Origin of the sequence: Streptomyces sp. NPDC004134 (assembly GCF_042874195.1) — a bacterium.
Taxonomy (GTDB): Bacteria; Actinomycetota; Actinomycetes; order Streptomycetales; family Streptomycetaceae; genus Streptomyces.
On the sequence record NZ_JBIAMS010000019.1, the window covers coordinates 113,973 to 171,310 of the forward strand.

At 73.7% G+C, this 57,338-nt stretch carries 47 protein-coding genes (1 of these 47 only partly in view); 21 read left to right on the forward strand and 26 right to left on the reverse strand.

Annotated features, from left to right (window positions below):
* Positions 1–67 precede the first annotated feature (67 nt).
* The 3 genes from ACFYVJ_RS23335 (at position 68) to katG (ending at position 5,222) form a co-directional block, all read left to right on the forward strand.
* The gene (locus tag ACFYVJ_RS23335; RefSeq protein ID WP_388894546.1) at positions 68–1,438 is read left to right on the forward strand and encodes a family 43 glycosylhydrolase; all 1,371 of its coding nucleotides are present in this window, start codon (positions 68–70) and stop codon (positions 1,436–1,438) included.
* Positions 1,439–1,549: 111 nt separating this feature from the next.
* Entirely contained in the window at positions 1,550–2,635 is a 1,086-nt protein-coding gene (locus ACFYVJ_RS23340; protein ID WP_388894699.1) for a magnesium and cobalt transport protein CorA, read from the forward strand.
* Positions 2,636–2,990: 355 nt separating this feature from the next.
* On the forward strand, positions 2,991–5,222 hold the full coding sequence (gene katG, locus ACFYVJ_RS23345) for a catalase/peroxidase HPI (RefSeq protein ID WP_388894549.1): 2,232 nt from the start codon (positions 2,991–2,993) through the stop codon (positions 5,220–5,222).
* Positions 5,223–5,350: 128 nt separating this feature from the next.
* Here katG and ACFYVJ_RS23350 read toward each other — a convergent pair whose 3' ends face one another.
* From ACFYVJ_RS23350 to ACFYVJ_RS23370, 5 genes are all read right to left on the reverse strand, one after another.
* A complete protein-coding gene (locus ACFYVJ_RS23350) occupies positions 5,351–5,830 on the reverse strand; it encodes a GtrA family protein (protein WP_388894552.1) in 480 nt (159 codons plus the stop codon).
* A gap of 338 nt (positions 5,831–6,168) precedes the next feature.
* Positions 6,169–6,741, reverse strand: coding sequence for a dihydrofolate reductase family protein (locus ACFYVJ_RS23355; protein WP_388894555.1), 573 nt, complete (start codon positions 6,739–6,741; stop codon positions 6,169–6,171).
* Between the two features lie 126 nt (positions 6,742–6,867).
* Entirely contained in the window at positions 6,868–7,965 is a 1,098-nt protein-coding gene (locus ACFYVJ_RS23360) for a chemotaxis protein (protein WP_388894559.1), read from the reverse strand.
* 99 nt (positions 7,966–8,064) lie between these two features.
* Positions 8,065–8,949, reverse strand: a complete 885-nt coding sequence (locus ACFYVJ_RS23365) for a universal stress protein (protein WP_388894562.1) — start codon at positions 8,947–8,949, stop codon at positions 8,065–8,067.
* A 208-nt stretch (positions 8,950–9,157) separates the two neighbouring features.
* Entirely contained in the window at positions 9,158–10,627 is a 1,470-nt protein-coding gene (locus ACFYVJ_RS23370) for a glycoside hydrolase family 76 protein (protein WP_388894565.1), read from the reverse strand.
* Between the two features lie 131 nt (positions 10,628–10,758).
* Here ACFYVJ_RS23370 and ACFYVJ_RS23375 point away from each other — a divergent pair, with 131 nt between their 5' ends.
* On the forward strand, positions 10,759–13,155 hold the full coding sequence (locus ACFYVJ_RS23375) for an AbfB domain-containing protein (protein WP_388894568.1): 2,397 nt from the start codon (positions 10,759–10,761) through the stop codon (positions 13,153–13,155).
* A gap of 69 nt (positions 13,156–13,224) precedes the next feature.
* Here ACFYVJ_RS23375 and ACFYVJ_RS23380 read toward each other — a convergent pair whose 3' ends face one another.
* Positions 13,225–14,520, reverse strand: coding sequence for a multicopper oxidase family protein (locus ACFYVJ_RS23380; RefSeq protein WP_388894572.1), 1,296 nt, complete (start codon positions 14,518–14,520; stop codon positions 13,225–13,227).
* On the opposite strand from ACFYVJ_RS23380, the gene ACFYVJ_RS23385 reads away from it, so the two are divergent.
* Positions 14,519–14,710, forward strand: a complete 192-nt coding sequence (locus ACFYVJ_RS23385; RefSeq protein WP_388894575.1) for a hypothetical protein — start codon at positions 14,519–14,521, stop codon at positions 14,708–14,710. The two genes, ACFYVJ_RS23380 and ACFYVJ_RS23385, sit on opposite strands and share 2 nt — an antisense overlap.
* A 516-nt stretch (positions 14,711–15,226) precedes the next feature.
* Here ACFYVJ_RS23385 and ACFYVJ_RS23390 read toward each other — a convergent pair.
* Positions 15,227–17,449, reverse strand: coding sequence for an MMPL family transporter (locus ACFYVJ_RS23390; protein WP_388894578.1), 2,223 nt, complete (start codon positions 17,447–17,449; stop codon positions 15,227–15,229).
* 163 nt (positions 17,450–17,612) lie between these two features.
* On the opposite strand from ACFYVJ_RS23390, the gene ACFYVJ_RS23395 reads away from it, so the two are divergent.
* Positions 17,613–18,350, forward strand: a complete 738-nt coding sequence (locus tag ACFYVJ_RS23395; protein WP_388894581.1) for a TetR/AcrR family transcriptional regulator — start codon at positions 17,613–17,615, stop codon at positions 18,348–18,350.
* 80 nt (positions 18,351–18,430) lie between these two features.
* Here ACFYVJ_RS23395 and ACFYVJ_RS23400 read toward each other — a convergent pair whose 3' ends face one another.
* Both ACFYVJ_RS23400 and ACFYVJ_RS23405 read right to left on the reverse strand, forming a co-directional pair.
* Positions 18,431–20,740 carry a protein kinase gene (locus ACFYVJ_RS23400; RefSeq protein ID WP_388894584.1) on the reverse strand — a complete coding sequence of 770 codons (2,310 nt, stop codon included), beginning with the start codon at positions 20,738–20,740 and terminating at the stop codon, positions 18,431–18,433.
* A gap of 594 nt (positions 20,741–21,334) precedes the next feature.
* Positions 21,335–22,453, reverse strand: coding sequence for an N-acetylmuramoyl-L-alanine amidase (locus ACFYVJ_RS23405; RefSeq protein WP_388894587.1), 1,119 nt, complete (start codon positions 22,451–22,453; stop codon positions 21,335–21,337).
* Positions 22,454–22,715: 262 nt separating this feature from the next.
* Between ACFYVJ_RS23405 and ACFYVJ_RS23410 the strand changes: the two genes are divergently transcribed.
* The 7 genes from ACFYVJ_RS23410 (at position 22,716) to recQ (ending at position 29,740) form a co-directional block, all read left to right on the forward strand.
* Positions 22,716–23,351, forward strand: a complete 636-nt coding sequence (locus ACFYVJ_RS23410) for a helix-turn-helix domain-containing protein (RefSeq protein WP_388894590.1) — start codon at positions 22,716–22,718, stop codon at positions 23,349–23,351.
* A 64-nt stretch (positions 23,352–23,415) separates the two neighbouring features.
* The gene (locus ACFYVJ_RS23415; protein WP_388894593.1) at positions 23,416–24,612 is read left to right on the forward strand and encodes an NAD(P)/FAD-dependent oxidoreductase; all 1,197 of its coding nucleotides are present in this window, start codon (positions 23,416–23,418) and stop codon (positions 24,610–24,612) included.
* Complete coding sequence (locus ACFYVJ_RS23420; RefSeq protein ID WP_388894596.1) at positions 24,599–24,979, forward strand: (2Fe-2S)-binding protein; 381 nt, start codon at positions 24,599–24,601, stop codon at positions 24,977–24,979. The genes ACFYVJ_RS23415 and ACFYVJ_RS23420 overlap by 14 nt, the downstream gene beginning before the upstream one ends.
* Positions 24,976–26,340, forward strand: a complete 1,365-nt coding sequence (locus ACFYVJ_RS23425) for an NAD(P)/FAD-dependent oxidoreductase (RefSeq protein ID WP_388894599.1) — start codon at positions 24,976–24,978, stop codon at positions 26,338–26,340. The genes ACFYVJ_RS23420 and ACFYVJ_RS23425 overlap by 4 nt, the downstream gene beginning before the upstream one ends.
* Before the next feature lie 96 nt (positions 26,341–26,436).
* The gene (locus ACFYVJ_RS23430) at positions 26,437–27,441 is read left to right on the forward strand and encodes a proline racemase family protein (protein WP_388894602.1); all 1,005 of its coding nucleotides are present in this window, start codon (positions 26,437–26,439) and stop codon (positions 27,439–27,441) included.
* A gap of 103 nt (positions 27,442–27,544) precedes the next feature.
* Positions 27,545–27,817 carry a hypothetical protein gene (locus tag ACFYVJ_RS23435; protein WP_388894605.1) on the forward strand — a complete coding sequence of 91 codons (273 nt, stop codon included), beginning with the start codon at positions 27,545–27,547 and terminating at the stop codon, positions 27,815–27,817.
* Between the two features lie 93 nt (positions 27,818–27,910).
* The gene (gene recQ, locus ACFYVJ_RS23440) at positions 27,911–29,740 is read left to right on the forward strand and encodes a DNA helicase RecQ (RefSeq protein ID WP_388894608.1); all 1,830 of its coding nucleotides are present in this window, start codon (positions 27,911–27,913) and stop codon (positions 29,738–29,740) included.
* Between the two features lie 39 nt (positions 29,741–29,779).
* Here the strand turns inward: recQ and ACFYVJ_RS23445 are convergent, their stop codons facing one another.
* From ACFYVJ_RS23445 to ACFYVJ_RS23520, 16 genes are all read right to left on the reverse strand, one after another.
* A complete protein-coding gene (locus tag ACFYVJ_RS23445) occupies positions 29,780–30,721 on the reverse strand; it encodes a phosphotriesterase (RefSeq protein ID WP_388894611.1) in 942 nt (313 codons plus the stop codon).
* Entirely contained in the window at positions 30,718–31,665 is a 948-nt protein-coding gene (locus tag ACFYVJ_RS23450) for a shikimate dehydrogenase family protein (RefSeq protein WP_388894614.1), read from the reverse strand. Before ACFYVJ_RS23450 ends, ACFYVJ_RS23445 begins: the two co-directional genes overlap by 4 nt.
* Complete coding sequence (locus ACFYVJ_RS23455) at positions 31,662–32,399, reverse strand: bifunctional 4-hydroxy-2-oxoglutarate aldolase/2-dehydro-3-deoxy-phosphogluconate aldolase (RefSeq protein ID WP_388894617.1); 738 nt, start codon at positions 32,397–32,399, stop codon at positions 31,662–31,664. The genes ACFYVJ_RS23450 and ACFYVJ_RS23455 overlap by 4 nt, the downstream gene beginning before the upstream one ends.
* Positions 32,396–33,412, reverse strand: a complete 1,017-nt coding sequence (locus tag ACFYVJ_RS23460; protein ID WP_388894620.1) for an NAD(P)-dependent oxidoreductase — start codon at positions 33,410–33,412, stop codon at positions 32,396–32,398. The genes ACFYVJ_RS23455 and ACFYVJ_RS23460 overlap by 4 nt, the downstream gene beginning before the upstream one ends.
* On the reverse strand, positions 33,409–34,899 hold the full coding sequence (locus ACFYVJ_RS23465) for an FGGY-family carbohydrate kinase (RefSeq protein WP_388894623.1): 1,491 nt from the start codon (positions 34,897–34,899) through the stop codon (positions 33,409–33,411). Before ACFYVJ_RS23465 ends, ACFYVJ_RS23460 begins: the two co-directional genes overlap by 4 nt.
* Positions 34,896–36,101 (reverse strand): ABC transporter permease, encoded by a 1,206-nt coding sequence (locus ACFYVJ_RS23470; protein WP_388894626.1) that lies wholly within the window; start codon positions 36,099–36,101, stop codon positions 34,896–34,898. Before ACFYVJ_RS23470 ends, ACFYVJ_RS23465 begins: the two co-directional genes overlap by 4 nt.
* Entirely contained in the window at positions 36,098–37,687 is a 1,590-nt protein-coding gene (locus tag ACFYVJ_RS23475; RefSeq protein WP_388894629.1) for a sugar ABC transporter ATP-binding protein, read from the reverse strand. The genes ACFYVJ_RS23470 and ACFYVJ_RS23475 overlap by 4 nt, the downstream gene beginning before the upstream one ends.
* A 9-nt stretch (positions 37,688–37,696) precedes the next feature.
* Positions 37,697–38,725 carry an ABC transporter substrate-binding protein gene (locus ACFYVJ_RS23480; RefSeq protein WP_388894632.1) on the reverse strand — a complete coding sequence of 343 codons (1,029 nt, stop codon included), beginning with the start codon at positions 38,723–38,725 and terminating at the stop codon, positions 37,697–37,699.
* A gap of 2 nt (positions 38,726–38,727) precedes the next feature.
* Positions 38,728–39,345, reverse strand: a complete 618-nt coding sequence (locus ACFYVJ_RS23485; RefSeq protein WP_388894636.1) for a glucose-6-phosphate isomerase family protein — start codon at positions 39,343–39,345, stop codon at positions 38,728–38,730.
* Positions 39,346–39,560: 215 nt separating this feature from the next.
* Positions 39,561–40,340 (reverse strand): GntR family transcriptional regulator, encoded by a 780-nt coding sequence (locus tag ACFYVJ_RS23490; RefSeq protein ID WP_388894639.1) that lies wholly within the window; start codon positions 40,338–40,340, stop codon positions 39,561–39,563.
* 63 nt (positions 40,341–40,403) lie between these two features.
* The gene (locus tag ACFYVJ_RS23495; protein WP_388894642.1) at positions 40,404–41,897 is read right to left on the reverse strand and encodes a mucin-5B; all 1,494 of its coding nucleotides are present in this window, start codon (positions 41,895–41,897) and stop codon (positions 40,404–40,406) included.
* Positions 41,897–42,859, reverse strand: coding sequence for a substrate-binding domain-containing protein (locus ACFYVJ_RS23500; protein ID WP_388894645.1), 963 nt, complete (start codon positions 42,857–42,859; stop codon positions 41,897–41,899). Before ACFYVJ_RS23500 ends, ACFYVJ_RS23495 begins: the two co-directional genes overlap by 1 nt.
* Positions 42,856–43,983, reverse strand: coding sequence for an ABC transporter permease (locus tag ACFYVJ_RS23505; RefSeq protein WP_388894648.1), 1,128 nt, complete (start codon positions 43,981–43,983; stop codon positions 42,856–42,858). Before ACFYVJ_RS23505 ends, ACFYVJ_RS23500 begins: the two co-directional genes overlap by 4 nt.
* Positions 43,980–45,578 (reverse strand): sugar ABC transporter ATP-binding protein, encoded by a 1,599-nt coding sequence (locus ACFYVJ_RS23510; RefSeq protein WP_388894650.1) that lies wholly within the window; start codon positions 45,576–45,578, stop codon positions 43,980–43,982. Before ACFYVJ_RS23510 ends, ACFYVJ_RS23505 begins: the two co-directional genes overlap by 4 nt.
* Positions 45,575–46,966 (reverse strand): aldehyde dehydrogenase family protein, encoded by a 1,392-nt coding sequence (locus tag ACFYVJ_RS23515; protein WP_388894653.1) that lies wholly within the window; start codon positions 46,964–46,966, stop codon positions 45,575–45,577. The genes ACFYVJ_RS23510 and ACFYVJ_RS23515 overlap by 4 nt, the downstream gene beginning before the upstream one ends.
* Before the next feature lie 819 nt (positions 46,967–47,785).
* The gene (locus ACFYVJ_RS23520; protein WP_388894703.1) at positions 47,786–48,223 is read right to left on the reverse strand and encodes a TIGR02611 family protein; all 438 of its coding nucleotides are present in this window, start codon (positions 48,221–48,223) and stop codon (positions 47,786–47,788) included.
* Between the two features lie 249 nt (positions 48,224–48,472).
* Here ACFYVJ_RS23520 and ACFYVJ_RS23525 point away from each other — a divergent pair, with 249 nt between their 5' ends.
* From ACFYVJ_RS23525 to ACFYVJ_RS23545, 5 genes are all read left to right on the forward strand, one after another.
* Positions 48,473–49,525 carry a LacI family DNA-binding transcriptional regulator gene (locus ACFYVJ_RS23525; RefSeq protein WP_388894656.1) on the forward strand — a complete coding sequence of 351 codons (1,053 nt, stop codon included), beginning with the start codon at positions 48,473–48,475 and terminating at the stop codon, positions 49,523–49,525.
* Positions 49,526–49,538: 13 nt separating this feature from the next.
* Complete coding sequence (locus ACFYVJ_RS23530) at positions 49,539–50,309, forward strand: ABC transporter ATP-binding protein (protein ID WP_388894659.1); 771 nt, start codon at positions 49,539–49,541, stop codon at positions 50,307–50,309.
* Positions 50,296–51,129 (forward strand): ABC transporter permease, encoded by an 834-nt coding sequence (locus ACFYVJ_RS23535; protein ID WP_388894662.1) that lies wholly within the window; start codon positions 50,296–50,298, stop codon positions 51,127–51,129. The genes ACFYVJ_RS23530 and ACFYVJ_RS23535 overlap by 14 nt, the downstream gene beginning before the upstream one ends.
* A 61-nt stretch (positions 51,130–51,190) precedes the next feature.
* A complete protein-coding gene (locus tag ACFYVJ_RS23540; protein ID WP_388894665.1) occupies positions 51,191–52,306 on the forward strand; it encodes an ABC transporter substrate-binding protein in 1,116 nt (371 codons plus the stop codon).
* Positions 52,307–52,350: 44 nt separating this feature from the next.
* Positions 52,351–53,184, forward strand: coding sequence for an N-acyl homoserine lactonase family protein (locus ACFYVJ_RS23545; protein WP_388894667.1), 834 nt, complete (start codon positions 52,351–52,353; stop codon positions 53,182–53,184).
* Between the two features lie 28 nt (positions 53,185–53,212).
* Here ACFYVJ_RS23545 and ACFYVJ_RS23550 read toward each other — a convergent pair whose 3' ends face one another.
* Positions 53,213–54,409, reverse strand: a complete 1,197-nt coding sequence (locus tag ACFYVJ_RS23550) for an RNA-guided endonuclease InsQ/TnpB family protein (protein ID WP_388894670.1) — start codon at positions 54,407–54,409, stop codon at positions 53,213–53,215.
* A 153-nt stretch (positions 54,410–54,562) separates the two neighbouring features.
* On the opposite strand from ACFYVJ_RS23550, the gene ACFYVJ_RS23555 reads away from it, so the two are divergent.
* The 3 genes from ACFYVJ_RS23555 to ACFYVJ_RS23565 all read left to right on the forward strand — a co-directional run.
* Positions 54,563–55,345 (forward strand): glutamine amidotransferase, encoded by a 783-nt coding sequence (locus ACFYVJ_RS23555; protein WP_388894672.1) that lies wholly within the window; start codon positions 54,563–54,565, stop codon positions 55,343–55,345.
* A 415-nt stretch (positions 55,346–55,760) separates the two neighbouring features.
* Entirely contained in the window at positions 55,761–56,756 is a 996-nt protein-coding gene (locus ACFYVJ_RS23560) for a hypothetical protein (RefSeq protein WP_388894675.1), read from the forward strand.
* 159 nt (positions 56,757–56,915) lie between these two features.
* Positions 56,916–57,338 carry the 5' portion of a PQQ-dependent sugar dehydrogenase gene (locus tag ACFYVJ_RS23565; protein ID WP_388894678.1) on the forward strand. It continues 1,104 nt past the right edge of the window, so 423 of the gene's 1,527 nt are visible here — the first part of the coding sequence; its start codon is at positions 56,916–56,918; the stop codon falls past the right edge of the window.

Below are 57,338 nucleotides of genomic sequence, written 5' to 3' on the forward strand. Positions count from 1 at the left end.
TGCTGTGCGCCAGGACAGGTCCCGGGGCCGCCGGAGCGAGCGGCACGACGAGGGAGGACGAGAGAAGATGACCCACTCGGCGAGCGGTTCGTCCATCGGCCGGCGGTCCCTGCTGGCCGGCGCCGGCTCCGTGGGAGCGGCGGCGGCGCTGGCGCCCGTACCGGCGTCCGCGGCAACTCCCCCCGGCACGGCCCCGGCCGCGGGCGGGGGCGGAGGCGCGGGCGGGGGCGGCGCCTCGGGGAACTGGCCCGACCCCGAGCCGTACGGGCTCGCCGACACCCGCGCCGACCTGTGGCCGCGCGACGACAACTCCTTCGTGCTGCCGCTGGAGTTGCGCCCCCGCGACGAGGAGCGCGGCGTGGTGTGGATGCGCGACACGTACGTCAACTGCTTCTCCGTCGAAGGCCGTCCGCTGTACGTCGCCACCGGCACCACCCGCGTCCCCGGGCTGGAGACCGCGAGCCCGTGGAACGACGGGATCTTCGTCTGGACGGCCCGCTCCCTGCGCGGCCCCTGGAAGCTGGCGGACACCACCGGCATCCGGCCGGACGCGGAGAAGGGCAAGGTGTGGTCGCCGGAGTTCGCCGGCGAGAACCGGCCGGGGCGCACCGTCGTCGCGCCGTGGCAGGAGTACTGGCACGACGACATGTTCGGCAAGCGCGCCAACGCCTGGGCGCCGGAGGTGCACTACTTCCGCGGGCGCTGGTACATCGTGGCGTGCATGGGCGACCACTCGCGGCTGGTCGGCTCGTTCATGCTGGTGAGCGAGGGCGGGGTGGAGGGTCCTTACCGGCTGGTGGAGGGCAATCTCGCCAAGCCCTTCGGCGACCCGGTCAGGGGCGGCCCGGCGTTCATCGAGCCGGGCGCGTACCACCACATCGACGGCAGCCTCTACGGCGAGGGGGACGACGCCTGGCTGGTCCTCCACAACGACCTGTACGCGAAGTTCCGCGACGACATGGAGGACATCGTCCCGGCGACCGGCCTGCCGCGCTTCGAGCAGCAGCGCTACTCGCCCGAGCCGTATCTGGAGGGCGCCTACGTCTTCAAGCACCGCGGGAAGTACTTCCTGCTGCACGCCGCGTGGGACCGGGCCTCGCTCGACGCGTACGGCAGCACGCGGCACGCGTACGAGCCGGGCGGCGCCGGCCGGGTGCAGTACCAGTACGACGCGGTGGTGGCGGTGGCCGACCGCTTCGAGGGCCCGTACTCCAGGCGCTGGACCGCGGGCGTGGGCGCCGGGCACAACAACTTCTTCGCCGACGCGGACGGTGGGCTGTGGGCGACGTTCTTCCGCAACCCCAACTTCGGCTACTGGGCCGACCCCGCCCGCATCGCCGACGCCGCCGTCCCCGGCGTCGTGCGCCTGGAGTGGACCGGCGGCCGCGACGGGCGCATCTACGTGCAGCGCCGCCGGGGGCGTACGGCCGCGGACTGACCGCACTCCCCCGCTCCCGCCCGGCCCGCGGGTGATCGCCGCCAGGGGGCCCGACGCGCGGCGGACCGGTGGCAGACTGGCACCGGTCCGCCGAAGGAGCCCGCAGTGTCGATGATCAAAACCCTCCGCCACGCCGTGCGCAGGGCACCCCGGCGCACCGTGGACCTGAGCCACCACGCCCGCTCGCCGCTCGGCAGCGCGGTGGTGAACTGCGTGTCGTACCTGGACGGCGCCCGGCTCCAGCAGGGGAACTGCCCGGCCGCCGAGGCGCTGCGGCAGGTGCGCAGGCGCGGGCACGGCTTCGTGTGGATCGGGCTGCACGAGCCGCGGCAGGAGGAGTTCGCCGGGCTCGCGGACCTCTTCGGGCTGCATCCGCTGGCGGTGGAGGACGCGGTGCACGCGCACCAGCGGCCCAAGGTCGAGCAGTACGACGACACGCTCTTCGCGGTCTTCAAGACCGTGCGGTACGTGGAGCACGCGGAGCTGACCGCGACCAGCGAGGTCGTCGACACCGGCGAGCTGATGGTCTTCGCGGGACCCGACTTCGTGATCACCATCAGGCACGGGCCGCACGGCTCGCTGGGCCCGCTGCGCGAGGCGCTGGAGGCGGCGCCCGAGCAGCTCGCCCAGGGCCCGGCGGCGGTGCTGCACGCGATAGCCGACCACGTCGTCGACGACTACCTCGCGGTGACCGACGCGGTACAGCGCGACATCGACGACGTGGAGTCCGCCGTCTTCAGCGAGCACGCCCGCAGCGGCGACGCGGGCCGGATCTACCAGCTCAAGCGCGAGCTGCTGGAGCTGCGCCGGGCCGTCGCCCCGCTGGACCGGCCGCTCCAGCGCCTCGCCACCCGTCCCATACCGCACATCGCGCCGGGGATCCGGGCCTACTTCCGGGACGTGGCCGACCACCTGCAGCGGATCACCGACCAGATCACGTCGTACGACGCGCTGCTGGACTCCATCCTCCAGGCGCACCTGGCGCAGGTGACCGTGGCGCAGAACGAGGACATGCGAAAGATCACGGCGTGGGCGGCGATCATCGCGATCCCGACCATGGTGTGCGGGGTGTACGGGATGAACTTCGACCACATGCCGGGGCTGCAGTCGGTCTACGGGTATCCGGCGACGCTGCTGGTCATCGCGGTGGCCTGTTACGTGGTGCACCGGGGGTTCCGGCGCAACGGCTGGCTCTGAGGCCCCGTAGCACAGCCCTGGGACAGGTGTCCGGATCCGGCGGGCGTCCGCCACTCCGATCCGTTACGGAGTTGGCGTCCTTCTTGACTTAGAATCTGTCCACCGTAGGATCGGAGTCGGCGACAGCCACAGGAAACAGGAAGACCTCGTACGGCAGGAGACGAAGACTCCGACATGCGCGTACGCCGCCGTTTCGAACCGCACGGCTGCCCGGAGCCCGGTTCGAGGGTCGCGTCCAGGCGTAAACCGGCCACACCGCACGGTTCACGCCCGGCTGCCCCGGCGCTTCCGCACTTCCTCCGCCCCGCGGCCCCCGAGCACCGCACCCTCAACCGCATGGTCCGGAAGGATTTTCATGGCCGACAAGCCTGAAGCACACGTCACCGACACCAACCCGGAGGGGGCGGCAGGCTGCCCCGTCGCGCACGGCCGCGCCCCGCACCCGACCCAGGGCGGCGGCAACCGCCAGTGGTGGCCCGAGCGCCTCAACGTGAAGATCCTCGCCAAGAACCAGCCCGCCTCCAACCCCCTCGGCGAGGACTTCGACTACGCCGAGGCGTTCCGCGGCCTGGACCTGGCCGCGGTCAAGCGGGACATCGCCGAGGTGCTCACCACCTCGCAGGACTGGTGGCCGGCGGACTTCGGGAACTACGGCCCGCTGATCATCCGGATGGCGTGGCACAGCGCCGGTACGTACCGCATCCACGACGGCCGCGGCGGCGCCGGCTCCGGCCAGCAGCGCTTCGCCCCGCTGAACAGCTGGCCGGACAACGGCAACCTCGACAAGGCCCGCCGGCTGCTGTGGCCGGTGAAGCAGAAGTACGGCCAGAGCCTGTCCTGGGCCGACCTCATGATCCTCTCCGGCAACGTCGCGCTGGAGTCGATGGGCTTCGCCACCTTCGGCTTCGCCGGCGGCCGCGCCGACGTCTGGGAGGCCGAGGAGGACGTCTACTGGGGCCCCGAGACCGAGTGGCTCGGCGACAGCCGCTACAGCGGCGACCGCGAGCTGGAGAACCCGCTCGGCGCCGTGCAGATGGGCCTCATCTACGTCAACCCCGAGGGCCCCAACGGCAACCCCGACCCGATCGCCGCGGCCCGCGACATCCGCGAGACCTTCCGCCGGATGGCGATGAACGACGAGGAGACCGTCGCCCTCATCGCCGGCGGCCACACCTTCGGCAAGACCCACGGCAACGGCCCCGCCGACGCCGTCGGCCCCGCCCCCGAGGGCGCCCCGATCGAGGCCATGGGCCTGGGGTGGATCAGCAGCCACGCCAGCGGCAAGGGCGGCGACGCGATCACCAGCGGCCTCGAGGGCATCTGGACCGACACCCCCACCACCTGGGACAACAGCTTCTTCGAGATCCTCTTCGGCTACGAGTGGGAGCTGTTCAAGAGCCCCGCGGGCGCCCACCAGTGGCGGCCGAAGGACGGCGCCGGCTCGGACACCGTTCCCGACGCCCACGACCCGTCGAAGCGGCACGCCCCGACGATGCTGACGACGGACCTGTCGCTGCGCGTCGACCCGTCGTACGAGCAGATCTCGCGGCGCTTCAAGGACAACCCGGCGGAGTTCGCGGACGCCTTCGCCCGCGCCTGGTTCAAGCTCACCCACCGCGACATGGGCCCGAAGGTGCGCTACCTCGGCCCGGAGGTGCCGGCCGAGAACCTGATCTGGCAGGACCCGCTGCCGGAGGTCGCGCACGAGCTGGTCGACGCGGCGGACGTCGCGGCGCTGAAGGCCGCGGTGCTGGAGTCGGGCCTGTCGGTCTCCGAGCTGGTCTCGACGGCGTGGGCGTCGGCGTCGACGTACCGCGACAGCGACAAGCGCGGCGGCGCCAACGGCGCCCGCATCCGGCTGCAGCCGCAGATCGGCTGGGAGGTCAACGAGCCCGACCGGCTGGCGCGGGTGCTGCGCACGCTGGAGGGCGTGCAGGAGGAGTTCAACGCGGCGCAGTCCGGCGGCAAGCGGATCTCGCTCGCCGACCTGATCGTCCTCGCCGGCGCCGCGGGCGTCGAGAAGGCGGCCAGGGACGGCGGCGTCGAGGTCCAGGTCCCGTTCGCCCCGGGCCGTGCCGACGCCACCGAGGAGCAGACGGACACCGAGTCCTTCGCCGCGCTGGAGCCGGCCGCGGACGGCTTCCGCAACTACCTGGGCAAGGACACCCGGCTGCCGGCCGAGTACCTGCTGCTCGACCGCGCCAACCTCCTCGGGCTGACCGCCCCGGAGACGACCGCCCTCGTCGGCGGCCTGCGCGTGCTGGGCGCCAACCACCAGCAGTCCGCGCAGGGCGCGCTCACCGAGGCCCCGGGCACGCTGACGAACGACTTCTTCGTCAACCTGCTCGACCTGGACACCACGTGGACGTCGGCCAACGGCGACGGCCAGCTCTTCGAGGGCCGCGACCCGGCCACCGGCGAGGTCAAGTGGACGGGCACCCGGGCGGACCTGGTGTTCGGCTCGAACTCGGAGCTGCGCGCGGTGGCGGAGGTGTACGCGAGCGACGACGCCAAGGAGAAGTTCGTGCACGACTTCGTCGCGGCGTGGGACAAGGTCATGATGCTGGACCGCTTCGACCTGAGCTGAGTCCGGTCCGATCCCGATCCGACCCGTCCGGGCCGGCTCCCCTCCTCGTGAGGGGGCCGGCCCGGCGGCATTCGGGGCCAGGGGAGTTCGGCGAGGCCGAGAGCCGGGGTCCCGGCCGGGCGGAGGCGTTACGCGGCCATCGTCACCGACGTCCGGGCGAGGGCCGGGGTGCGGCGGCGGTCGCGGCGGGTACGGCGGGTGCGGCGGTCGTCGGCGAAGACGACGGCGCGGAGGACCGCGAAGCGGCCTATGCCCGCCAGGGCCGACGCGGAGAGGTAGACGGCCTGTTCGGTGACGACCGAGGGGTCCGGCTGTGCCTCGTGCAGCGCCAGCAGCGCGGCGGTGGTGAAGACGTAGCAGACGGCGACCGTCAGCGCCGACTGGAGGTGGACGCGCCAGCCGCCCCGCTCGCTGCGGAACGACACCCGGCCGTGCAGCTCGGTGGCCAGCAGCGTCGAGACCACGGTGATCAGCGCGTTGGCGACCATCATCGGCATGGCGCCGTCGAGGAGCACGAGCGCGCCGCTGGAGGCCAGTCCGACGCCGCCCCCGCAGGCCACGAACCGGGCGAAGGCCGCGACGGCCGGGCGGCTGGGGAGCTGGATCACGGTGTCCTCCGAGGTCGGTGCGCACCGCCGTTGCGATGACACCCTCGAAGTTACGGATCATCCGGGCCCGGCACGATCCGGGTTCCCCCCGGCCTTGGTAGGGGTTACCCCCCCTCCGCCCCTGAGGGCTGGCCTCCCCCTGCGGTAGCGGTCAGCGCCACCGCACCCACCGCCCCCGGCCCCGAACACCCCTTCCTGCCAGCGCAGTTCCCCCGTCTCGTCCTGGAACGTCCCGGTCGGACCGGCCGCGCCGAGGGTCGCCGGCCGTACGACGGTCCGCGCGCTTCACCGCCCGGGCGGCCGGGGTCCGGCTGCGGCGGGCGGTGCGGCGGAGGGGGTCAGTGGACGACGTCGAAGACGTTCTTCTGGATGCCGTTGGCGTACGCCTCGGCGGAGACCAGCTTGAGCTTCTGGGTGTCCTTCGAGGTGTCGCTGTACAGGCGCTTGCCCGCGCCGAGCAGCAGCGGGAAGACCAGCAGGTGGTAGCGGTCGATGAGGCCCGCGTCCGCGAGGCTGTGGTTGAGGGTCGCGCTGCCGTGGACGCTGATCGGCCCGCCCTCCGTCTCCTTCAGGGCGGCGACGTCGTCGAGGGAGCGCAGGATGGTGATGTCGCCCCAGTCGGTGACGAGGTCGTCCTCGGCGAGGGTGGTGGAGACGACGTACTTCGGCAGCACCTTGTATCTGGCGAACTCCTCCATCCCCGGCCACACCGGGCTGAACGCCTCGTAGCTGACCCGGCCCATCATCAGCGCGCCGGCTTCCTCCTGCTCCTCGCCCTTCATCGCGTACGCCTCGGGGAGGAACTCGACCTCCTTGAAGGTCCAGCCCGAGTTGCGGTAGCCGGGCTCGCCGCCCGGGGCCTCCATGACGCCGTCGAGGGAGACGAACGCGGTGCTGATGAGAGTACGCATGGTCGGTGGCTCCTGATCCGGTGATGGCTGCGGCGGGGTGGCCCCGCGCCGCTTGCGGTCATCCTTTACGACGGCCCTGACACCCGGAAGTCATCGCTCGCCGCACGCTTGCCTTCCGCCCCGGCCTCAGTAGCGCAGCACCGCCGCGATGCGGTCGTGGTCCGCGAGGGCGTCGTCGGGGACGAACGTGACCTCGGCGCCGGTGTCGAGGGCCTGCTCGACGATCTCGTCCACGATGTCGTGGCGGGCCTGCGGGTCGTCGTCCTCGGCCGGGACCAGGTGGTCGTCGTCGGCCGAGCGCACGGTGATGCGGTAGTTCTCCTCCACGACCAGGCGGTGCACGCGGCCGTCGGCGACCTTCGACCAGACCTCGTCCACCCCGCCCGCGAACGCCCGGCGGCCCCGGGCGTCGTCCAGGGCGGCGATGGCCGCGGCGGCGTGCTGGCGCGCCTGGGTCTCCAGGGCCGGGGCGACGGTACGGGCGACCGCGTCCGGCGGGCCCTGGGCCAGGCCGCCGTGGGGGATGTGGACGGCGGTGGCCGAGGCGGTGCCGGTGTCGGCGAGGAGCGCGAGGGCGGCGTCCGCGCCGGTGGCGTAGAGGGGCCGGGGGTCCCTGGCGAGGACCGTGTGCAGCGCGGCGTCGGCGTCGCGCAGGAAGATGCGGACCTCCTCGTCGCGGAACGTGCTGGGCGTGTCCCCGATCTGCTCCTCGCGCTCCACGTCCGGGTTGTCCAGGGTCCTGGTCATCGGGAAGCCGTCGGCCGTGGCCTCGGTGATCCGCTCGCCCGAGCCGCTCCACAGGGTGACGCGGTCGGCGGCCAGGGACAGCACCCAGTACGGGCGCTGCGCCGCGTAGGCCGCGACCAGGTTGCGGGTGAGGAACGAGTCGGCGAGCACGACCCGTTCGGGCACGGCGCGCGGGAGGGCGAAGACGTGGTGCTCGGCCACGGTGGCGAAGATGACGAGGCCGTCGAGCGCCAGGGAGAGATCGGTCTCCTGGACTGCCGCGTCGAGTTGCGCGCGGATCTCCTCGCGGGCCGCGCGGGTCACTCCGGGGTCGCGGTCGAGCTGCCGCTCGGCCTCGGCGAGGACGTTGCGCAGCCGTACGGAGTCCTCCGCGTTGCGGGGCGCCCGCCGGTGCGTGGGCAGGGTGAGCGACACGGCGGGGTACGGGCGCCGCTCGCGCAGTTCCGCGAGCGCCGTGGGGGTGAGCGAGGTGTCCATCGTGCCTCTCCAGGTCCTTCGGCCGTCGGTGCGGCGGGGGTCAGGGCCGGTCAGGGCCGGTTCGGGGCTCGGGGTCGGAGCGTGGGGGTCGGTGCCGGGTCAGGAGCGCTCACCCGCGCCGCGTACGACGGCGACCGGGCAGTGCGCGTGCTGCAGGAGCGCGTGGCTGACCGAGCCGAGGAGCAGCCCGGCGAAGCCGCCGTGGCCGCGGGCGCCGGTGACGAGGAGGCCGGCGTCCTTGCTGGCCTCGATGAGCAGTTCGCGGGCCGAGCCCTCGACGGCGGTACGTTCGACGCGTACGTCCGGATACGACTTCTCGGCACCCGCCAGCGCCTCGGCGAGCACCCGGTCGCCCGCCGCGGCCTTCCCCTCCGGGGCGGCCCCGGCCGGCTCGTCCCGGCGCGGCGAGAACGCGGTCCAGGCGCTCCCCACGTGCAGCGCGACGAGCCCGGTGCGCCGCCTGGCCGCCTCGGCGAAGGCGAACTCCACGGCGGCGGCCCCGGCCGGCGAGCCGTCGACCGCCAGCAGCACGGGACCGCGCGGGCCCGCGCCGCCGACGCGTACGACGAGCACGGGGCAGTGGCCGTACGCGGACAGATGGACCGCCGTCGAGCCCACGAGCAGCCGGGCGAACGCGCCGAGGCCGCGGCCCGCGACCACCGCCAACTGCGCCGTCTTCGACTCCTTGACCAGGACCTCCATGGCCTCGCCGGTCACGACGGCCCCGTGGACCTTGACGCGGGGCTCCGAGGTGCGGGCGTGCGCCACGGCGTCTTCGACGACCTTCTCGGCCTCCTTGCGCAGCGCGGTGTCCCCCGGGAGCATCGCGGCGGCGCCGGGGTAGGCGCCGAAGGCCGGCCAGAGGAACGCGTGCACGACCCGCAGGGGGCACCCGCGCAGCTTCGCCTCGCGCGCGGCGGCCGCGACCGCGTCGAGGCCCGCCGCGGAGCCGTCCACGCCCACGACGACCGGCGCAGTCTCCATCCCGCCACTCTCCGTTCCCGCGCGCCACACGCCTCCCGCGGGCCGCACACCAGGGGTACTGACCCGAGCCTGTGCCACCCGCGCCGGACACACCAGCGCTGCGCCCGCAGTCGGGTGACCCCCCGGGAGGGCCCGCCGGCGCGACCAGGACCGGGAGGAGCCGGCCGCGGGGACCGGGGAGTGCGGTGCCGGTGATCCGTGACGACCGCTACGGGGCCGCGTTCATCAGGTCCAGGGCGCTCTGCTGGCGGGCCGCGTCGGTCTTGTCCAGTGGGCCGTACCAGCGCAGGCCGTACTGGTCGAGCGCGTTGCGGTCGGAGGCGTGGGCGCGGTCCGCCTGGCGTTCGAGGTAGGCGGTGTACGGGTGGCCGGGCAGGGCGGCGTTGAGCTTGCCCAGGCCGCGGACGTGGGCGCCCTTGAAGGAAGGGCCGTCCGCGCCGCAGTCGCCCGACTCGCAGGGGTCGCGCAGGATGCCGTCCGCGGTGTGCAGCGACGGCGCCGTGGTCGCGGCGTCGGCGAGGCGGCGGGCGGTGGTCAGGAGGGCGTCCTCGCCGGTGGCGCGGTGGAGTTCGGTGAGGGCGCCGAGCAGCACGCCCTGGTTGTACGACCAGACCGGCTGGCCGTTGTTGCGGCAGGTGCCCAGGTCGATGCCGTCGTTGACCAGGGAGGAGCCGTTGATCATGCCGGTGCCCTGGAACCAGGTCCAGCCGTCGCGCGCCCGCTTCAGATACGCGGTGTCGCCCGCGATGCGGTTGTGCAGGGCCGCGTTGAGGTGGATGTAGAGGGAGTTGGAGATGGCGTTCTTGTACGTCTTCGCCTGGCTCCACCACACGCCGCCGCCGCAGCGGCCGTCCCAGTACGCGGCCATGTGGTCGGCGTCGGCGCGGGCGGTGTCGAGGTAGCGGCGGTCGCCGGTCAGGTCGTACGCGGCGATCCAGGCCAGGCCCCACCAGCCGGTGTCGTCGATGTAGTCGTTGCGGAACTGGCCCTGGTGGGCGCCGAGCTGGCGGTCGTAGGTGTGCGCGACGGCGTACTCGTAGCTGCGCATGCCGCTGACGCGGATGTTGTCGATGACGGCGGTGAGGGCGTTGGCGGAGTTCCACCAGCCGGTGGTGGCGAAGAGGCCGGTGCCCTGGTCGTAGAAGGACATCTGCGCGGTGGCGGCGGCGGTTCTGCGGTCCCAGGCGTTCCAGGTGCTGCGGGCCCACGGGGTGCAGGCGATGTCGGGGCGGTCGGCGGCCTTGCCGCAGGCGCGCAGGGCGCCGACGCCGCGGTTCGCCCAGTCGTCGACGTTGTACATGCCGGTGCGCCAGCCGCGCTGGCCGACCGGGACGGCGGTGTTGCCGAGCCGGCTGCCGGAGGCCCAGGTGCGGCCACCGTCGAAGGAGCGGTCGAGCCAGACCTCGTCGCCTGGGCTGCCGTTGCCGATCGTCGCCCAGCCCATGGCGCTGTCGTCGTCCACGTGCAGCGCGAGGGTGCGGGAGAAGAGGGTGGCGGTGACCGCGGTGCGGTCGCGGGCGGCCTGGGCGGGGTCGCGGGCATCGCAGTAAACGTTGCAGATCCGGGCGGGTTCGGGCGCGGCGGATGCGGGTTGCGCCGCGGATGTGGGGGCGGGGACGGCGGCCAGGGAGCCGGCGGCGAGCGCGGCCGCCGCCGTCAGCGTCGCTAAGCGCTTCATATGCACCACAGTGACCGGATGTCATGTTTACGTCAATGACTTCGGCCCCGGGTCTGGACGGCGCGCCCGGGTGGTGGTGTCGTACGACATGAGCCTCATCTTTATAACGTTGTAGAGCCGGAGGAACCCCCGTGCCCACTCCCCCACACCCCCCGCGCCCACCACGAGCACGCCGGTTACGCGGCCGGCCGCGCGCGGCCGCCGCCGTCTTCGCCCTCGTCGCAGCCCTCCTCGGTACGGGCCTCAGCGCCGCGCCCGCCGCCACCGGGGACCGGTCCGCTGGGGACCGGGCCGCAGCCGACTGGACCCCCAAGCCCTCGCCCATGACCACCCCCTGGACCGGCGACGTCCCCGTCGACGCCCCGCTGCCCGAGTACCCCCGCCCCCAGCTCACCCGCCCCGACTGGGCCAACCTCAACGGCATCTGGGACTTCGCCGTCACCGGCCGCGACGCCGGGCCGCCGGCCGCGTACGACCAGCAGATCCGCGTCCCGTTCGCCGCCGAGTCCGCGCTCTCCGGCGTCCAGCGCCGCATCACCGAGAACGACAAGCTCTGGTACCAGCGCACCTTCACCGTCCCCGCCGGCTGGTCGGGACGCCGCGTCGTGCTCAACTTCGGCGGCTCGGACTGGGAGACGACCGTCCTGGTCAACGGCCGTGCGGCCGGCGCGCCGCACCGCGGCGGCTTCGACGCCTTCAGCCGGGACATCACCGACCTGCTGACCGCCGGCACCAACACCCTCACCGTCTCGGTGTACGACCCGACCGAGGCCGGTGGCCAGGCGGTCGGCAAGCAGCGCCGCGACCACGACATCGTGCCGCACCCCGGCGGCGGCATCTTCTACACCGCCGCCTCCGGCATCTGGCAGACCGTCTGGCTGGAGCCGGTCGCGCCCGCGCACGTCACCCGGCTCGACCTGGTGCCGGACCTCGGCGACGACTCCCTCGACGTCACCGTCCACGGCGCCGGCCTCGCCGGCCACACCGCGCGCGTCACCGTCCGCGACGGCGGCACCGTCGTCGGCACCGCCACCGGGCCGGCCGGCGGTGCGTTCTCCGTCCGCGTCCCCGACCCGCGGCTGTGGTCTCCCGACGATCCGTTCCTCTACGACGTACGCGCCGAACTCCTCGCCGCCGACGGCACCCCGGTCGACACCGTCGGCAGCTACGCCGGCATGCGCTCCGTGGGCCTCGCCGAGGTCGGCGGCGTGCAGCGGCCCGTGCTCAACGGCGAGTTCGTCTTCCAGACCGGCACCCTCGACCAGGGCTACTGGCCCGACGGCATCTACACCGCCCCCACCGACGAGGCGCTCAAGTACGACCTCCAGGCGATGAAGAACCTCGGCTTCAACATGGTCCGCAAGCACATCAAGGTCGAGCCGCAGCGCTGGTTCTACTGGGCCGACCGGCTCGGCCTGCTGGTCTGGCAGGACATGCCGTCGATGGCCACCGGCAAGACCCCGGACGCCGCGGCCCGCGTGCAGTGGGAGGCGGAGTACGACGCCGTGATCGACCAGCACCTCAGCTCGCCCGCGCTGGTGACCTGGGTGAACCAGAACGAGGGCTGGGGGCAGTACGACCAGGCCAGGATCGCCGACGAGGTCAAGGCCCGCGACCCCTCCCGGCTGGTCGACAACATGAGCGGGGTCAACTGCTGCGGCTCCGTCGACGGCGGCAACGGCGACCTCGTCGACAACCACGTCTACGTCGGCCCCGGCAACACCGCGCCCGAGGCGGACCGCGCCGCCGTCCTCGGCGAGTACGGCGGCCTGGGCTACAAGGTCCCCGGCCACGAGTGGTACCCCGGCGGCGGCTTCAGCTACGAGGACCAGCCGAGCCCGGCGGCGCTGAACGACCGCCTCACGGGGCTCCTCGACGACCTGCGCGAGCACTCCCTGCCCGCCGGCCTGTCGGCCTCCGTCTACACCGAGACCACCGACCTGGAGAACGAGGCCAACGGGCTGCTCACGTACGACAGGCAGGTGACGAAGGTCGACGCCGCCCGCGTCCGGGCGGCCAACGAGGCGCTGATCGCCGCCTCCCGCGACCCCGCGGCACCGGTGACGCTGCCCGTGGGCGCGTACGTCTCGCTGCGCGTGACCACCCCCGGCCACACCGACCGCTACCTGCGCCACACCGACGCCCTCGCCACCACCGAAGTCGTCACCGCGGCCAGCGGCGACCTGCTCAAGCGGGACGCCACCTGGAAGGTCGTACGCGGCCTCGGCAACCCGCGCTGCTACTCCTTCGAGTCCCGCAACTACCCCGGCGAGTACCTGCGCCACCGGGAGTTCCGGGTGCGCCGCGAGGCGGGCGACGGGGTGCTGTTCCGCGAGGACGCCACGTTCTGCCCGGCACCCGGCAGCGGCGGGGTGCGGCTCTCGTCCGCGAACTTCCCGGGCAGCTTCGTCCGCCACATCGGCTCCGAGGTGTGGCTGGCCCGGCAGGGCGCGGGCCACCCCTGGGACGACCCGGCCACCTTCACCGAGGACACCACCTGGTCCGTGGCCGCACCCTGGGCACCGTAGGGCGGAGCCGCCGCAAGGCGGGGCCGGCCGGGGAGCCCCCCGGCCGGCACGCCGGCGGGCCGGCCGCGGTCAGGCGATCTTCATCGTCGCCATCATGCCCATCGCGGAGTGGTCGAGCATGTGGCAGTGGTAGACGTACGAGCCCCGGTGGGTGTCGAACGTCGCCTGGACCCTGACCGTCTCGTTCGGGCGCAGGTTGACGGTGTCCTTCAGCCCCGCCTCGCCCGGGCCCGGCGCCTGGCCGTTGCGCTCCAGGACGCGGAACTGGACGAGGTGCATGTGGAAGTTGTGCCACGCGATCTGGTTGAGGTTCCTGATCGTCCAGATCTCGCTGGCGCCGAAGCGGATCTGCTGGTCCACCCGGGCCGGGTCGTACAGCTTCTCGTCCATGTACGCCTGCGGGTTCGGCCGGCCGTCCTCGTCCATCCGCAGGGTGACGGTGCGCTCGGCGGTCGGCTGCGGCAGCGGCGGCAGCTCGCGCAGCACGTCCGGGACGCGGCTGCTGTCCTTCGCGGTCCTGACGATGTCGAAGCGCAGCACCTGGCCGACGAGTTCCGGGCTGCCGAAGCCGCCGGTGTTCTTCAGCACGACGCTGCTGCCGACCGGGTAGCGGGAGAAGTCGATGACGACGTCGGCGCGCTCGGCGGCGGACAGCGGAATGGCGGTGGTGCGGTGCGGGCGCGGCAGCAGCCCGCCGTCGGAGCCGATCTGGATCATCTCGCCGCCGTCCTCCAGCCCCAGCTCCATGAAGCGCTGGTTGGAGCAGTTGAGCAGCCGGATGCGGTACTTGCGGGCGGCGACCTGGACGTACGGGTACGCCTTGCCGTTGGCGATCATCGTGGACCGCTGCCGGTCGCCCATCGTGTAGTGCAGTCCCGTCGCGTCCACGTTGGCGTCGCGGATGGCGATGGGCAGGTCGTACTGCCCGGTGGGCAGCGGCAGCGCCTCCTCGACCTCGTCGGTGATGAGGTACTGGCCGGCCAGCCCGCGGTAGACGTTCTCGGACTCGATGTGGTGGGCGTGGTCGTGGTACCAGAGCGAGGCGTGCGGCTGGGTGTTGGGGTAGTAGTACGTACGGTCCGCGCCCGGGGCGATGGTCTCCATCGGCTGGCCGTCGTGCTGCGGGTCCACCTCCCCGCCGTGCAGGTGCACCGACGCGGGCACGTCGAGCCGGTTGCGCTGCTGGATGACGACGGGCCGGCCGCGGCGCGCCCTGATCAGCGGGCCGGGGAAGCTCCCGTTGAAGGTGAGCACCTGGGACTGGACGCCGGGCAGTATCTCCGCGGTCCCCGGCTGCATCGTCATGACGTAGACGTCGACGCCGCCGCCCGACGACACCGGCGACAGCACCGTGGGCCGTGGCATGGGCTGGGTGAAGGGCGTGACCGCGGGCGCGGCGTTCGCCGCCCGCGCTGCGCCGGCGGGCTCGGCCCCGGCCGGTGTGGTCACCAGCGGGACCAACGCCGCCCCGGTCACCCCCGTGCACGCCGTTGCCATACCCGCAGCGAGCACCCTGCGCCGACTCACCATGAATATTGCCTCCATCGAACTGTGAACTGTGTGCGCCCCGGATCGCCGGATCGCCACGGCGCTGTGGCGGACGGGAATCGGGGGCGCGGGAGGGATGAGGGTCGTGGCGTCCAGACGGTTCCGAGGCCGTGTCACCCGGGCCGTGGACAGTCCGTGCGGTCACCGGTGCGGGCCGGGTCCGGGAGCCTTTGGGCCCGGCCCGCAACGGGTTCTGCGGGATCCGTAACGGATCGACAGGGAGGTGTGAGCGACTCGCACCTCGCGTCGGCAGTATGGATCGCCCCGCTTGGGACTGACTTGATTTCATGCAGGAGGGATGGCGGCAAAGCCCGAAGCAGACTGATTTATTCTTCAACGACCTGAACGCGGGCCGGGCGCGGCCACGCCCGGTGGCCGGCCGGCCTGCGGGCCGCGGGCAGCGCTCCGCCGCAGGTGGGCAGCAGGGGGAGCGGTCCGCCGGCCGGCGGGCGGCCGGGACGGCAGCCGCGGAACGCTCGCCTCCACCCGGCCCCGGCCGCTCACTTCTTGACGACTTCTTTACTCACCGCCTGGCGGGCAGGCGCCGCGGCAGCGGGGCCGCGGTACCCGGCACGGTGCCGCCCTCGCTCAGCCCGAAGCGGCGGTGGAAGCGGCGCAGGGGGCCCGGGGCGTACCAGGCGGAGCGGCCGAGGAGGCGCATCGCGGCGGGTACGAGGACGCCGCGTACCGCCACCGCGTCGATGAGGATGGCCAGCCCGGTGCCCAGGCCGAACATCTGCATGAAGCTGATCTGCGCGGTGCCGAAGGCGAAGAAGCTCACCGCGAGCAGGCAGGCCGCGGCGCTGACGATGCGTCCGGTGTGCCCGAGGCCGTCGGCCACGGCCGTCCCGTTGTCCGCGCCCTGCTCGTGCAGCTCCTTGATCCGGCTGGTGACGAACACCTCGTAGTCCATGGACAGGCCGAAGGCGATGCAGAACATCAGCATCGTCATCGACACCTCCATCGGCTGGGCGGTGAAGCCGAAGACCGAGGAGAGGTTGCCGTCCTGGAACATCCACGTCATCACGCCCAGGGTGGCGCCCAGGCTGATCAGGTTGAGGACCAGGGCGCGCAGCGGCTGCACCACGCTGCCGGTGAAGAGGAAGAGCAGCACGAAGGTGCTGAGCACGACGAGCGCGACGGCGATCGGCAGCCGGTCCGCCAGCGAGTCCCTGGAGTCGACGAGCGCCGCGGCGACCCCGCCGACCTGCGGTTCCGTTCCCCCGGGCGGCGCGACCGCGCGCACGTCCGCGACCAGCCGCTGACCGGCGTCCGACTTCGGCGCGGCCTCGCCGACGACGCTGAGCTGCTGCGCGCCGGGGCGGCCGAGCGCGGGGTTGCCGGCGCCGGCCTCCTCGCCCGCGGCGTAGGTCGCGGTGCTCGCCTCGACGCGGACGACGCCGTCCAGGCCGGAGAGTTCGCCCGCGTACGCCGCCAGCGGGGCCCCGGCGACGGCCCCGTCGATGACGACGTGGACGGCCCCGTCGTCGTTGCCCGCGAAGTCCTCCCGCAGCACCGTGGCGACCTGGCGGCTCTCGGAGTCCTCGGGCAGCACCCGCTCGTCCGGCGTGCCGAACGTGATGCCCAGCAGCGGGCTCGCCGCGAGCAGCAGCACCGCGAGCACCGGCAGCGCCGTGACCGCGGGCCGCCGCATGACGGTACGGGCCAGCCTCCCCCACAGCGGCGCACGGGAGTCACCGCGCCGGGACTTCGCCCACGGCAGCCTGCCGCCGTTGACGCGGTGGCCCAGCACGGCGAGCAGCGCAGGCATCACGAAGAGCGTGCTCAGCGCGGCGATGGCGACGACGCCGACCCCGGCGTAGCCGAAGGAGCGCAGGAAGTACTGGGGGAAGACCATGAGCGCCGCGAGCGCGGCGGCCACGGTGGCGGCGGAGAACACGACGGTACGGCCCGCGGTGTGCACCGTGGTGCGCACGGCGTCGGCGACGGACGCGCCCGCGCCGAGCTGCTCGCGGAACCGGCTGACCATCAGCAGCGCGTAGTCGATGCCCAGGCCCAGGCCGAGTGCCGTGGTCAGGTTGACCGCGGAGACGGAGACATCGGTGACGCTGCCGAGGACGAAGAGCTGCGCGAACGTGCCGGCAATGGCGATGAGCGCGATGGCCAGCGGCAGCAGCGCGGCGACCACGCTGCCGAAGACGAACAGCAGCAGCACCAGTGTCAGCGGCACGGCGATCGCCTCGGCGAGCACCAGGTCCTTCTGCACCTGCGGCGACAGCTCGACGTCCACGGCGCTGCCGCCGCCGGCCCGGACGTCGAGCCCGCCGGCCCGCTCCCCGGTGAAGGCGTCGACGACGCCCTCGGCGTTCTCCGCGCGCTCCGTCTCGTCGCCCTCGACGTGCGCGAGCACCAGGGCCTCGCCGCGGTCCTGCGAGCGCAGCGCGGGATTGCCCGCGTCCCAGTACGAGACGACGTTCGTGACCCGGTCGTCGGCCTTCAGCTCGGTCACCAGGTCCCGGCCGCCCGCCGCGACCGGCCGGGCGTCGACGTCGGCGCCGTCCCGGGTGGCCCGTACCAGCAGGACGAGGTTCGTCTCCCCGCCGAACTTGTCGTCGATGATCTCGCCGGCCCGGGTGGACTGGGCGGACGGGTCGTCGTAGCCGCCGCCCTTGAGCTGGGCGAAGGCGCCGGCGCCGAGGGCGCCCATGAGGACGACGGCCACGGCGGCGACGACGAGGACCAGCCGGGACCGGCGGATCGCCAGCTCGGCTATGCGGTGGAACACGAGAGGTCTCCTTTGTGTATGTAACGCGATATGTCCGTCAAGTGGCAAGGGGCGGGCCCGGGTCGACGTGAAGGGGGGCCGGCGCGCACGACGGTAGCCAGGCGGCGGAGAATTTGGCAGTGTTAAGTTTTTCTGACAAGCCGCCGGCGAACGGGGAGTTGCCATGGCCGTGGACGAACGCCCCGCGCCCCCGCCGTCGCTGCGCGAGCGGCGCCGGGCGGTCGCGGTCCGGGAGATCGTGGACGCCGCCGAGGCGCACATCGTGGAACACGGCCCGGCGGCCCTGTCACTGCGGGCGGTCGCGCGCGGGCTGGGGATGACGGTGCAGGCGCTGTACCACTACTTCCCCAGCAGGGACGCGCTGCTGACGACGCTCATCACCAAGACGTACGACGACCTGGCGGCGGCGGTGCAGGAGGCTGCGGACGCGGCCGGCGGCACCCCCGGGGACGGGGCGGGGTTCGCCGCCGCGACAGAGGGCTACCGCCGCTGGGCGGTGGCCAACCCGGAGCGGTTCCAGTTGATCTACGGCACCCCGTTGCGGTACTACGCGGCGCCCGCCGAGGGGCCGACCACGCAGGCGGTGCGCAGGATGAGCGCCGTCTTCGAGCGCGAGATGTTCCGCGGGTACGGGAGGGACCGGCTCGCCGCCGCCGACCTCCCGCCCCTCTCCCCCGAACTCCACGCCGTGCTCGACGGCTTGCGCGGCGGCGACCCGGCGGCGCTGCCGCCGGCGGCGGTCGCGCTGCTGTTCAGCGCGTGGGGGCACATGCACGGGCTGGTGGTGCTGGAGGTGTTCGGCCACACCGCGTTCCTCGGCGACCACCGCGCCGAGCTGTTCCGCCTGTCGATGCGCAACCTCCTCACCGACACCCGCCGCCGCATCCCGGCCGGCCCGTAGCCCGCCGGCGGACGGTACCGCCAGGCGCGGGCCCGGCGCCGCACGCGGTGGGCCCGGCGGAGGGGGTCGAGGGGCCGCCGTCAGGCCGCCGGTTCTCCCTCGTTGCGGGTGCGGTAGGCGTCCACTTCGGCCCGCAGGCGCTCGGCCTCGTCGTGCTCCCCCAGCTCGTCGAGGTAGAACGCCTGCCACTCGCGGCAACCGAGGGCTTCCGGGTGGTCGGGACCCTCGACGCGCGCCCAGTCCGTCGCGACCGCACCGGTCAGCCGGGCCGCCTCGGCATGGTCCCCCGTCCCGCCGACGTAACGGGCGTGGAAAATGCGCGCGTTCAGGGTGTCCCGGTAGTCGGGCCCCATGACGCGCTCCCAGTCGGCCGCGACCTCGCCCATCAGCCGCGCCGCCTCGGCGTACTCGCCCGCCTCCCCGAGCTCCCACGCGCTGAGGTGCCGGGCGAGCACGGTGTCGCGGTGGTCGGGGCCGTGGAGGCGCGCGTGGTCGGCGGCCAGTCCCGCGTGCAGCCGGGCGGACTCCACGTGCTCCCCGGACGCGCCGAGAAGGGAAGCGTGGCGCTCGCGCGCGCCCAGGGTGTCGTCGTGGTCCGGGCCCAGGACGCGGCCCGTGTCGGCGGCCAGTTCCGCATACGCGCGCGCCGCGGCCGCATGCTCCCCGGCGTCACCGAGATGGCGGGCCCGGCTGCCGCGGGCGGCCAGGGTCTCAGCGTGGTCGGGGCCGCGTACCCGGGACAGGGCGGGCACGAGTTCGCCCATCAGACGGGCCCCTTCCGCGTGGTCCCCCGCCATCCCGACGCAGTGGGCGTGGAGCATGCGGGCGACCAGGGTCTTCTCGTGGTTGCGGCCGTGCACCCGGATCCGGTCGTCGAGGAGGACCGCGAACAGGCGCGCCGCCTCCGCGTAGTCACCCGCGTCCGCGAGGTGGAGGCCGTGCAGGTGGCGGGCGAGCAGGGTGTCGGGGTGGTCGGGGCCGAGCACGCGTACGGAGTCCGGGACGAGGTCCGCCAGCAGGCGTACGGCCTCCTCGTGCCCGCCCGCGTTGCCGACGGCCTCGGCGTGGCCCCGGCGGGTGGTCACGGTGTTGCGGTGGTCCGGCCCCACGCGGCGTACGAACTCCGGGACCAGGTCCGCCAGCAGGCTCGCGGCCTCCGCCTCCCGGCCCGACCGCGCGACGGCCATGGCGTGGTGCTGGCGGGTGAACATGACGTCGAGATGGTCGGGCCCCTGCACCCGGCTGCGGTCCGCGACCAGCTCGGCCAGCAGCCGGGCGGACTCCTCGTGCTCGCCCGACCTGCCGAGCCTGAGTGCGTGCCGGTGGCGGCGGCGCAGCGCGCGGGGGCGGTCCTCCTTCGGCAGGCGACCGGACCTGGCGGCGGCGGGCGGGGGTTCCGGCTCCGGCTGCCCGCCCGGATCCGTGGGGGTGTACCGCGGCGGCGCGGTGGCCGTGGGCGCGTCGTGCGGGGGCGGCGGAGCGCCGTCGGGCTCGGTGGCCCGTGCCGTACCGGGTACGGCGCGGGCCTCGATGAGGGTGTGCACGGCCTCGGGCCACGGCGCCGAGGCCGCGAAGTCGTCGCCCGGGTCCCACTCCGCGCCGATCAGGCCGAGGAGTTCGGCGAGGGTGGGCCGGTCGTCCTGGTTCTTGGCCAGGCACGCGGCGACGAGGGTGCGTATCCGCTCGGGCACCTCGTCCAACTGCGGTTCCGCCGTGACCACGCGATGCAGGACGCCCAGCGGCGTGCCGTGCCCGAACGGCGCGACGCCGCCGGCGGCGTAGGCCAGCACGGCACCGAAGGAGAAGACGTCTCCTGCCTGCCGGACGTCGCCGTCCTGGGCCTGCTCTGGGGACATGAACCCCGGCGTGCCGATGGTCGCGCCGGTCCCGGTGAGCACGGTGCCGTCCACGGCCCGGGAGATCCCGAAGTCGATGACCCGCGGGCCGTCCGCGGCCAGCAGCACGTTCGACGGCGTGAGGTCGCGGTGGAGCAGCCCCTCGGCGTGGATGGCCTGCAGCGCCTCGACGAGTCCCGCGGCCAGCGGCCACACCGCGGCCTCGGGGAACGGCCCGGCCGCGCGCACGGCTTCCGCCAGGGAGGGGCCCGGGACGTAGAGCGTGGCGATCCACGGCGGATCGTCCTCCGGGCCCGCGGCCATCACGGGCGCGGTGTACGCGCCGCTGACCGACCGCGCGGCGGCGACCTCCCGCCGGAACCGGCCGCGGAACTCGGGCTGCCGGGCCAGATGGGCGTGCACCACCTTCACCGCCGCGGCCCGTCCGCCGGGCGACCGGGCGAGGAAGACCTCCCCCATACCGCCCGCGCCCAGCCGGCCGCGTAGCACGAAGTCGCCCACCCGGGCGGGATCCCCATCCGCCAGCGGCTCCACGGCACTCCTCCCTCCGCGCCGGAGCACACGTCCCCCGGCACTGCTCGCCCCCTACCCAATCACCAAGCGGGCCCCCGGTAGTTGACCTTGGCACGACCGGCACTCCGGATCGGCGGGGGACGGGGCGCGCGGTACCCGGGCACGGCGGGCGGGAGCGGGAATCGTGGGACGTGTGCGGCGGGGCGTGGCCGGGCTCGCGCTGCTCGTGGTCCCCGGGCCGGCGGGGCCCGCCGTCCGCACCGGCGGCGACGGGGACGTGGACAGGCACGGGGGCGGGAGCACGGGCAGGACGCGAAGGCGCCGGGTTCGAGGCCGCCACCGGCGAGTTGGTGACGGAGTTCGGCCCGGGCGGCACGACGAGTCCCCATCAGACGTGCCCCGACTCGGCCCGGTATCGGGCCACGGACTTCCGGTCGGTGGCGGGCGACGCGCTCGCGGAGCGGCTCCGACCGTTCGCGGCGGGCCGCCGCTGACACCGGCGACCGCCGCGGACCCGCGGGGGGGGGCGCGGCGGTCGCGGTGCCGTAGCGCACGCGGCCGGCCGTACGTGAACGGGCGCGGGGCCCGCGCCCGTTCACGTACGCGCTCGGATCCTCAGGACAGCAACTGCTTCCACACCGTCGCGTCCAGCTCCCGGCCCGACGGCGCCCGCCGCCCGCGGCCGAGCAGCGCCTCGACGGCCTTCGAGACCTCGCCGCCGGCCCCGGCGCGCCCGCGCGGGGTGATCAGCGGCCAGATGTCCGCGCCGAGGTACCCGGTCTCGTCGTTGCGCTTGTGGTACTCCGCCGAGCAGGAGTGCCGCTCGACGCCGCTGTCCTTGCCGAGCTTCGCCACGGCCCGCTTCGTCTCGGGGCCGAAGATCCCGTCGGCGGGCAGCCCGGTGAACCCGCGGGCGCGCAGCAGGTGCTGCGCCGCGCGCACCACGGAGCCGCTGTCGCCGGGGCGCAGCAGCGGCCAGACGGCGGTCCGCTCGGGCTTCGGGGCACCGAGCACCCCGGCCACCGCGTCGCGCAGCTCCGGCAGGCGGGCGTAGAGCACGTCGCCGGGGCACTCGGTGGAGTTGAAGTCGCGGTGGCCCATGATGTTCTCCACCGGCCGCCCGTACTGGCCGGCGATCCAGGCGACCATCGCGACGAGCGAGTCCCACAGCGCGGCGGGCACGTCGACGTCGGTGTAGAGGCCCTCGTTCTCGATGCCGATGACCTCGCTGTTGCGGCCGCCGACGTTGGCGCCCTGCACGTGCTGGGTGCCGCCGCGCACGACGTCGAGGCTCTCGTGCCGGCCTTCGAGGCAGTAGCCGCCGCGGCTGATGGTGAACTGCTGGCCGGTGTCGCCCCACCCTTGGGTGTCCATGTGGAAGTTCTGGATGGACCGGCAGATTTCCATGGCGTGTTCGAGCGAGTAATCCTCGCTGTTGCCCGGTTCCGCGGTGTGGTGGACGGCGATGTACGTCGGCACGTGGTCGAGGACGACGATGTCGATTTCCGGCGGTCGGGCACTCCATTCCGCGGTGCCGTAAATGCGCGGCTCGGGCGCCGCGAGCGCGTGTGCGCCGCGCGGCGGGGCGGGGGCCGCGCCGGGTGCGGCCGTGGTCGCTGAGCTGGGCGTGGCGTGTGCGAGCCCCGCAGCGCCGAGGCCGAGCGCACCGGCCGCGGAGGCGGTCAGTCCGCCGCGCAGCAGGGCGCGGCGGTCGAAACCCGGATGTGCTGCCATCCTGGTCTCCTTCTTCAGGTGGGGGGTGGATGTGGGGGGATCAAGGATTGTGCGCGCGCGCTGTCCGGTCGGCCATGTAAACATCCGGGACATGCACACGACAACCCCTGAGTAACAACGGCCCCTATTCCACGGGGAATTGGGGTCAACTCCCGCGTCAATGGGCCGACCAATGAAAACGACGATACGCGAATAGCGATGACGCCCGTCGCCGCCTCGCCGGGCGCCGGGTAGCCTCTCGCACGACTGTCGAGGAGGTCCGGTGGTACGCGAACAGGCAGGCCGGGTGCTCGGGGCCAACCTGCGGGCGCTGCGCGCCCGGGCGGGGCTCTCCCTCTCCGGGCTGGCGCGCGCCTCCGGGATCGCCAAGGGCACGCTGTCCCAACTGGAGTCCGGGACCGGGAACCCCACCATCGAGACGGTGTTCAGTTTGTCGAACGCTCTGGGGGTGCCGGTGTCCTCACTGCTCACCGAGCGCGAGGACCCGGACGTGCTGCTGGTGCGCTCGGCGGGCCTCGAAGTGCTCAGCAGCAACGCGGTCGACCTGCGGATGCTGCGCCGGATGGACCTCACCGACACGGTCGTCGAGCTGTACGACCAGCGGGTGCGCCCCGGCGAGGTGCAGCACTCGGCGGGCCACCCCGGGCGCGAGCACGTCGTCGTCACCTCCGGGCGGCTCCGGGTGGGCCCGCCGGAGGCGCCGTACGAGCTGGGCCCCGGCGACTACGTCTGCTTCCCGGCCGCCGCCCCGCACGTCTACGAGACCGTCGAAGGACCGGTGCTCTCGGTGCTGATGCTGGAGTACCCGGCCGCCGCGCACCCGGTCCCGCCGGTCGCCTCGTGCGCCGTGCCCGGGCCGCGACAGAACGCACATCGCGTCCCCGGAACAGGGGCTTGACCGCCGATCGGCGCCCTCCATACGCTCGTTGCCGTTCGTTTTAATGAACGGAGGTGGGCGGCAGGTGGCGTACGACGTCGTGGTCGTCGGTGCCGGTGTGATCGGGGCGGCCTGTGCCGAGGCGCTGACCGCCGCCGGGCTGTCGGTGGCCGTGCTCGACCGCGGCGCCCCCGCGAGCGGCACCACCGCCGCGGGCGAGGGCAACGTCCTGGTCTCCGACAAGGCGCCGGGCCCCGAGCTGGCCCTCGCCCAGCACTCCCGCCGCCGCTGGCCCCATCTGCTCGCGGAACTGCGCGACCTGCTCGGCCCCCGCCGCGCGGAGGCGGAGTGGGAGGCCAAGGGCGGCCTGGTCGTCGCCACCGCGCCCCCGGCGGCCGGCGCGCTCGCGGACTTCGCCGCCGCCCAGCGCACCGCCGGCGTCCGGGCGGAGCCGGTGACCCCCGCGGAGGCCGGGGCGCTGGAGCCGTACCTGACCGCGGAGGTCGCGGCGGCCGTGCACTACCCGCAGGACGGCCAGTTGCAGCCGGTGCTCGCCACGACCGCGCTGCTGGCGGCGGTACGGGAACGGGGCGGGAGGGTACGCGCCGGCGTCACCGCGCACGGGGTGGTGACCGGTGCCGGGGGCGCCGTCACGGGCGTGCGCACCGACCGGGGCACGGTGCCTTGCGGCGCGGTCGTCAACGCCTGCGGGCCGTGGGCCGGCCGGTTCGCCGCGGCGGCGGGGGCGCCGGTCGCGGTGCTGCCGCGGCGCGGGCTGGTCCTCGTCACCGCCGCGCTGCCCGCGGGCACGGTGCGGCACAAGGTCTACGACGCCGACTACGTGGGCGCGGTCGCGGGCGGCACCGCCGACTTGCAGACGTCGACCGTCGTGGAGGCGACGCGCGCCGGGACGGTGCTCATCGGCTCCAGCCGGGAGCGGGCCGGCTTCGACGAGACGGTGCGGGTGGCGGTGCTGCGCGAGCTGGCGCGGAAGGCCACCGGGCTGTTCCCGGTGCTGGCCGGGGTGCCGGTGATCCGCGCGTACGGCGGCTTCCGGCCGTACGTCCCGGACCATCTGCCGGTGATCGGCGAGGACCCGCGGCGCCCCGGGCTCTGGCACGCCACGGGCCACGAGGGCGCGGGCATCGGGCTGGCGGCGGGCACGGGGCGGTTGCTGGCGGATCTGTTCACGGGGCGGTCGCCTGAGGTGGCCGCGGAGCCGTTCCGGGTGGACCGCCCGGGGGTCATGACGGAGGCGGAGGCGGCGGATGAGTCGGCGTAGGCGGGCGTGGGGCGGCGGGGCCGGTGCGGGAGGGCCGTCGCCGGACCGTCCGCCGGGGGCGGGTGAGCGGCATCCGGGCGCGGGCCCGGCGGGGCGGGGCGGGGACCTGCTGATCGTGCGGGTCGACGGGGAGGAACTGGTCACCGAGTCGGGGCGGACCGTCGCCGGGCTGCTGCTGGCGCTCGGCCGGGTCTCCTGGCGTACGACCCGCGGCGGCGGCCGGCCGCGCGGCGTCTTCTGCGGCATCGGCGTCTGCCACGACTGCCTCGTGGTCGTCAACGGCGCCCCCGACGTCCGCGCCTGCCAGCGCCTCGTCCGCGACGGCGACGACATCCGCACCCAGGACGGCGCGGAGCTGCCGGCGTGAGCGGGCCCGGGGTGGCGGGCCCCGTCGTCGTCATCGGCGGCGGGCCCGCCGGGATGGCCGCCGCCCGGGCCGCGGCCCGGCTCGGCGTCCGCGTCCTGCTCGTGGACTCCGGCGCCACGCTCGGCGGGCAGTTCCACCGGCAGAACTCGCTGACGGGCCATGACCGGTTCGCGCTGCCGCCCGGCGTCGAGCATCTGCCGCACACCGTCGTCTGGGCACTGGAGCCCGCGCCGGAAGGCGGGCACCGGGTGCACCTGCGCACCGGACCAGCCGACGGCCCCGGCCGTACCGCGCGCAGCGTCGGGACCCGGGCGCTGGTGCTGGCCACCGGGGCGTACGACAGGGCGCTGCCGTTCCCCGGCTGGGACCTGCCCGGCGTCTTCACCGCGGGCGCCGCGCAGGCGCTCGCGAAGGGCCAGGGCGTACGGGTCGGCGAGCGGGTGCTGGTGGCCGGCACCGGTCCCTTCCTGCTGCCGGTCGCCGCGTCGCTGACGGCGGCCGGGGCCGGGGTGGCCGGGGTGCTGGAGGCCGCCGAGCCGGTCACGGCCTGGCTGCGGCGGCCGGCCGACGCCGTCGCCGGATGGCGCAAGTTCGGCGAACTCGCCGGGTACGCCGCACTCCTGGCCCGCCACCGCATCCCGTACCGGCGCCGCACCGCCGTCGTCGCCGCGCACGGCACGGACCGCGTGGAGGCGGTCACCACCGCGCGGCTCACTCCCGGCTGGGAGATCGTGCCGGGCAGCGAGCGGCGGGTGGAGACGGACGCGGTGTGCGTCGGCTTCGGGTTCGTGCCCCAGTTGGAGACCGCGCTCGCCGCGGGCTGCGCGCTCGACGGCGGGTTCGTCGCGGTCGGCGCCGCGCAGGCCACCTCGGTGCCCGGGGTGTTCGCGGCGGGCGAGCTGACGGGCGTCGGCGGCGCCGACGCGGCCGCCGCTGAGGGCGAGGTCGCGGGCGTCGCCGCGGCCCGGCTTCTGGGCGCCCGCCCGGCGCCCCCGGCGGCGGCGCTGCGCCGGGTACGGGCCGGGCGCAGGTTCGCCGCCGCGCTGGCGCGGGCGTACCCGGTGCCGGACGGGTGGCGCACCTGGCTGGCCGACGACACCCTCGTGTGCCGCTGCGAGGAGGTCCCGTACGGCGAGCTGCGCCGCTCGGTGCAGGAGCGCGAGGCGCTCGGGGTACGGGCCGTGAAGCTGGTCAGCAGGGCCGGGCTCGGCCAGTGCCAGGGCCGCGTGTGCGGCCTCAACGTCGCCTGCCTGACGGGCGTGCCGGACGCGGCGGCGTTCGCGCGCCGCCCGATCGCGTCGCCGGTGCGGCTGGGTGAGCTGGCCGAGCCGCCGCCCGCGGAACCGGAGCCGGGAACGTGACCGTACCCGTACCGCCACACCGTCCCTCGAAGGAGACCGCCATGCCGCACCGCAGGTTGGACAGAGCCGTTCCGGCCCACCCGGCGGGGGTGTGACGTGCGCGCCTCCCGCTACTTCACGGCCGTCGACTCGCACACCGAAGGCATGCCGACCCGGGTGATCACGGGCGGCGTCGGGGTGGTGCCCGGCGCCACGATGGCCGAGCGCCGCGCGTACTTCGCCGAGCACCTGGACGACATCAGGCAACTGCTGGTGAACGAGCCGCGCGGGCACGCCGCGATGAGCGGCGCGATCCTCCAGCCGCCGACCCGGCCGGACGCCGACTACGGCGTGCTCTACATCGAGGTCTCCGGGCTGCTGCCGATGTGCGGGCACGGCACGATCGGCGTGGCCTCGGTGCTGGTCGAGACCGGGATGGTGACGGTCACCGAGCCGGTCACGGAGGTCCGGCTGGACACGCCGGCGGGGCTGGTGATCGCCCGGGTCGCGGTCTCGGGCGGCAAGGCGGAGTCGGTGACGTTCCGCAACGTGCCGTCGTTCGCGCTGGAGCTGGACGCGGCGGTGGAGGTGCCGGGGCTGGGGCGGGTCGCGTACGACATGGCGTTCGGCGGCAACTTCTACGCCATCCTGCCGATCGAGAGCCTGGGCATCCCGTTCGCGAAGGCGGAGAAGGAGCGGATGCTCGCCGCGGGCCTGGCGATCATGGACGCGATCAACGAGCGGAACCGTCCCGTGCACCCGGCGGACCCGGGCATCTCGGGCTGCAAGCACGTCCAGTTGACGGCGCCGCCTGTGGACGGCTCCGCGGACGCGCGCAACGCGATGGTCATCCACCCGGGCTGGTTCGACCGCTCCCCCTGCGGGACGGGCACGTCGGCGCGGATGGCACAGTTGTACGCGCGCGGGGAGCTGGAGCTGGGCGCGGACTTCGTCAACGAGTCGCTGCTCGGCACCCTGTTCACGGGCCGTCTGGAAGCCGAGACGGAGATCGGCGGGCTGCCCGCCCAGATCCCCACGGTGACGGGCCGCGCCTGGATCACGGGCATGTCCCAGTACCTCCTGGACCCCGACGACCCCTTCCCCGCCGGCTTCACGCTCTAGTCTCCGGGGGCCGCCCGCCCCGGGAGGGCTCCCGGGGGCTTCGCTCTACGGTGCCGGTGGTGGCACCCGGACCGCCGGGCGCACCGAGGCGGAGGAGCGTGGCATGGCACGGCGGTGGAAGCTCGGCGCGGCGGCCCTGGCCGCGGGCACGGCACTGCTGGTCGCGGGGTGCACCGACCCCCCGACCGACTCCAGCGAGATCGTCACCTTCACCGACGGGCACGGCCGCGTGTGCACGGGCTCCGTCGTGGTGGACAGGGAGCAGAGCGAGGGCACCGACTACGAGATCACCGGCCTCGACTGCGAGTACCCGCCGGAGGGCCGGAGCCCGGGCCCCGAGTCGTACCGCCCGCTGCCGCAGCGCAAGTCCGGCTAGCCGCGTACGCGGACGGGCCGGGGCCGGCCGCGGTCCCGGCCCCGGTGCCGAGGTCTCGCGCGGGGTGTCGGTGGCGGGGCATAAACTCGCCCGATGAGTTCCACCGAGGCGCTGCAGGTCCTCAGCAAGGTCTTCGGCTACGAGTCGTTCCGCGAGGGCCAGCAGGAGATCATCGACCATGTCGTGGGCGGCGGCGACGCCCTCGTGCTGATGCCCACCGGCGGCGGCAAGTCGCTGTGCTACCAGATTCCCGCGCTGGTCAGGCCCGGCACCGGGGTGGTGATCTCGCCGCTCATCGCGCTCATGCAGGACCAGGTCGACGCGCTGCGCGCCCTCGGCGTGCGGGCCGGGTTCCTGAACTCCACGCAGGATCCCGACGAGCGGCGGATGGTGGAGGCCGAGTTCCTCGCCGGGGAGATCGACCTGCTCTATCTGGCGCCCGAGCGGCTGCGGGTGGAGTCCACCATGCGGCTGCTCGACCGCGGGACCGTCGCGCTGTTCGCCATCGACGAGGCGCACTGCGTCGCGCAGTGGGGGCACGACTTCCGGCCCGACTACCTCGCGCTGTCCGCGCTCTCCGAGCGCTGGCCGGACGTGCCGCGTATCGCGCTGACCGCGACGGCGACCAAGGCGACGCACGCGGAGATCGCGAGCCGGCTGCAGTTGGAGCAGGCGCGGCACTTCGTCGCCAGCTTCGACCGGCCCAACATCCAGTACCGCATCGCGCCCAAGCGGGAGCCGAAGAAGCAGCTCCTGGAGCTGCTGCGCAGCGAGCACGCGGGCGACGCCGGCATCGTCTACTGCCTGTCCCGCAAGTCCGTGGAGGACACCGCGGACTTCCTCGTACGGAACGGGATCGACGCGCTGCCCTACCACGCGGGGCTGCCCGCGGCGACCCGCGCCGAGCACCAGTCGCGGTTCCTGCGCGAGGAGGGCATGGCGATCGTCGCCACCATCGCGTTCGGCATGGGCATCGACAAGCCCGACGTGCGCTACGTCGCCCATCTCGACCTGCCCAAGTCCGTGGAGGGGTACTACCAGGAGACCGGCCGCGCGGGCCGCGACGGGCAGCCCTCCACCGCGTGGCTCGCGTACGGGCTGCAGGACGTGGTGCAGCAGCGCAAGCTGATCGACGGCTCCGAGGGCGACGACGCGCACCGGCGGCGGGCGAGCGCGCACCTCGACGCGATGCTCGCGCTCTGCGAGAGCGTCGACTGCCGGCGCTCGCAGTTGCTCGCGTACTTCGGCCAGAGCGGCTCCCCCTGCGGCAACTGCGACACGTGCCTGACGCCCCCCGAGTCGTGGGACGGCACGGTCGCCGCGCAGAAGCTGCTGTCCACGGTGGTGCGGCTGCGGCGCGAGCGGCGGCAGAAGTTCGGCGCCGGGCAGATCGTCGACATCCTGATGGGCCGCAAGACGGCCAAGGTCATCCAGCACGACCACGACTCGCTCTCGGTCTTCGGCGTCGGCGACGACCTCGCGGAGCACGAGTGGCGCGGTGTCGTACGGCAGTTGCTCGCGAAGGGGCTGCTGGCCGTCGAGGGCGACTACGGCACGCTGGTGCTCACCGAGGAAGCCGACGAGGTGCTGTACCGGGGCCGCAAGGTGCCGCTGCGCACCGAGCCCAAGCGGGCGGCGAAGGCGGCGAAGGCGAAGTCCGGGTCCAAGCGCGCCGAGCCCGTCGACCTGCCGGCGGAGGCGGCGTCGCTCTTCGACAGGCTGCGCGCGTGGCGGGGTGCGACGGCGAAGGAGCAGGGGGTGCCCGCGTACGTGATCTTCCACGACGCGACGCTGCGGCAGATCGCCACCGAGCGCCCCGGATCGCTCGCCTCGCTGGGTTCCGTCAGCGGCGTCGGGGAGAACAAGCTCGCGAAGTACGGCGAGGCGATCCTCCAGACCGTCGCGGAGGACGACGCGGGGTGAGGGCCGGAGGGTGAGGGCCGCGGGGCGAGGGGCGCCCTCTCAGGGCGTGCCGCTCCAGTCCAGCAGCCGCGCCGGGTTGGCCACCGTGACGGCGTCGGCCAGCGCGTCGCCGCCCGCGGCCGCGACGCGCGGGAGGAAGCGGCGGGGCAGGTAGTCCAGGCCGGGCATGCCGCCGTACGCGCGGTAGCGGCTGCGGCGGGCGACGTCGCCGCCGAGCAGCAGCCGGTCGGGACCGACGCGCTCCGCGGTGGCGAGCAGGCAGCCGAGCACGGTGGAGTCGGGGTGGCCGCGGTGCCGGGCCATGCCGTCGTAGCCGAGGTACGCACCGGCCGCGCACAGCTCCGCGTGCAACCCGGGGTCGGGGTTGCGGTCGGCGTGCGCGAGGACGACCCGGTGCGCCGGCACCCCGTGCCCGGCCAGCTCCGCCAGCACCTCGAACGCCGCGCTGCCGTACTCCAGATGCACCATCACCGGCGCCCCGGTGGCCCGGTGCGCGGCGCCGGCCGCCGCGAGCACCCGGTGCTCGAACGGGGTGACCGACCAGTACCCCACGCCCGCCTTGACGATCCCGGCGCGCACGGCGGGCCCGGTCCGTACCGTCAGGTCCGCGTCCGCGTACATGCCGTCGGTCAGCTCGGCGGTGAAGAGGTCCGCCAGCCCGGCTTCGCTCAGCCCGAGCAGCGGGTGTCCCGGCGCGTAGTGCGCCTCGCGGTGGGCGCCGGTGGTGTGCACGACGTGCAGCCCGGCGGCCCGCGCGATGCGGGCGACGGCCGCCGGGTCGCGGCCCAGGCCCACCGGGGTCGCCTCGATCATCGCCGTGAAGCCGGCCGCCCGCAGGTACGCCGCCTCCTGCCCGCTGCGCGCCTCGTCGTCCAGTTCGTCGCCGGGCAGCAGCGGCGAGACCTGGAAGAGGTGCTCGTGGTAGTCGGTCCGGCCGAGCCGGTCCGCGGGCAGGTCGCCGAGGACCGTGCGGACGCTCACCGTACGGCCTCGGCGGCGGCGGACAGCCGGTCGACGGTCGCGGCGTCCAGGGTCAGGCCGAACACCTCGGCTATCACCTGGGACCAGCCGTGGATGAAGTACCGCCAGCCGTCGACGACTTCGAGGTCCCGCCCGGCCGCCTGGGCGCGGGCCGCGTGCAGGAAGCGCAGCGCGCCGCGGTAGTTCAGCTCCCAGGCAACGGCCCCGCGCGGGAACCGCGCGGCGGGCGACAGCGGCGATCCCGGCCGGTCCTTGCCGAGGCCGGTGGCGTTGACGACGAGGGTGCCGGGCGGCGCCGCGGCGAGCAGGTCGTCGGCGTGGTCCTCGGTGACGACGGTACGCAGCCGGGCGGGGTCCGCGCCGCCGCGCCGGAGCACGTCGGCCAGCTCGGCGAGCCGGTCCGCGGAACGGTCGGTGCAGACGACGCGGGCGGGGGCGTCGGGGCGGCGGGCGAGGTAGTAGCTGATCGCGGTGCCCGCGCCGCCGGCGCCCAGGCACAGCAACTCGCCGCCGGTGGCGGCGAAGTGGCCGGGCGCCAGGAACTCCTCGATGGCCAGGCCCGCGGTCAGCGGGTCCTTGGCGTGGCCGATGAAGCGGCCGTCCCGCTTGGAGACGGAGGACACCTCGCCGCACAGCCTGGCGAAGTCGTCCAGTTCGTCGAAGAGGTCGGCGGCGGCCCGGTAGACGCCTATCTTGTGCGTGGTGATCAGCGCGCCGAGCAGCAGCGGGTCGCGCCTGATCCGCTCGGCGACCGCCCGGTAGCGGGCGGGTTCCGCGTCCGGCGGCAGGTCGAAGCCGACGAGCCGGGCGGTGGGCAGGCCGAGGAGGCGGGCCCACTCGGGGAAGATCCGCATGATGGACGACTCGCCGGTGCTGACGCCGACGAAGGCCATGGCCGCGGTGTCCGCGGCGGTGCCGGTGGCGGCGCCGGCCGGCGCGCTCAACGGACCGCCTCCGCACCCGGGTCGGCGGCCTCCGCCGGTGCGGCCGGGTCTGCCGCGGCGCCGGCGCCGCGGACCTTCGCCAGCGCCGCCGCGAACGCCCGGGCCCGTACGGTCAGTGAATCCCAGCGCCCCGCGGCGATGTGCGCCGCGGAGGCCAGCTCGCCGCCCGCGCCGACCGCCAGCGCGCCGGCCGCGAACCACTCCCCCAGGTTCCCGGCGGAGACCCCGCCGGTCGGCACCAGCGGCACGTCCGGGAACGGGCCGCGCAGCGCGCGGAGATAGCCCGGGCCGCCGAGGGAGGCGGGGAAGACCTTGACCGCGTGCACGCCGAGCGCGGTGGCGGTCATGACCTCGCTGGGGGTCAGCGCGCCGGAGAGCACGGGCAGACCGGTGTCCAGCATGGCGGCGGCCAGTTCGGGGGTGGTGCCGGGGCTGACCAGGAACGCCGAGCCGGCGTCGGCCGCGGCGGCGGCCTGCGCGGCGGTGAGGACGGTACCCGCGCCCACCAGCGCCTCGGGGTGGCGGGCGCGTACCTCCGCGATGACCGCGGGCGCGTCCGGGGTGGAGTACGTGATCTCGATGCCGGTGACGCCGCCTTCGACCAGCGCCGCCACCGCGGCCAGCGCACCGTCCGAAGTCGGGGCGCGGAGGACGGCGACGACACCGGCGCGGCGCAGGCCGGCGAGCGGGGACAGGGGCGCGGCGGGGTCCGCGGGGGGCTGCTGGGTGGTCACGGTGCGCTCTCTTCTGTGGCGGGTACGGGCAGGGGTACGGGGTGCGCCGGCTGGCGTCCCGCGAGCACGTCGAGGACGGCCCGTACGGCACCCGCGCCCATCCGGTCCACCGCCTCGACGGTCTGCGCGCCCAGGTGCGGGGTGAGGACCACCCGGTCGGCGAACTCCGCGGCCAGCAGCGGGCTTTCCGCGGCGGCGCCGCCCTCGCCCGCCAGGGTGTCCGCGGCGTACGCGGCCAGCGTGCCGTCCCGCAGCGCCGCGGCGACGGCGTGCTCGTCGACGAGGTCGGCCCGCGCCGTGTTGACGACGATCAGCCCCGGCCTGGCCCCGGCGAGCCACCGCTCGTCGACCACCCGGGTGCCGCCGGGAGCGTGCAGGCTCACCGCGTCGCACCGCCCGGCCAGCTCCGCGAGCGGCGTCCGCCGGACGGCCAGCACCTCGAAGACCACCGGGTCCAGGTACGGGTCGTGCCCCAGCACCTCGGTGCCGAACCCGGCGGCGCGCCGCGCCACCCCGCGCCCGACCCGGCCGAGGCCGACGACGCCGAGCGTGAGAGTGCCCAGCTCCCGGCCGCGGCGCGGCTGCCAGGACCCGGCGCGCACCGCCCGGTCGCCGGCGGCGACGCCGCGCAGCGCGGCGAGGAGCAGCGCGATGCCGAGGTCGGCGACGGCGTCGCTGTTCGCGGCGGGGGTGTTGGTGACGGTGACGCCGCGGCGGGCGGCGGCGGCCAGGTCGACGCTGTCGACGCCGACCCCGTAGCGCGCGACGACCCGCAGCCGCGGCGCGGCGGCCAGATGCGCGTCGGTGACCGGCGCGGTGCCGGCGATCCAGGCGACGGCGCCGGCCAGCAGCGGGGCCAGCTCGGCGGGGTCGTGGACGGTGGAGCCGCGTACCACACGCAGCCCGGCGGCGGCGAGTTCGTCCTCGACGGGCGCGGTGCCGCTGCCGAAGGACCGCGAGGTCACCAGCACCACCGGGGCCTCGCCGGCGCCGCTCTCCGCTGTTCCGTTCATCGCTTCTCCTTCGCGAACCACGGTTCCAGCCGCTCGTACGCCTCCAGGAACAGCGCGTGCCGCCGCCGGTAGTCGGCGTGCCGCCCCGGGTCCGGGGTGAACTCGGCGGTGACGCCGGACAGGTCGCGGGCGACGGCGAAGCCGTCGACGAGGCCCGCGCCGACGCCCGCGGTGACGGCCGCGCCCAGGCTGTTGGCCTCCTCGACGATGCTGCGGCGGCGCACGGTGGCGCCCCAGACGTCGGCGAGGATCTGCAGCCACAGGTCGCTGGCCGCGCCGCCGCCGATCGCGTCGACCCGGTCGACCGGGTGCCCGGCCTCGCGGAACGCGCCGACGCAGGTGGCGAGATTGAACGCCACCCCTTCCAGCACCGCGCGGGTCAGGTGCGCCTCCTGGTGGTGGCGGGTGAGGCCGAGGAACGCGCCGGCCGCGGCGGCGTTCCAGTACGGGGAGCGCTCGCCGAGCAGATGCGGCAGGAAGTACAGGCCCGCGGTGTCGGCGTCGGCCGCCGCGGCGAGCAGTTCGGGGAAGCGGTCCCCGCCCTGTCCCGGCCGGAGCACCTCCGCGACCCAGTCCAGCGACGCGCCGCCGGCCTGCATGGTCGCGGTCGGCACGTAGCGGCCGGGGACGACGTGGTCGAAGGTCATGGTGCGCATCAGCGGGTCGTGCAGCGGCCGTTCCGCGGAGAGCGAGACCCATGAGGAGGAGCCGAGGTAGGCGTACGCGCCGTCGGCGGGGTCGATGACCCCGGCGCCGAGCGCGGCCAGCGGGCCGTCGCCGCCGCCGAGGACGACGGGGGTGCCGGCGGCCAGCCCGGTGGCCTCGGCGGCTTCGGGGGGCAGCGGTCCCGCGACGGTGGTCGACGGCACGATCTCGGGGAAGAGCCCGGGGTCGATACCGGCCGCGGCCAGCACCTCGGCGGACCAGGCGCCGGCGGGCTGGTCGTAGGCGTTGGTGCTGGAGGCGTCGGAGCGGTCGGTGGCCAGCACGCCGGTGAGCCGGTGCACGACGTAGTCCTTGGCCAGGCAGACGTGGGCCACCCGGGCGAAGGTCTCCGGCTCGTGGTCGCGGACCCACATCACCTTGGTCAGCGAGTAGGTGGGGTGGAGCTGGTGGCCGAGCAGGCGGTACGCCCGCTCGGCACCCAGCGCGGCGGTCAGCCGGCCGGCCTGCTCCCGGCTGCGGTGGTCGGCCCAGATCAGCGAGGGCCGCACCGGCCGGTACGCGGAGTCGAGCAGCACCGCGCCCATCATCTGGCCGCTGAACCCGACGGCGGCGACCTCCGCGGGACGGACGCCGGTGTGCTCCAGCAGCCGCCGGGTGGCGGCGCAGACGGCGCGCCACCACACCTCGGGGTCCTGTTCGGCGACGCCGCCGGCGCGGAAGTCGGTGCCGTAGTGCTCGGTCAGGGCGGCGACCGGGGTGCCGTCGTCGGCGTGCAGCGACGCCTTGTCGCCGGTGGTGCCGAGGTCGTGCGCGATGATCATGGTGCCGCTCGTTTCGTCGGGGTCGGCTCACCGGCAGTCTCGTCGCCCGCGGTCCCCGGACCGGGTTGCGGCGTGCCGCCCGCCGGTAGCGGCTCGCCTGGCTGTTCCGGCACCCCGGACGGGGGCACGTCCTTGACCGGCTTGGCCTTGCCGCCGCGGCGGAGGTTGTGGACGTGCTCGGTGGCGACGGCGGCGAGGATCAGCACGCCGATGACGATCTGCAGCCAGAAGGGGTCGATGCCCAGCAGCGTGCCGCCGTTGTTGAGCATGCCGACGACCAGCGCGCCGACGAGGGCGCCGAGCGCGCTGCCCTTGGCGCCGAAGAGGCTGGCGCCGCCGATCACGCAGGCGGCGATGGCCTGGAGTTCGTAGCCGTTGCCGGAGGTCGGCACGCCGTTGCCGAGGCGGGAGGCGAGGAGCACGCCGGCCGCGGCGGCCAGGGTGCCGGAGAGCACGTACGCGCTGACGAGCACGCGGCGTACGGGCACGCCCGTCAGCCGGGCGGACTCGGCGCTGGAGCCGACGGCGTAGACGTACTCGCCCCAGACGGTGCGGCGCAGCAGCAGCGCGAAGAACACCGTGATGAGCACCATCAGCCAGGTCAGATGGGAGATGCCGAGCAGGCTGCCGCCGCCGATCTCGGCGAAGCCGTCGGGCAGCGGCTGCACCGTGCGGCCGTCGCTGAGCAGCAGGGTCGCGCCGCGGGCGGCGCCCATCATGCCGAGCGTCACGATGAACGGCGGCATCTTGAGAAACGCCACCAGCAGGCCGTTGATCAGCCCGGCGGCGGCGCCGACGAGCAGCGCGAGGAGCACCGCGCCCACGATGGGCAGTCCGCCCCCGGTGTCGTAGACCACCTTGGCGGCGACGATGCCGGACAGGCCGACGACCGAGCCGACGGACAGGTCGATGCCCGCGGTGAGGATGACGATGAGCTGGCCGACGGCGATGATCGCGAAGATGGACACCTGCCGGCCGAGGTTGTCCAGGTTGGTGCCGGTGAGGAACGACTCGGTGGACATGGTCAGCGCGAAGGCCAGCACCAGCAGCACGGGGATGCCGCCGGAGGTGCGGCCCAGCACCTGGCCCAGGCGCAGGATCTCCCCGTCGGCGGGCTGCCGGGCGGGGCGTTTGCCGAACTGGATGCCCTTGGAGGTGCCGCCGCCGGCGGCGGGGGCGGTGGCTCTGGCGAGGTCGGTCATCGGTTCTCCAGGGACGGTGCGGAAGGTTCGGCGGGTCCTGGCCGGCCGGCCGCGGGGGCGCCGGCGGCGGGGGGCGCGGCCGGGCCCACGGGGCTCGCCAGCCGCAGCACGGCCTCCTCGGTGGCCTCCGCGGCGGGCAGCGAGCCCACGAGACGGCGCTGGCGCACCACTTCGACGCGGTCGCACAGGCCCAGCAGTTCGGGGAGGTAGGAGGAGACGACCACGATCGCCAGGCCGTCCGCGGCCAGTTCGGCGATCACCTGGTAGATGTCGGCCTTGGAGCCGACGTCGACGCCCTTCGTGGGCTCGTCGAGCAGCAGCACCTTGGCGCCGGTGGCCCGCCAGCGGGCGACCAGCGTCTTCTGCTGGTTGCCGCCGGAGAGCGAGGAGACCGGGTCGCTCCAGTCGCCGAGCTTGATGCGCAGCCCCGCGGAGGCGGCGGTCACGTGCTCGCGCATCCGGCGGCGGCGCAGCACCCCGAAGGTGCCGGTGCGCGGCAGGCTGGCGATGGCGACGTTCTTCTCGATGCTCAGGCCCAGCAGCAGCCCGGACTCCTTGCGGTCCTCGGGCAGCAGCCCGAGCCCGGCCCGGGCGGCGGCCCGCGGGGAGGTGGCGTTGACGCGGCGGCCGTCGACCAGGACCTCGCCGCCGAGCACCGGGTCGGCGCCGAAGGCGGCGCGCAGCAGTTCGGTGCGCCCGGAGCCGAGCAGCCCGGCCAGGCCGACGACTTCGCCGCGGCGTACGGTCAGGTCCACCGGCGCGGGGAAGCCCGCGGGGCGCAGGCCCCGCAGCTCCAGCCGTATGTCGCCGGGCTCTGCGCGCTCGCCGGGGTACAGGTTCTCGATCCGGCGGCCGACCATCGACTGCACGAGGGAGTCCTCGTCGTAGTCGGACATCGGCCGGGTCTCGACCACCCGGCCGTCGCGCAGCACGGTCACCCGGTCGCCGACGGCGAACATCTCCTCCAGCCGGTGGGTGACGTACAGGACGGAGACGCCCTCGTCCCGCAGCGTCGCGATGCGCGCCAGGAGGGCGTCCGCCTCCTGCGCGGACAGCGCGGTGGTCGGCTCGTCGAAGACGACGAGCCGCGCGTCGTGACCGAGTACCCGGGCGATCTCGACCAACTGGCGGGTGGCGGTGGTCAGTTCCGACACCCGCGTACGGGGGTCCAGGTCGGCGAGACCGACGCGGGCCAGCATCTCCCTGGCCTGCGCGCGCTGTCTGCGGCGGTCGACCCAGCCGGCCCGGCCCGGCATGCCGAACATGCTCAGGTTGCTGGCCACGGTCAGCTCGGGCATCAGGCTCAGCTCCTGATACACGACGCCGATACCGGCGGCGCGGGCCTCGGCGGGAGTGACGTGGGCGCGCATCTCGCGGCCCCGTACCCGGTACTCGCCGCCGTCGCGGGCCACCGCGCCGGTCAGCACCTTGATGAGGGTGGACTTCCCGGCGCCGTTCTCACCGGCGAGACAGTGCACCTCGCCCGGTGCGATGTCCAGGTCCACGGCGGCCAGCGCCGTCACGGCGCGATAGCTCTTACCCACGCCCCGCAGGCTGACCAGGGGGCTCGACTCGGGGGTTGCCATGGCCGGCCCTCAGCCCTTGGTCTTGGGCGGGTTGAGCAACTGCTCGTACTGGGCCTCGTCCACGGTCGACTTGTCGATGACGACGGCGCCCGGGTCGAGCCGGACCGGCGGGGTGCTGTCGCCCGCGGCCATCGCGGCCTCGACGACGCCCTGGTAGCCGAAGAAGAACGGGTTCTGGACGATGATCGCGTCGATGGACCCGTCGCGTACGCCCGCGATCTCCGCGGGGTCGGAGTCGAAGGCGACGACGGCGACGCGGTCGCTGGCGTTGCGCTCGGCCACGGCCTTGGCGGCGCCGGTACCGGAGGTGTTGTTGTCGGCGAAGACCCCGGCCAGGTCGGGCGTCGCGGTGAGGGCGTCGTTGACCTGGGAGACGGCCTTGTTGAGGTCGTTGTCATTGACGGAGGTCTGGATGATCTCGGCGTCGGGGCACTTGGCGGCCAGACCGCTCTTGAAGCCGTTGAACCGGTCGACCAGCACCTGCTGCCCCGAGGTCGAGCTCTCGTGCAGGATCTTGCCGTCCTTCTGCCCCTTGTCGGTGAGCAGTTCGCACATGCGCACGCCGGCCTGCTCGCCCGCCTTGACGTTGTCGGTGCCGATGAAGCCCTCGGCCTCGGTGGTGATCGCGTTGTCGACGGTGATCACCTTGATGCCGGCGTCGCGGGCCCGGTCCACCGCGCCGTTGAGCGCGGTGGAGGAGTTGGAGGCCAGCACGATGGCGTCGGCGCCCCGGGAGATGGAGTTCTCCACCAGGCTGACCTGCTCCTCGATGTCGGTCTCCGAGGTGGGGCCGAAGAGCCCGAGGTCGATGCCGAAGTCGTCGCCCGCCTGCTTGGAGCCGGCGAGCATCGACTGCCAGAAGTCGGAGTCGGTGGCCTTGGTGATGACGTCGACCTTGGTGCCGCCGACCGCGGCGCCGCCGCCCGACGAGGAGCCGGAGTCGTCGAACGCCGCCTTCCCTGCGGCGACGCCGCCGGCCGCGAAGACGACGGCCAGCGCGGCGGCCACCCCCGAGGAGACGAAACGGATGCGCGCCATGGCTACTCCTGGTTGCTAGGGGACGTGCTGGGGGACGAAGCGGTGAAGGGGACCAGCAGCGGCGGGGCGCCGTCCGGGGCGCGCCGGACGCGGTAGCCCATGCCGTGGTCGAGGACCCAGCCGTAGTCGTGCCCGGCGTTGCCGGGGTAGACGGCCAGGAAGCGGTACGGCTCGTCGCCGGTGTTGACGCTGCGGTGGGCCCAGCCCGGCGGGATGTAGCCGATGGCGCCGGGGTACATGTCGATCCACCGCGGCCGGTCGCCGTCGAAGAGCAGCAGCCCGCCGGTGCCGGCGAGGCCGAGGTAGATCTCGCCCTGCGGGTTGGGGTGCTGGTGCCCCTTGGTCATGTGGAACTCGCCACCGACCGTGCCCGGCCGGATCGTGGTGATCGACTGCGGCAGCTCTCCCTCCGCCTCCGGCACGGACGAGGAGGCGACGTCGTACACGACGGGGTCACCGCCGTCCCGTACCGCGGCGCGCCAGGCGTCGCCGTCGGCGAAGAGGCCGTCGAGATCGGACATGCGCCGGGTGAGCACCGGGCCCGACGGGCTCATACCGCCGGCCCGCGGATCGAAGGTGATGAGACTCGGCTCGATGGGGGGCGATGCGTATGACGGCACCGTGGCCTCCTGGGGTCGTGCGGGGTGTTTCCGGAGGGCGTCAGCGTGACGACCTGGTCATTTGACATCCTGTACGGTCAGGATGTCAAGGGTCCCCGCAGCGGCGCTCCGCACCCCTCCGCGCACGCGTCGCGGCCGGCCCGCTCGGGTGAGCGGACCGGCCGCGAGGGTCGGGTCGGGTCCGGCGCGTACGGGACGCGTACGGCCCGGGGGCGTCAGTCGGTGACGATCATCAGGGGGCGGGGCGGGGCGCCCTGCTGCCGGGACAGCTCCACCTCGAAGCGGCTGCGGTCGCCGCGGTGGAAGGCGACGAAGCTCTCCACCGGGCGGCCCTGCTCGCCGACGCTGACGCTGCGCAGCACGAGCACCGGGGCGCCCCGGTTGACGCCGAGGCTGCGGGCCAGTTCCGCGGAGGCCACCGCCGCCTCCACCGAGCGCCTGCCCTGCACGAGGCGCACCCCGTACCGGCCCTCCAGCAGCGCGTACAGCGACTCCTGGGTCAGGTCCTCGTCGACCAGCCCCGGGGCGACCTCCTGCGGGACGTGGGTGACCGTGAGCACCCACGGCTCCTCCTCGACGAACCGCAGCCGCTCGATGACGATCACCGGATGCCCGGGCGGCACCTCCAGGGCCCCCGCGACCTGCGCGTCCGCCGGGACCACTTCGAGCCGGCGGACCTGGCTGCGCAGGTGGCCGCCGCGGGCGGCGACGTCCTCGTACAGCCCGGTGAGGGACTGGACCAGGCCCTCGGGGGTCTTGGGGTGGGCGACGAAGGTGCCGCGGCCCTTGATCCGCTCGATGACCCCTTCGGACTCCAGCTCCGCGAGGGCCTGGCGGACGACCGTCCGGGAGACCCCGTAGCGTTCGCACAGCTCGTGGTCCCCCGGCAGCCGGTCGCCGGGCTTCAGCTCGCGGCCCTCCATCTCGCCCAGGAGGATCTGCTTGAGCTGGTGGTAGAAGGGGAGCAGCGACGAACGATCGATACTTGACTGCATGTCATGAGAGGATAACAACCCTTTCGGCACGACCGCCCGCCGCCGTCCCCGGCTGGGCCTTCCTCAGCCCTGGTCCTCGTCCTGGTCCTCGTCCTGGTCCTCGTCCTGGTCCTCGTCCTGCGGCACGAACATCTTCAGGTCGGTCAGGCTGGCGCTGCCCTCGTAGACGTTGGTGTAGAGGTCGCCGATCACGAACGAGTCGGGGTAGGCGGAGCCCTGCGGCCACTGGTCCGGCCAGGTGGTGCTGCCGTTCTTGTCGTTCTGCACCAGGTCGCCGTCGAACCGGCCGTCGTACTCCTCCGGCTTGGTGTTGTAGTGCCAGATCGGCGCGTTGTTCACGACGAAGGGCCGGTGGAAGCGGAGCGTCTGCTCGCCGGAGCGGGCGAAGTTGCCGCTGGCCTCCAGGGTGTAGCCGGTGGCGTCGCGCTCGATGGCGAACGTGTAGTCCTCGTTCGGCATCAGCTCCGGCTGCAGCTCGCCCGCGGAGGAGAGCTGCTGCTCGGCGACGCCGCCGGAGCAGCTCGACATGAACCACTGCGAGTTCCCGGCGAGCCCGCCCTGTCCCGGCGTCCAGTTGGGCATCCCGCTGATCCACATGTTGACGGTGTTGAAGCTGCTGTCCTTGTAGTCGTAGTACCGGCCGGTCGAGGCGTCGCAGATACGCCCGCCGGTGCCGCCGCCGACGCGGTCGGGGTGCTGGGCGAAGGAGTCCATGAGGACCTTGCGGCGGTAGTGCCAGAAGTGGTTGTTGCGGGGCGCGGGGTCGGCGAAGTCGACGATCGACATGTAGTGGAAGCCGTTGTAGCCGTACGGGCCCTCGCGGACGTCCTGCCACTCGCAGTACGGCGCCGAGGCGTCGCCCTCCCAGCCGGGGCTGTTCGAGCCCTCGCCCCAGGGGTGCTGCGTCTTGCAGCCGTCGGCGTCGTAGCCGTTGATCCGGCCGTCGTACTCGATGGAGCCGTTGCGCTTGCCGCCGAAGTCCAGCGTCTTGAGCCTGTACTCGATGCGGTACTCGTCCGGCAACTGCTCGGTCGGCCGCAGGATGGCGCCGCCGGTGTGGTCCGGGACGTCGAGCCGGGCGACGGGCTCGCCGCCCGCGGTGCCGTTGGTGATCGACGGCGGCTGCTCGATCTCGCCGTCCTTGTTCCAGTCGCGGGCCGAGAGCGAGGCCGTCAGCCAGCCGCCGTCGCCGACCGCGAACTCCTTGCGGTACGTGTCGAAGGAGCCCATCGCCTCCTCCCACGCGGGGCCGTAGTCGTTGCGGTACCACTGGCCGTCGTCGTCCATGATCGTGTCGAACGGCTCGTCGTAGGTCTCGCGGGTCCAGGACGCGCCGCCGGGGTCCAGCGGGTCGGCGAAGTCCTCCTCGTGCAGCAGTTGCCACTCCACCGCGGAGCCGGCGGTGGCGGCACCCTCCGACGCGGCCGAGGCCGTCGCCGTGCCGCCCTGGAGTGCGGGGGTGAGCGCCAGGGCGCCGGCGGCGAGCGCGAGGCCCGCGCGGCGGGAGCGGACGGCGAGGCCGCGGGAGCGTGCGGGGGGTGGGGACGTAGACGTCATCAGAAGTTCCCGTCGGGGTCGTAGTACTTCTTCGCGTTGTCCTCGGTCACCATCGGCGAAGGCACGACGGTGTCCTTCTCTGTCTCCTCGCCGTCGAGGACGGCCAGGGTGCGGTCGAGGCCGAGGCTGCCGATCTCGTCCGCGTCGTTGAGCCCGGTGACCAGGTAGTTGGTGCCGTCGAGGATCGCCTTCACGGCCTCGGTCTGGCCGTCCACGCCGGCCAGCACGATGTCCTTCTCGCGCCCGGCGTCGGCGACGGCGCGCTGCGCGCCCAGGCACATCGCGTCGTTCTCGCAGAACACCGCGTCGATGCCGGAGTGCGCGGCGAGCAGGCCCTCCATGACCTCCAGCCCGCCGTCGGTGGTCCAGTCGCCGTAGTCCGGCGCCTCGACCAGCTCGATGCCGGGTGCGCCGTCGAGTGCCTGCTTCACCCCGTCGGTACGGGCCAGGCCGATGCTGTTGTCCGCGGGGCCGCCCTTGATGATCGCGACCTTGCCGCCGTCGGGCAGCCGCTCCAGCAGGAAGTCGCCGTTCTGCTTGCCGATGGCCTCGTTGTCCGGGCCGATCCAGCTCGTGTAGTCGCCGGTCTGGAACTTCCGGTCGACCAGCACGGCCGGCTTGCCCGCGGCCTTGATGGCGTTCAGCACCGCGGGCGCCGACTCCAGCGGGCCGCCGGAGACGATCACCGCGTCCACGCCCTTGGCGAGCAGGTCGTCGACGTTGGCGGCGAGCTTGGCGGCGTCGCCGCCGGCGTCGGTGGAGCGGACCTCGACGCCCTTCTTCTTCGCCTGCGCCTCGATCGCCTTGTCCATGCCGTTGAAGTAGGGGCCGCTGAGGGTGAAGTTGGCGACGCCCACGGTGTACGAGCCGTCCCCGCCGGAGTCGTCGGAGGAGCAGCCGGCCAGCGCCGTGGCGGTGAGGAGGCCGGCGGCGAGGGCCGCGGCCGTACGGGTGGAGATCATGTCATTCTCGCCTTCGTTCGGTCGGTGCCCCCGCTCCCGCCGCGCAGCCGGCCGGCGCGCTGCACGAGGATGACGGCCACGATGATCAGGCCCTTGAGGACCTGCTGCCAGAAGCTCTGCACGTCGTAGAGGTTCAGCAGGTTGTTGATGAGGGCCAGCAGCAGCACGCCCGCGAAGGTCGCGCGGACGGAGCCCTTGCCGCCGGCCAGGCTGGCGCCGCCGATCACGCAGGCGGCGATGGCGTCCAGCTCGAACGCCGTGCCCACGCTGGGCTGCGCGATGCCCACCCGGCTGGCCAGGATGACCCCGGCGAGCCCGGCGCAGGCGCCGCTGATCGTGTACGCGAGCACCAGGTGCCTGCGCACCCCGATCCCGGCGAGCCGTACCGCCTCGGCGTTGCCGCCGATGGCGACGAGCGCCCGGCCGGGCGGGGTGCGGGTGAGGAAGATCCCGCCGAGGAGGAAGACGCCGAGCATGATCAGCGTGGCGACGGGGAACGGTCCTGCGGTCGCGGAACCCAGCTCGAAGAAGCTCTCCTTGGTGGGCGCGACGGGTGTCTCGGAGTAGACGAACGCCAGCCCGCGCACCGTGGTCAGGGCCGCGAGCGTCACCACGAAGGGGGCGATCGCGAACCGGGCCACGAGGGTGCCGTTGACCGCCCCGCAGCCGATGCCGACGGCGGCCCCGGCGAGCAGCGCGAGGGGGACGGGCATGTCGGCGGCGAGCCCGGCGGCCATGATGCCGGTCAGCGCGACGACCGAGCCGACGGACAGGTCGATGCCGCCGGTGACGATGACCACGAGCATGCCGTAGGCCAGCAGGCCGGTGGTCACCATCTGCTTCATCAGGTTGGTGAGGTTGGTGTCGGTGAGGAACGCGTCGGTCGTGGAACCGGCGACGGCGACGAACGCCGCCAGCAGCAGGAGCATCCCGGCCTCGGCGGTGACGTCCCGGCCGCGTACCACCAGCCGGGGCAGCCGCAGACGGGAGAGGAGCGGGGCCGGGGCCCGGTCCGCCGGATCCTTGCCGGTGGGCTCGGCGTCCTCCGGGTCCCCGGCGGTGCGCCCGGTCTGTGCGCTCCGCCCGGACTCCGCGGTGTCCGCCGCCGCGGGGCGCCCGTTCACGCGGCACGCCCGATCGCGTACGCGAGGACGCCGTCCTCGGTGGCGCCCTCCGCCGGGACGTCGGCGACGATCCGGCCCTCGTGCATCACCAGCACGTGGTCGCTCGCCCCGATCACCTCCGTGAGGTCCGAGGAGACCAGCAGCACGGCCATGCCGCCGCGGGCCAGCTCGTCGAGCGTCCGGTAGATCTCCGCGCGCGTGGCCACGTCCACTCCCCTGGTCGGTTCGTCGAGCAGCAGCACCCGCGGCCTGGTCAGCAGCCACTTGGCGAGCACCGCCTTCTGCTGGTTGCCGCCGCTGAGCGTCCACACGGGCAACGCGGCGCAGTCGGCGGGGCGGATGTCGAGGCGGCGGACCATGTCGGCGGCCTCCCGGCGGCGGCGCGGCCCGTCGAGCAGCGGGCCGCGGGTGGCGGTGTGCAGCGTGGTCAGGCCGATGTTCTCGGCGGCGCTCAGCCCGGGCACCAGTCCGGTGCGCTGGCGGTCCTCGGTGACGAGGGCGAGCCCGGCGTCGATCGCCGCGCGCGGCCCGGCGAACCGCGTTCCCGGCACGGGCGGCGACGCGGTCCCGCCCGTGCCGGGAACGTCCTCTTTCGCGTGCCGTACGGCCGGCGCCCGCACGGAACCCGCCGCCGGAGGCTCGGCGCCGAACACGCACCGCACCAGCTCGCTGCGGCCCGCGCCGACGAGCCCGAAGAGCCCGGTGATCCGCCCGGCGTGCAGCCGGAACGACACGTCGTGGAACTCCCCCGGCCGGCTCAGGCCCTCGACCTCCAGCAGCGCGGGGCCCCGCCCGGTGCGCTTCGCCGGGTACAACTGCCCGGTGCTGCGGCCGGCCATGAGCCGGATCAGCCGGTCCTCGTCGGTGTCCGCCGGTACCGTACGGGCCACTACCCGGCCGTCCTTGAGCACCGCGATCGAGTCGGCCAGCTCCCCGATCTCGGCGAGCCGGTGGGACACGTAGACGATCAGCACCCCTTCCTCGCGCAGCCGCCGGACGAGGGCGAAGAGCGCCTGGAGGTCGGTGCCCGCGAGCACGGCGGAGGGCTCGTCCAGGATCAGGACCCGGGGCCGGCCCGAGGCGAGTGCCTTGGCGATCTCCACCATCTGCCGGCGGGCGACGCTCAGCCGGCCCGCCTTCGCGCGCGGGTCGACGGCGGCGAAGCCGATGCCCGCGAGGAGTTCGGCGGCGCGGGCGTGCGCGGCGCGCCAGTCGACGAGCCCGCCGAGCCGCCGGGGCAGGTGGCCCAGCAGCAGGTTCTCGGTCACCGACAGCTCGGGGACCAGGGTCAGTTCCTGGTGCACGGTGCGGATGCCGTGCGCCTGCGCCGCGTGCGGCGAGCCGAACGCGACGCGCTCGCCGCCCACGTGCAGGTCGCCCGCGCTCATCGGCTCGGCGCCGGCGAGCACCTTGATGAGCGTCGACTTCCCGGCCCCGTTGGCGCCGACGAGGGCGAGGACTTCACCGGCGTGCCCGACGAGGTCGACGCCGTGGAGCACTTCCGTGCGGCCGTACGACTTGTGCACGTCGCGCATCCGCAGCACCTCGGGCCGCGCCCGGCCCTCCCCGGGCGCGCGCTCCCCGGCGGCGCTCACGCGAGCGCCTCCTGCACGATGACGGTCTTCTGCCGGGTGAACTCCCGTGCCGTGTCGTGCAGTCCCTCGCTGCTGCCGCCGGTGTCCCCGGGCCCGCCGAAGGGCAGGTTCTCGGCGCGCAGGGCGGTGGAGCCGTTGATCACGACGCCGCCGACGCGCAGCCGGTGAGCCATGGAGAACGCGCGCTGGAGGTCGCGGGTGTGCACGGCGGCCTGGAGCCCGTACGGGGAGTCGTTGGCCATCCGGACCGCGTCCATCGGGTCGGTGAAGCGGGCGACGGGAGCGACCGGGCCGAAGATCTCCTCGGCCAGCGCCGGACTGCCGTCGGGGACGTCGACCAGCACCGCCGGTTCGTAGAACGCCTTGCTGCGCCACCCGCCGGCCGCGCGCCGCGCGCCGTCCCGGATCAGCGCGGCCACCGCGGTCTCGACCCGCTCGGCGGCCTCCTCGCTGATGAGCGGGCCGACGTCGGTGCCGGGCGCCAACTGGTCGCCGACGGTGAGGCGGATGGTGCGGGCCAGCAGGGCGTCCACGAACTCGTCGTGCACGGCGTCCTGGACGTAGACGCGCTTGACGGCGCAGCAGATCTGGCCGTTGCCGCGGGCGAGCCGGCCGAGCACGACGGCCTCGGCCGCGGCGTCGACGTCGGCGTCGTCGCAGACGATGAGCGCGTCGTTGCCGCCGAGTTCGAGGTGGGTCTTCTTCAGCGTCGCCGCCGCGCGGCGGGCGATCTCGCGTCCTGCCGCGGTGCTGCCGGTGAGGCTGACGGCGGCGACGGCCGGGTCGTCGGCGAGCCTGCGGGAGACGTCGGGGCCGCCGGTGAACACCTGGTGCGCCTCGGGCGGGAAGCCGGCCGCGGCGACGAGTTCGGCGACGCGCAGCACGGTCAGCGGGCAGCGCAGCGGCGCCTGGACGACGACGGCGTTGCCGGCGGCGAGCGCGGCGGCGGCCTTGTGGGCGTACAGCTCGACGGGGTAGTTGAACGGCACGAGCGCGGCGACCGGGCCGAGCGGCTCGGTGAGCGTCACGGCGAGGTGCCGCTCGAGGCCCGGTACGGCGTCGAGGGGAATCTGCCGCCCGAAGAGCCGGGTGGCCTCCCCGGCGAAGCCGCGGAAGATTCGGGCGGCGGCGGCGAGTTCGTCGGATGTCTGGGCGAGGGGCTTGCCGTTCTCGGCGGCGAGCAGCGCGGCGAGTTCGGGGCTGTGCGCGTCGAGCAGGGCGGCGACCCGGGTCAGGCGGGTGGCGCGCTGATGCGCGGGCATCGCGGCCATGGCGCGCTGCCCGCGCAGGGCCGACTCGGTGACGCGGTCGATGTCTTCGGGAGTGAACTGCGGTACGTCGCCCAGGTGCTCGCCGGTTCCTGGGTTGCGGACGTGACAGGTGGGCATCTCGGCTCTCCGTGGGGCGGCGGCGTTCGAGATTCCGAACGGCGCCGATGCTCACAACGGCCTGTCAATTTGTCAATCCACCTCACTAATTAACATCCCATGTATTTCCCCAGGTGGGAGCGCACCCACGGGCGGCCTCCGGCCGGGCCCGCGGGGGGGGCGCCGGGGCGGGGGAACGGGCGGAACGCGACGGGGCCGTGATTGGGGGGCGCCCACGCGGCCGCAGAGGGAAGCCCTCTGGGGGTGGCCTCCGGCCCGGGGCAGGGGGCGCCGGAGGCGGGGCGCGCAGGCGAGCTCCGGCACCCTGCGGGGCCGTGGTCCCTGGTCCCGGCGGACGGCCGTTGTGTGGGTGCGTTCTCGCCGGGGCCCGTCGTGCTCGGCCCGCTTCCGCGCCCGCGCCCTCCGCGTCCCGCCCCCGGCCGGCGGGCGGGCGGTCGCACCGTGAGCGTTCGCCGCGTGACCGCGTGCCCCCTGTCATGCACCGCCCGTCGCGTTCCGCGTGCTGTCGGCCCCGGTCCGGTCCGCGCGCCTTGCACGCTCCCCGCCGGGAGGCCGCCGGCGGCGTACTCCCGGCGCGACCGGGGCCACCTCGTGTCCGCCCTGCTCCTGCGCCCCGGGCTCCCGCGGCGAAAGCCGACCTGTGGTCCTCGTGGGGGCTCCCCCGTCGATCAAGGGCTGGGCACGTGGCGCGGGCCGTGGCTGACCGGGGGCCGCCCGGTCTCCGCGGTCACGAGCCCGCGGCGCCGGGGCACCGCCCGTAGAACCCGGCCCCGACGTGCGGCGTCGCGGCTGCTGCCGGGGCCGGGGTGACGCGTGGCGTCAGACCTTCCAGGGCATCTCGAAGCCGAACTCGTACAGGTAGATACCGAGCAGTACGCCGCAGATCACCAGGCCGATCGCCGTCAGGATCGCGTTGCGCCGGCGGACCTTCGGGTCCAGCGCGCGCTGCGCCGCCTCCGTGACCTTCCGCTTCGTCCAGTGCAGGACTATCTGCGCCCACACGAACTCCGTCGCCCACACCGCCATGCCCGCGAAGATCACCAGCCAGCCGGGGCCCGGCAGCGGCAGCAGGATGATCCCGCCGATGACGATCGCCAGGCCCACTATGAAGACCCCGACCTGCCAGCTCAGGTGCAGCGCACGTGAGCGCTGGATGAAGCGCGGCGCCTTGGACCCCCACGTCCGGTGCTCCGGGGTGTCCGGCTTCTCGGGCTCGTCCAGCTTCGCCACCGGAGCGTCGGTGCCGGCCTTGTCCATCCTCTTCTCCCCCTGATCGTCACGCTCGACATCCATGGACACACGTTACGGCGTGCGGCACCCCCGGCCGTCCACCCGATGGACCGTCGTACGGGGCCCTTCTCCTCCCCAGGGTGTACGGCCACGGCCAGGCCGGCCCCGCACCCCCGCGTGCGCCGCGCTCTCCGCCGAGGGGGTTGACTCGCGGCGACCCGCGATTTAAGTTGGACAAAACGGTTTGGCAAACCGATTTGCGTGAGGAGAAACGGGATGGCACGACCGGTCATAGCGGATGTCGCCGCCCGTGCGGGCGTCAGCAGGACGACCGTCTCGCACGCCCTGTCCGGCAAGCGGCCCGTCAGCTCCAGCGTGCTCAAGCGCGTGCAGGAGGCGATGGCAGAGCTCGGCTACGTGCCGCGGCGCGCGGCCCAGACGCTCAAGAGCGGCGCCTCCCAGATCGTCGGCCTCATCGTGCCGGACATCAGCAACACCTTCTTCGCCGACCTCGCCAAGGGCGTCGAGGACGTCTCCCTGGATCAGGGCTACAACGTCGTCTTCGGCAACACCGCCTTCGAGGTCGAACGCGAGCGCTTCCACCTCAACATGATCCGGTCGCGGGCCGTCGACGGCGTCGTCTACGCCGCCGGTGCGCCCTCGCCCGCCCCCGACACCGCCGAGATGCTGGCGGGGATCCCCTTCGTGCTGGTCGACGAGGAGGTGCCGGGAATCGGCGCCACCAGCGTCGTCTCGGACAACGCGGAGGGCGGACGCCTCGCCGCCCGGCATCTGGCGGCCCTGGACCACCGGGACGCCCTCGTGCTGTCCGCCTCGTCCCAGCTCATGTCGAGCCTTCGTCGCGTCGAAGGTTTCCGTGACCTCTGGCAGGAGACGGGCGGCAGTTGCGAGGTGCGCCCCGGTGGGTTCACCTACGACGGCGGCTACGCGGCCGTACGCGAAGCCGCCCCCCTCTTCCTCGACCGCGGCTTCACCTGCGTCTTCGCCGTCAACGACATGATGGCCCTCGGCGCCGTCGCCGCCCTGCGCGACCTGGGGCTCGCCGTCCCGGCGGACGTCTCCGTCGTCGGCTTCGACGACGTGCTGGCGGCCCACCTGATCGAGCCCGCGCTCACCACCGTGCGGCAGGACGCGGCCGTCCTCGGCCGGACCGCCGCCGAGGAGCTGTACCGCATCATCGCCGACCCCGGGAGCGGGCCCGAGCACACCGTGCTGCCCGTGACCTTAAGGGAACGCCACTCCACCGCGCCGGCGGCGGCCCGCCGCCCGGCAGCCAGAAGGAGAGCACCAGGCCGTACCGGAGAGTGAGGAGCGTGAGGACGTGTCCGGCATCCATGTAGCACAGGCATCGAAGCTGTTCGTCAGCCGCCGGCGGGAGACGCTCGCGCTCTCGCGGACGGAACTCAGCGTGGCATCCGGGGAGATCGTCTGCCTCGTCGGCCCGAGCGGCTGCGGCAAGACCACGCTGATGAACCTCATCGCCGGCTTCGAGCAGCCCACGGAGGGCAGCGTCGAGGTCGGCGGCCGCCGGGTCGAGGGCCCGTCGGCGGACCGCGCGGTCGTCTTCCAGGCGGACGCGGTCTTCCCCTGGCTGACCGTGCGGGACAACGTCTCGTACGGCCCGCGCATGCGCGGCGTGCCGCGCTCGGAGTGGGCGCCGGCCGTGGACCACTTCCTGGCCCAGGTCGGGCTGAGCGACTTCGCCGACGCCTACCCCAAGGAGCTGTCCGGCGGCATGCGCAAGCGCGTCGACCTGGCCCGCGCCTACGTCAACGAGCCCGAGGTGCTGCTGCTCGACGAGCCGTTCGGCGCGCTCGACCTGTTCACCAAGGAGGAGATGTGGCTCTTCCTGATCAAGACGTGGGAGGCCGCGCCCAAGACCGTCCTCTTCGTCACCCACGACATCGAGGAAGCCCTGTTCCTCGGCGACCGGATCGCGGTCATGACGCCGCGCCCGGCGCGGGTGCGCGAAATCGTCGAGGTCCCCTTCGACCGGCCCCGTGACCTCGACGTCCGCGGCGAGCCCGAGTTCCAGCAACTGCGCCTGCGCATCGCCCATCTGCTGAGGGAGACGACCGATGACGCTGCCTGAGACGACTCCCGTACGCCCGCCCGCGGCGCCGGACCAGCAGTCCCGTACGCCGAAGCACCCCGCGCGGCGGCTGGCGGGACCGGCCCTTTCCGTGGCCGTGATCGCGCTGGCGCTGTTCCTGTGGTGGCTCTTCACCACCGCCACCGACGCCATCGACCCGCTGAAGTTCCCCGCGCCCGACAAGGTGTGGGACAGCGCGTCGAACCTGCGCGAGACCCTGTGGTCCGACGCCACCGCGACGCTGGGCCGGGTCGTGGTCTCGTGGTCCGTCGGCAGCGCCCTCGGCGTCGCGGTGGGGCTGCTCATGTCCCGTTCCCGCACGCTGTTCTACGCGCTGACGCCGGTGATCGAGGCCGTCCGGCCGATCCCGCCGGTGGCGCTGATCCCGTTCGTCATCCTGTGGTTCGGCATCGGCGACAGCGGCAAGATCTTCCTCGGCGCGCTGGCCTCGTTCATGGTCATGGTCGTCAACACGATCGTGGCCGCGGGGAACGTCAACCCGCTGTACGGCCGGGCCGCCAGGTCGCTGGGCGCGGGATCCGGGCAGGTCTACCGCACCGTGGTGCTGCGGGCCATCGTCCCCGAACTGCTCTCCGGGCTGCGGATCGGCAGCGCGCTGACGTTCGCGGTCGTCGTGGCCGCGGAGTTCCAGGGCGCGCAGAGCGGTCTGGGGCGGCTGATCATGCAGGCCAGCCGCACCCTCAACACCCCGTCGGTGCTGGTGGGCACGATCATCATCGCGATCGAGGCCGTCCTGCTCGACCGGATCATCAAGCTGCTGAGCGACCGGGCCACGCGCTGGTCCGCGTCGGCTCCGTGAGCGCTCCCCGCGCCGTCCCGCCGCCGGGGCGCGCGCACGAACCACCCGAGGAGAGCACGACATGCGCACGTCCTCACCCCTGACCGCCGGCCTCGCCGTCTCCGCCGCCCTGCTGCTCACCCTCTCCGCCTGCGGCTCGGGCTCCGAGCCCGGCGGCGGCGACCCGAACACGGTGCGGCTGGGCATCTCCCCGTTCCAGGACACCATGCTGCCGATCATCGGGCAGGAGAAGGGCTGGTTCGAAGAGGAGGGCCTGAACGTCGAACTGAAGACGCTCGCGTGGAACACGGTGACGCCGTCCGTCGCCTCCGGCTCCGTGGACGTGGCGATCAACAACACCACGGGCCTGGTCTCGGTGGCGGAGGCCACGGACGACATGGTCTACGCCTACGGCTTCAACCCGTTCACCGAGGGCTCCGCCCTCGTCGCCCGTCCCGGCAGCGACCTCACGACGTACGAGGACGCCGTCGAGAAGGGCACGGACGAGGAGAAGGCGCGTACCGAGGTCATCGAGCAACTGCGCGGCAAGACGGTCGTCACCACCAACGCGACCGACATGGGGAAGGCCCTCGACTACGCGCTGGAGTCGGTCGGCATGTCGACCGACGACGTGACGGTCATCGACATGGACCCCGACCAGGGGCTCGCCGCGTTCCTCTCCGGTACGGGCGACGCCTACATCGGCGGCGCCCCGCAGCGCGCCCGGGCCGTCGCCGACGGCTCCCCGGTGCTGCTGGCCGGTCCCGACCTGGCCCCGCCGCCGATCAACGGCTGGGTCACCACCGACTCGTACCTGGACGGGCACGAGGACAAGATCCTCAAGCTCACCCACGTCATGCACCGCATCTTCCGCTACTGCGACGCCGAGACCGAGGCGTGCGGAAAAACGATCACTGACCGGCTCAACAAGGAGACCGGCAGCCAGTCCAGCGTCGAGGACTTCGTGGCCGCCTGGCAGAAGATCGAGCTGTACGCGCCGAACGCGGCCGCGGTGAAGAAGTGGGTCCTGGACGAGGACGGCGTCGCCTACTGGGAGCGCACCTGGGACGGCGACAACGACTACCTGACCCGCACCGGCGCCCTCGGCTCCCCCGTCGACCCGAAGAAGCACTTCGCGGGCGGGCAGGTCTGGCAGGACTACGTCGACAAGTACGGCGAGCACGAAGAGGGCTACTGAGCACGGCGGCCGCACGGGCCGGCAGGCAGAGCGAGGAGGACGCCATGAGCGGCAAGCACACCATCCACCACATCGTGACCGGCGAGCTGGAGAGCTCGCTGTCGGTGAGCCTGCTGAACAGCGGCGCGCATCCGGATCTCGACCGCGAGTCCGTGCTCCCGTACGGCTACCGCCACGACATCCGGCGCCGGGACGGCAGCCTCAACGAGGGCGTGATGGTGCCGGTGCCGGTGTGGCTCATCGAGGGCGCGGACCGCACGATCCTCATCGACACCGGCCTCGGCGACCTCGACGAGGTCGCGGCGATGCAGTCGCGCTACGGCGTCGACTTCGTCGCCGAGCGCCGCGGGTCGCAGCAGGACATCGTCGCGGGCCTGGCCAGGCACGGCGTCCAGCCCGAGGACGTCGACGTCGTGGTCCTCACGCACCTGCACTTCGACCACATCGGGAACAACGAGCTTTTCCCGCGGGCGACCTTCGTCGTGCAACGCGACGAGCTGCCGCAGGGAATCGCGCCGCCGCAGTTCTGCATGTTCTATTACCCGGAGTACTCGTACAAGGTCACCGACGTACGCGACCGGCTCCGGGTGATCGACGGCGACGTGGAACTCGCGGACGGCATCAGGCTGGTGAAGATCGGCGGCCACACCCCCGGCTGCATGGTGGTCATGGTCGAGACCGGGAGCGGCACCGTCTGCCTCACCAGCGACGTCATGTACAACTACCGGAATCTGGAGCTGAACTGGCCGATGGGGTCCTTCTGGGACCTGGCCCAGCTCATGCGTGGATACGACCGGCTGCATCGCGAGGCCGACATCATCGTCCCCGAGCACGACTGGCAGTTCACGGAGCACTTCCCGAAAGGAACCATTCGTTGACGTTCCCTTCCCTGAGAGGAGGGGGTTCTTACGGCTCGCGCCGTGAGGCTTCCTGTTTCATCGCCGACTGCCCGCCCGGAGAACTCCGTTGAGGTCTTACACCAGCTCCGCAGGCTGTAACGGCCCGTCCGGCCGCCAGAAGGTTCTTCGCTGCGTTCACGTCCCGATCGTGGGTCGTTCCGCAGTCGCACGTCCAGGTGCGGACGTGCAGGGGCATCTTGTCTTGCAGGGTGCCGCAGGCGGAACACAGCCTGGAGGAGGGGAACCATCGGTCGACCACGATCACTGTGCGACCGTACCAGGCGGCTTTGTATTCCAGCATGCTCCGGAACTGCGACCATGCCGCGTCGCTGATGGCGCGGGCAAGGCTGTGGTTTTTGACCATGCTGCGTACGGTCAGGTCCTCGATCACGAGCGTTTGGTTCTCGCGCACGAGACGAGTGGTGATCTTGTGGAGGGCGTCGCGCCGGCGGTCAGCGACGCGGACGTAGACCTTGGCGACTTCGAGTCGGGCCCGGGCGCGGTTGGCAGATCCTTTCGCCTTCTTCGCCAGGTTGCGCTGGGCCTTCGCCAGGCGGGCACGGTCTTTGCGTTCGTGCCTCGGGTTAGCGATCTTCTCGCCCGTGGAAAGGGTCAGAAGGTGGTCGAGCCCGGCATCGATCCCTACCGCGTTCTCCTCTGTCGGGAGCGGCACCACGGTGGGGTCGTCGCACAGCAAGGAGACATACCAGCGCCCGGCAGCGTCTCGGCTGACAGTTGCCGTGGATGGCTTCGCGTCCTCGGGAAGGGGACGGGACCAGCGAATATCCAGCAGTTCCGTCATCTTGGCAAGGGTCAGTACGCCGCCGCGGAACCGGAAGCCCGAGGTGGTGTACTCGGCCGATGCACGGGACCTGCGCTTGGACTTGAAGCGCGGGTACCGCGCTCGCCTGGCGAAAAAGTTGGTGAACGCACCCTGAAGATGCCGCAGGCACTGCTGGAGCGGCACGGAAGAGACCTCATTGAGAAAGGCCAGTTCCTCGCTCCTCTTCCACGCCGTGAGCATCGCGGATGTGGCGTTGTAGCTCACCCGCTCCTGACGGACCGTCCACGCCGCACTGCGGGCCGCAAGCGCCATGTTGTAGACCTTCTGCACACACCCGAAGGTGCGCAACAGCTCTGCCGCCTGCGCATCGGTGGGGTAGAAGCGGTATTTGAACGCCCGCTTCACATGGTTCGCGGTCACGCTCACAAATTAGCGGGATCGCTGGATAAAGATCAATCCTGCCGGTCGCGGGGCTGGGATCCGCCCTGTCGGCGAGCCACTGACCTGTTGGCCTGCTCCGCAGGACCGTTTCCCCTCCGCCCTGAAGGACGGAGTATTCACGGAGGTAACCCGATGACCGCTAAGAAACTGCTGCTGCTCGGTGAGTCGTGGACCACGCACATGATTCACCAGAAGGGCTTCGACACCTTCACGACCACGGAGTACGCCGAGGGTGCGGGCCCGCTGACGGCGGCGCTGTCGCGGCGCGGCTGGGAGGTCGACCACCTCCCGGCGCACACCATAGAGCGGGACTTCCCCGCCGACGCGGCGCGGCTCGGCGCGTACGACTGCGTCGTCATCTCCGACGTCGGCGTGAACACCTTCCAGCTCACCCGCTCCGTCTTCACCGACGGCAACCAGGACGTGGACCGGCTGGGGATGCTCCGCGCGTACGTGGAGGGCGGCGGCGGACTGGCCATGGTCGGCGGCTACCTGTCGTTCGCGGGCATCGACGGCAAGGCGCGCTACGGCGCCAGCCCGCTCGCCGACGTCCTGCCCGTCCGGGTACTCGACCACGACGACCGCCGCGAACTCCCGGACGGCCGTATCCCCGCCCCGCGCCAGGAGCCGCACCCGGCGCTGCCGGAGGTGGCGGGGCCGTGGCCGTACCTGCTGGGCTACAACAAGACCGTGCTGCGGGACGAGGCGACGCTGCTCGCGGAGATCGACGGCGACCCGCTGATCGCGGTACGCGAGGTGGGCGCGGGCCGCACGTCGGTCTTCACCTCCGACATGTCGGCCCACTGGGCCCCGGCGGCGTTCACGGACTGGCGCGGCTACGGCGCACTGTGGGACGCGCTGCTGACCTGGACGGCGAGCGCCGTGCGGGAGACGGCGGAGCCGGCACCGCGTTAGCCCTCCGGGGGGAACAGGTGGGCCCGGCCGGGTACGGGAACGGCGCGCCGGGTCGGGACGGCCGGGCTGCGTGACGGCCGGCACCCGGCCGCGTGCCGGCGCCCGGCCGCGTCATCGGGGGTACGGCCGGGCAGCGCGCGCCCGGGTAATCGGAGGTGCCGCTGGGCCGCGCATGGCGCGTCGTCCCCGCCGGCGTCCGGGGCGCCGCCCTCGGTGCGGCTGCGCCGGCTGCCGCTCGACCCGCAGCCGAGCGGGTACGCCCAGTGGCGGGGCACCGTCCGGTCAACCCTGCGGGCCACCCCGCCGCGAGGCCCGCAGGGTTGACGCGGTCACGTCGCGCGGATACGGTCCGCAAGGCGTTTAGCAAGCGCTTACTGAGATCGTGGGATCCTCTTCTGGCAGGGGAGATGACGCAATGCGCAAGCACAGCGGGAGCGTTGCCGCGCGGGCCGTCGCGGCGGCCGCGGCGCTGGTCATGACCGCACTCGCGGCCGGGCCTGTGCAGGCGGTGCAGGGTGGGGACGCGGCGGACGGGGGCAGGCGGGGAGCGCCCGTCGTGTTGCCGGCGCTGGGGCCCGACCTCGTCGCGTACTACGACTTCGGCCATCCCGTCCCCGGCGACCCCGCCCGCGAAAGCGACCGCGGCCGCTCCGGCACCGACATCGCACTCGTCAACGGCGGCGCCGCCATGCGCGTGCCCGACCGTGCCTTCCCGGGCGCCGGGTCCGCGCTGCAGACCGCCCAGGTCTCCCCCGCCACCGCCGGGAACGACGACTGGAAGGCCGGCGTCTACCGCCCCGGCGGCGTGCCGAGCATGCACGCGTTCAGCGGGGCGCGGTCCGCCACCGTCATGGGCTGGTTCAAGATGACCGGCGACAACCCCTCCCCCAACTCCAACACCGCCAGCCCGAACGACCGTTACGGCGCCGTCGGCCTGGCCGGTGTGCTCGCCGGCAACTCCGACGGCCACGGCGTACGGGCCCTGCTGGAGCTGATCGAGGTCGACGGCGAGATGCGGCTCGTGGCGCTGGGCCGCCGGGTCGACGAGGGCGCCTCGCAGACGTTCGCCGCCGCCGAGGACTGGCGCCGGCTGCTGCCGCCCGACGAATGGGTCTTCCTGGCCGCGACGTTCGACTACTCCGACGGCACCATGGCGCTCTTCCGCAACGGCGAGCGACTCGACGGCTTCTACACCAACCCCGGCGACCCCTGGCAGGTCGGCGGGCCCGGCGAGCACCACGCCTCGCCCACCGATCCCGCGGGCATCAAGATCGGCGGGAGCTTCCCGCAGAACACCCGCGAGGGCAATCCCTGCAACTGCCGCATGGACAGCCTGATGTTCCTGGACCGCGAGCTGACCGACGGTCAGGTACGGGCGCAGTACCGGCTGATGGTCGCACCCCGGCCCTGAGCCGCCGCCCGGCGCCGCCCGGCGCGGCCACCCGGCCGCTCCGGCCCCGAGTGCGCCGTCCCCGGGTGCGCCGTCCCCGAATACCCCGTCCCCGAGTACGCCGTCCGCCGTACCACGCGCCCGCGCACAAGCACCCGCACCTCCAGAACGGAGCCCGGCATGCCCCAACCCAGCCGCCGAACGCCCCGCCTCCTCGCCCCCGCGCTCGCCGCCGCCGTGGCCGCGACCGCCTTCCTCACCGCCCCCGCCGAGGCCCGCACCGAGCCGACCGCCGCGCCGGGCGCGACCGCGGGCGCCGCCGCGCCCGGCGACTCCCTGCTCCCCAGGCCCGTACCCGCGAAGCTCGGCCTCGTCGTCGAGGAGTACGCGCAGTTCCCCGAGTCGGAGCCCACTCCCCCGCCGACCGACCCCCGGCTGATGCGGCACGCCCGGATCAACGCGCTCACCGAACTCCCCGACGGCTCCGGCCGCAAGGCGGTGCCCGACCTCAACGGCAAGCTGTACCTCGTCGAGGACGGCACGGAGCCCCGCGCGTACCTCGACGTCGGCGCCACCTTCGCGCCGCAGTTCTTCTCCGGCCAG

Excerpts from the sequence above, each read along its gene's own strand:
- ACFYVJ_RS23335 (WP_388894546.1), top strand. The coding sequence starts at position 68 with ATGACCCACTCGGCGAGCGGTTCGTCCATCGGCCGGCGGTCCCTGCTG.
- ACFYVJ_RS23340 (WP_388894699.1), top strand. The coding sequence starts at position 1,550 with ATGATCAAAACCCTCCGCCACGCCGTGCGCAGGGCACCCCGGCGCACC.
- katG (WP_388894549.1), top strand. The coding sequence starts at position 2,991 with ATGGCCGACAAGCCTGAAGCACACGTCACCGACACCAACCCGGAGGGG.
- ACFYVJ_RS23355 (WP_388894555.1), bottom strand. The coding sequence starts at position 6,741 with ATGCGTACTCTCATCAGCACCGCGTTCGTCTCCCTCGACGGCGTCATG.
- ACFYVJ_RS23360 (WP_388894559.1), bottom strand. The coding sequence starts at position 7,965 with ATGGACACCTCGCTCACCCCCACGGCGCTCGCGGAACTGCGCGAGCGG.
- ACFYVJ_RS23365 (WP_388894562.1), bottom strand. The coding sequence starts at position 8,949 with ATGGAGACTGCGCCGGTCGTCGTGGGCGTGGACGGCTCCGCGGCGGGC.
- ACFYVJ_RS23370 (WP_388894565.1), bottom strand. The coding sequence starts at position 10,627 with ATGAAGCGCTTAGCGACGCTGACGGCGGCGGCCGCGCTCGCCGCCGGC.
- ACFYVJ_RS23385 (WP_388894575.1), top strand. The coding sequence starts at position 14,519 with ATGGGCTGGGTGAAGGGCGTGACCGCGGGCGCGGCGTTCGCCGCCCGC.
- ACFYVJ_RS23380 (WP_388894572.1), bottom strand. The coding sequence starts at position 14,520 with ATGCCACGGCCCACGGTGCTGTCGCCGGTGTCGTCGGGCGGCGGCGTC.
- ACFYVJ_RS23395 (WP_388894581.1), top strand. The coding sequence starts at position 17,613 with ATGGCCGTGGACGAACGCCCCGCGCCCCCGCCGTCGCTGCGCGAGCGG.
- ACFYVJ_RS23405 (WP_388894587.1), bottom strand. The coding sequence starts at position 22,453 with ATGGCAGCACATCCGGGTTTCGACCGCCGCGCCCTGCTGCGCGGCGGA.
- ACFYVJ_RS23420 (WP_388894596.1), top strand. The coding sequence starts at position 24,599 with ATGAGTCGGCGTAGGCGGGCGTGGGGCGGCGGGGCCGGTGCGGGAGGG.
- ACFYVJ_RS23435 (WP_388894605.1), top strand. The coding sequence starts at position 27,545 with ATGGCACGGCGGTGGAAGCTCGGCGCGGCGGCCCTGGCCGCGGGCACG.
- recQ (WP_388894608.1), top strand. The coding sequence starts at position 27,911 with ATGAGTTCCACCGAGGCGCTGCAGGTCCTCAGCAAGGTCTTCGGCTAC.
- ACFYVJ_RS23460 (WP_388894620.1), bottom strand. The coding sequence starts at position 33,412 with ATGAACGGAACAGCGGAGAGCGGCGCCGGCGAGGCCCCGGTGGTGCTG.
- ACFYVJ_RS23465 (WP_388894623.1), bottom strand. The coding sequence starts at position 34,899 with ATGATCATCGCGCACGACCTCGGCACCACCGGCGACAAGGCGTCGCTG.
- ACFYVJ_RS23470 (WP_388894626.1), bottom strand. The coding sequence starts at position 36,101 with ATGACCGACCTCGCCAGAGCCACCGCCCCCGCCGCCGGCGGCGGCACC.
- ACFYVJ_RS23475 (WP_388894629.1), bottom strand. The coding sequence starts at position 37,687 with ATGGCAACCCCCGAGTCGAGCCCCCTGGTCAGCCTGCGGGGCGTGGGT.
- ACFYVJ_RS23480 (WP_388894632.1), bottom strand. The coding sequence starts at position 38,725 with ATGGCGCGCATCCGTTTCGTCTCCTCGGGGGTGGCCGCCGCGCTGGCC.
- ACFYVJ_RS23490 (WP_388894639.1), bottom strand. The coding sequence starts at position 40,340 with ATGCAGTCAAGTATCGATCGTTCGTCGCTGCTCCCCTTCTACCACCAG.
- ACFYVJ_RS23495 (WP_388894642.1), bottom strand. The coding sequence starts at position 41,897 with ATGACGTCTACGTCCCCACCCCCCGCACGCTCCCGCGGCCTCGCCGTC.
- ACFYVJ_RS23500 (WP_388894645.1), bottom strand. The coding sequence starts at position 42,859 with ATGATCTCCACCCGTACGGCCGCGGCCCTCGCCGCCGGCCTCCTCACC.
- ACFYVJ_RS23515 (WP_388894653.1), bottom strand. The coding sequence starts at position 46,966 with ATGCCCACCTGTCACGTCCGCAACCCAGGAACCGGCGAGCACCTGGGC.
- ACFYVJ_RS23520 (WP_388894703.1), bottom strand. The coding sequence starts at position 48,223 with ATGGACAAGGCCGGCACCGACGCTCCGGTGGCGAAGCTGGACGAGCCC.
- ACFYVJ_RS23525 (WP_388894656.1), top strand. The coding sequence starts at position 48,473 with ATGGCACGACCGGTCATAGCGGATGTCGCCGCCCGTGCGGGCGTCAGC.
- ACFYVJ_RS23535 (WP_388894662.1), top strand. The coding sequence starts at position 50,296 with ATGACGCTGCCTGAGACGACTCCCGTACGCCCGCCCGCGGCGCCGGAC.
- ACFYVJ_RS23540 (WP_388894665.1), top strand. The coding sequence starts at position 51,191 with ATGCGCACGTCCTCACCCCTGACCGCCGGCCTCGCCGTCTCCGCCGCC.
- ACFYVJ_RS23545 (WP_388894667.1), top strand. The coding sequence starts at position 52,351 with ATGAGCGGCAAGCACACCATCCACCACATCGTGACCGGCGAGCTGGAG.
- ACFYVJ_RS23555 (WP_388894672.1), top strand. The coding sequence starts at position 54,563 with ATGACCGCTAAGAAACTGCTGCTGCTCGGTGAGTCGTGGACCACGCAC.
- ACFYVJ_RS23560 (WP_388894675.1), top strand. The coding sequence starts at position 55,761 with ATGCGCAAGCACAGCGGGAGCGTTGCCGCGCGGGCCGTCGCGGCGGCC.